This is a genomic window from Paenibacillus rhizosphaerae, from assembly GCF_014192015.1.
Lineage (GTDB): Bacteria > Bacillota > Bacilli > Paenibacillales > Paenibacillaceae > Paenibacillus_AQ > Paenibacillus_AQ rhizosphaerae.
In genome coordinates this window covers 346,029-403,699 of sequence record NZ_JACHXJ010000005.1, presented here as the reverse complement: position 1 = coordinate 403,699, position 57,671 = coordinate 346,029, and the positions used below count along the sequence as shown (strand labels likewise).

Below are 57,671 nucleotides of genomic sequence, written 5' to 3'. Positions count from 1 at the left end.
CGGCCCCGCCCGGTCCCGGCACTCGAGACAGATCAGAATCATCCGGTGGATCAGGATAAAATAGAGCAGCAGCACGACCGATGACCCGACGAAGCCGAACTCCTCGGCGATTTCCACGAAAATGGAGTCCGAATAAGTATATGGCACACGCCCGGATTGAACCGAGGACCCTTTCATATACCCTTCGCCCACCATGCCGCCGGATGCGATCGCCAGCTTGGCGTTTTTCGTATGATAGGACGCCTTGGCCGTCGCCTTATCCGGTACCAGCCACGGGTCGAGACGTTCCGTCCAGTGCTCCCGCCCAATGTCTTTCATGAACTTCTCAATGTTGTCGTGAAAATGAATGTAGGAAAAAATGCTTCCGACGGCCACGGCCGCCAACACCACCAAAGCAATCAGCGCATGCCAAAACTTGATGTTGCCGATCCAGAGCAGTCCGAGCAAAATCAGAATGTAACTGAGCGCGTTCCCGAGGTCATTCTGAACCATTACGAGCGCAAACGGCACAAACGTCAGCAGTCCGATCGGAACCACGTCATGCCAGAATGAGAGCCTCGATTTATTTTTGCGCACAATGATAAACGTCAGAAAAATAATCAGAATGAGCTTGAACAGCTCGGCAGGCTGCAAGCTGAAACTTCCCATCTTGATCCAGCCCTGGGCGCCGTTGACGTCGGTCCCGATGAAGTTAACGGCCACGAGCAGGGCCAAGCCGAACAAATACAGATAAAGCGCATATTTGACAAGCAGCTTGTAATCGACGATAACCAGCCCGAAAAATGCGATGAAGGCAAGCACGTAAAACTCGATCATTTTAATATGGGAACCGGCAAACTTTGTCCCCTGGGTGACACTGTAAATGGACATGATGCTGATGCCCATGAAAATCAAAAGAATAAAAACGACGACATAATCCACTTTTTTCAGCTTTTGAAGCATGGTTATCCTCCTGTGCGGAGCCTTCCGCTCCTCGTTGCCCCTGATGCGTACCTGTCTATTGTAATAGAACAGCCATGCCATATTCAATTCCTGTTAAATCCATCCCGGATGAGGCGCAGGATTTTGCCCGTCCCCGTGGCTGGAACCGGTTCTTTCTGCAGCGGGAGCAGCTCCTCTTCCTCCTGCCCGTGAATCCGGACGCTCATCACCACCCCGATGCTGACCATGTTGATCACCAGTGAGGTGCCGCCATAACTGATAAAAGGCAGCGTAATGCCGGTCAGCGGCATCAGACCGATAAAGGCGCCGATGTTGACAAAAATCTGGTAAATAAACATCGTGATTATCCCTGTGATCAGGTATGGCCCCGCCCGGTCGCGGCAGTCCGCGGCGATCAGAATCATGCGGTGGATCAGGATAAAATACAGCAGCAGCAGCGCCGACGAGCCGATAAATCCGTACTCCTCGGCGATCTGGACGAAGATGGAGTCGGCAAAAGCCAGCGGTACCCGGCCGTCCGACTGGATCGTCGTCCCCAACATGTAACCCTTGCCGTCGAGGCCGCCCGATCCGATTGCCAGCTTGGCATTGTAGGTCTGCCAGCTGTCGTCACGGGAAGCTTTGTCCGGAACGAGCCAGGGATCAAACCGCGCGATCCAATGCTCGCGGCCGATAGACTTGAACAACCGCGCTGCTTCGTCATGATAATGAATGTACGCCTGAATGCCGCCGAAAATGGCGGCAAAGGCCACGGCGAATCCGATCATCGCATGAACATACCGGATGTTGCCGATCCACAGGAGCCCTACCAGAATGAGGAGGTAGCAGAGCGCGTTCCCCAGGTCGTTTTGCGCCATCACCAGCATGAGCGGAACCAAGGTGAGGAGACCCAGCGGCACGATATCCCGCCAAAAATACAGGCCGCGGGACCGGTCGCGGTTTTTCCTCAGCAGCAGGCCGGACAGAAAAATGACCAGGAACAGCTTGAACAGCTCGGCAGGCTGCAGGCTGAGCCCCCCAGGAAGGGTGAGCCAGCCGCGGGCACCGTAATATTCGTTGCCGGCAAACAGGACGAGCAGGAGCAGCATCAGGCCGAAGATATACACGTACAGGGCATATTTGATCAGCAGCTTATAATTGACGAGCGAAGTCGCCAGAAACCCTGCAAAGCCGATGACGTAATAGACGGCCATCCGCTCCGAATAATGATCGGTTTTGGGCCGGCCGGCGGTGACGCTGTATATGGAAGACAGACTGAACGCCATCAGGCAGAGCAGCACCAAAATGACGGTAAAATCCAATTGTTTCAGTTTGTTCAGCATATCCTTTCCTCCAGGGAAACCATAGGTAATTCCATTGTAGAGGAAACTGGGTCAAAAAGAAAATTATGGGATTACTGGCGGACGCCGAGAACGTGGCGTTCAATGCCGGCGAGGTCCGGGATGATGATAATCTCATCCCAATGGCCCGCCTGGCGGAGCAGGTCCGCGACCTCGCCCGCCTGGCCGATGCCCAGCTCGAATCCGATGAGCCGGGGCGGCTCCTGCAGCAGCGGCAGCTGCTGCATCATGATGCGGTACGGCGCGAGCCCGTCCGCTCCGCCGTCCAGCGCTGTGCGTGGCTCATGGTCGCGCACTTCGGGCTGCAGGCCGGGAATGTCGGCCGCAGGAATGTACGGCGGGTTCGACACCAGGATGTCGACCCGCCGGCCCGCCAACGGCTCCAGCAGGTTGCCTTCGAGGAAGGCCACCCGGGCGCCGTTGGCTTCGGCGTTGCGCGCGGCGACCCGCAGCGCGTCCGCCGAGATGTCGCTGGCGTAGACCTGCCAGCGAGGGGCGTGCAGCGCCAGCGTGACCGCGATGGCGCCGCTGCCGGTGCCGATGTCGGCCGCGGCCAGCGGGCGCTGGACGTCCGCGGCGCCGGCATCTTCGCCGGGCGCAGCGGCTGCGCGGCCCTGTGCCGCCGGACGAACTGCTTCACGGTCCGGCAGCTCCGCGCCAGCCGGCCCCGGAACGTAGCCGGCGTCCTGCCCCTGCGGCCGCTCAGCCGCAGCCGCCCCCTGTGGCCACAGCCGCGCGGCCTGCTGCAGCACGGCTTCCACGAGCAGCTCCGTCTCGGGCCGCGGGATCAGCACGGCGGGCGTCACCTGAAAGGGGATGCCGTAGAACTCCTGCTCCCCGATAATGTATTGGGCCGGTTCGCCCGCCGCCTTGCGGGAGATGACTTCCTCCCAGGCGTCCCTCCGTTCGGCCGGGAACGGATCGGGCAGCGCCATGTAATAGGCCGCGCCGGAGAGGCCCAGCACATGCTCCAACAGCAGCTGGGCGTTCCGCTGCGGCTCCATGACGCCATGAGCCGCTAAAAAAGAGGAAGCCTCCGCAAAGGCTTCCCGTATACTCTGCTTTGTCGTCATCACAAACGTGCTTTCCTTCAAAGCCTTATTCCCCTTTATCCATCATTTCCGCCTGCTCCGCAATGTTGAGGGCCGAAATGATCTCTTCGATTTCGCCGTTCATGACCGAATCGAGCTTATGCAGCGTCAATCCGATACGGTGGTCGGTCACCCGGCTCTGCGGGAAGTTGTACGTGCGGATCCGCTCACTGCGGTCGCCTGTACCCACTTTGCTTTTCCGCTCACCGGCATACTTCGCTTCTTCTTCCTGCCGCATCATATCAAAGATCCGCGCACGAAGCACCTGAAGCGCCTTTTCCTTGTTCGAGTTCTGCGATTTGCCGTCCTGACAGGTGGCCACGATTCCGGTTGGAATATGGGTCACACGAACGGCGGATTTCGTCGTGTTAACGGATTGTCCGCCCGCACCGCTGGAGCAGAACGTATCGACGCGGATATCCTTATCATGGATTTCAATGTCGATATCTTCGACTTCCGGCATGACCGCCACCGTGGAAGTGGAGGTATGGATCCGTCCGCCGGACTCCGTCGTCGGGATGCGCTGCACACGGTGCGCGCCGCTTTCGTATTTCATTTTGCTGTAGGCGCCGCGTCCGTTGATCATGAAGATGACTTCCTTGAAGCCCCCCAGATCGTTCGTATTAGCGTCCATCAGCTCTACGCGCCAGCCCTGGGTATCCGCATATCGCGTGTACATCCGGTACAGGTCGGAAGCGAACAAAGCCGCTTCGTCGCCGCCTGCCGCGCCGCGGATCTCGACAATGACGTTCTTGTCGTCGTTCGGGTCCTTCGGCAGGAGCAGAATGCGGATGCGCTCCTCCAGCTCGGTACGGCGTGCGGTCAGTTCCTCGATTTCCATCTTCACCATTTCGCGCATTTCGTCGTCCAGCTTCTCGGCTTGAAGCGCTTTGGCGGATTCGAGTTCTTCCATAACGGATTTATATTCGGTATAAGCCTCATATGCAGGCTGCAAATCGGATTGTTCTTTGGAATATTCCCGCAGTCGCTTACTGTCGTTCGCAACGTCAGGATCGCAAAGCAGTTCACTAAGCTTCTCGTAGCGGTCAGCCAAGGATTGCAATCGGTCCAACACTGGGATTCACCTCTCCTATTTCAAAAATACACTAGGTATATATATGCCATATCGTTATCGCCGCGCTCTATGAAAAAAATAGAGGGTAGACGACTTTATATTATACCACGATACATACATATTTACCATAGCTGACATTGGTGAACGGGACAGCCCGAAAGCCTGTTATGTTAAGCTTGCGCCTTGTTTTTCCGCCCTATACTTACCAAAAAATATACGCCGCAAATGACCAGCGGATACAGGATTGCCCAACCGACGAACGGAAAGACCGCCGCCGTAAGGATAAAGGACAGCCAGCTGACCGTCCGTCCCCACCGCTGGCCTTTCAGCAGCCGAATCCCGGCCGCACAGCCGCCCAGATACGTCAAAATAAACGTGGCATTGGGTAGCGTAATCAGCGTAGTCAGCGACACCGCGCCCGTTCCGTACAGAACGAGCACGAGGACGAAACAGCCGGCCAGGAAGCCCAGTCCCCCGACAGGCGTCTGGAATCGGGACGACATCTTCCCCATCCAGGCCGGCGCCTTTCCTTCCCGGGCGAGCGCGTAAGCGAGCCTCGACGAAGCGCCGGTATACGAAATGACCGTAGCCGTACAAATAAACATCCCCGTCAAGCCCGCGATGACAGCCCCGGCCGGACCGAGCAGCTTTTCAATGACCAGCAGCAGCGATACGTCCGAGCCGCTCCCCCCATAGCTGTGCGTTCCCACCGTGGCCAAAGCCGTCAGGAAATACAGCACGCCGACGATGATGGCCGCGACCGTCACACCCTGCACCGCCGCCCGTTTCGGGTCCACGAACTCCTCGGATAAATGCGATACCGCCTCCCAGCCGATAAAGCACCAGAACAGAATCGCCGCACTTTGGCCGACGCTGACCCACCCTTCCGGCATAAAAGGCGTGAAATGCCTTGCTTCCATATGGGGAAAAGAACCGGATATCGCCAGGATAAGCACCACCACGATCGCCGATACGACAACGATCTGCACGCTGCCGGCCAGCTTCATGCCGAAGATGTTGATGAACAGGGACACGGCCAGCATCAGCGCGGCAATAGCGATTCTGGCGCCGTCACCCAGACCAAAGGCAGCGGTCATATACCCTGCGCCCGTCAATGCGGCCACCGGCGCGCCTATTGGCACCGACATGAGGAAAAACCAGCCGACCAGTGTCCCGGCTTTGGTGCCGTACGCTCTGGTGACAAACGAGGACACACCCCCGGCATCGGGGTAACGCGCCGACAGCAGCCCCATCACGAGGGCCATCGGCAGGACAAGCAGCGTCATGAGCCCCCAGGACAGGAGCGAAGCCGGACCCGCGATATGTGCGGCGAGCCCCGGCACGATCAGGATGCCGGATCCGAGCACCGAACCGATATATAAAGCGATGGCTTGAGGCAGCCGAATGGAAGAGGTTAAGTGTGGTGCTGCCGAAGTCTTTTCAAATGAGGCCTTTTCTAATGAAGCCATATCGTTGATCATCCTATCTGCTGTTAATGGTGTACCCGGCAGGGATTACCGGTCATTCTTGGGTTGTGCAGTGCCCACAGCTTAACAGATAATAGATGAATAGGTAAAACAGATTATTTTGATCGTTTCCATCGGGAGAACCGATGGTTGCTCTTTGATACTAATTCGTATTACGAACCCTTGGGAGGACCATCAATGGACTTAAAACACTTACACACCTTCCGAACCGTTGCGGACACGCATGGCTTTACCAAAGCCGCCGAAGCACTGTCCTACGCCCAGTCGAGCGTCACGGCGCAAATTCAAGCGCTGGAGGAAGAAGTCGGCTCGAAGCTGTTTGACCGTCTTGGGAAAAAGGTACAGCTTACATCCGCAGGCGAGCGTCTGCTGCCCTACGCCATCCAGCTCTTGGAACTGCACGACCGGGCACTGGCCGAAATGTCCGCAGGCGGGAGCCTGCCATCCGGCACGCTGAACATCGGCGCACCCGAGTCACTTGCGGCGTTCCGCCTGCCGGACATTATTAAGGAATACACGGAGCTGTACCCGGACGTGAAGATCATTCTCCGGCCTGCCGGCTGCAAGGAGCTCAAGAAATTGGCCTTGTCCGGCGATATGGACCTGGTGTTCGTGCTGGAGCCAGAAGCCGATGACCCGCACCTGCAGTCAGAGACGCTGATCCATGAACCGATGGCGCTCATTGCGCCGCCGGAGCATCCCCTGACCCTGCTGCCGCAGGTCGATACGCTGGACTTAAAAGATGTTTCTTTTATCCATACCGAATCGGACTGCAGCTACCGCCTGCTGCTCGAACAGCACTTAAACAGCCACGCGATCTACAGCAGCAGCGACCTGGAGTTCTGGAGCATCGAGACGATCAAGCACTGCGTCATGTCCGGCCTCGGCATCTCCCTCCTGCCCGCCATAGCGGTCAAGGACGAGCTGTCCTCCGGCCGGCTCATCCGGCTCCCTTGGGACGACAGCCCCTGCCAAGTGGCCACGCAAATGCTGCATCATCCCGGAAAGTGGCTGTCTCCGGCCCTTGGGGAGTTCATCCGCCTGTCCCGGGAACATGCCGCCAGATGGCGCCAAAACGGCTGAATAAATTTTTTTAAAAAAACTTTGCAGGGATGCCTCGGCATGCGGCGTCTAACTTAACGTATCGGGAGGAGGGGAGAAGACTGGAAGAAGAGTTGCAGTGGATCCGGGCGGTCAAAGCCGGCCATCCGGAAGCCTATAAATTTCTGGTGCAGCGGTACCAGAGCATGGTATACCACGTATGCCTGAAAATGACCGCCGACAGCGTCTCGGCGAAAGATTTGTCGCAGGACATTTTCCTTAAGGCATATTCGGCCCTGCCTGCTTTTCGGGAAGAATCCTCCTTCTCCACCTGGCTGTATCAGATCGCCGTCCGGAAGTGCCTGGACTGGAAAAGGGCCCACCAAAGGGAACAGGCGCGAAGGACCATGGGAGAGGTCAGCGAAAACGATTGGGTGACCGCCGAGACACCCGAAAAGATCGTCCTCTCCGAGGAGACGAACAGCCGGATCCGTCAAATTGTCGATGAACTGCAGGAGCCGTATAAGTCGGCCGTGCAGATGTATTATTTTGAACAATGCTCCTATCAGGAGATTGCCCAGAGGCGGGGCATTACCGCCAAAACCGTCGAATCCCAGTTATACCGTGCCAGACAAATGATGCGTCAGAAAGGAGAGGAGCTCAGGTGAAATGCGAACTCATTCAATACCAGATGGCTGCTTACGCCGCCCATGAACTGCCGCCCGAAACCTCCCTCTTGATCGAAAAGCATTTGAACCAGTGTCCGGAGTGCCAGGCTTGGTATCAGCAAATTGTGGAGATGTCCCAAATTTGGGAGAATCCGGGTCCGGTCATGGATATGCCGGATATCGTATCCGGCGTGATGGAGGAAGTCCGTCAAATGCCGCCGCTGGCGGTAAGATCGCTGCCGAGAAGCCGGCCCCGCGAGTCGCAGAAATCCAAGCTGGCCCATTTCGGGCTTGCGGCCTGCCTGACCTTCTGCTTGTTCCAGTTCGGGATATTCGAGCATTTGGGGAACGGGCTGACGGAGGCCACGCAGCATTTATCCACTCGAATGGAGCACATATTTAAGGAGGGTAACCCATGATTAGAAAAAGTAGATGGCTCACGTTTTTGTTGTCCATGATTCCCGGCCTTGGCCATTTATATTTAGGATTCGCCAAACAGGGGCTGCAGTACATGATCGGCGCCTGCGTCTGTATCATCCTCATCCCGTCGATTCCGATGCTGTTTCCGTTCGCTCTGGCGATTTTGTGGTTCTACCAGCTGTTTGACGCCCTGCAGAAAGCAAGCTGGATGAAAGCCGCGGCCATGGAGCATGAACGGATGATGATGGGCCAGGACACCTTTGGTTACCCTTGGACCGAGCGTGACTGGATTCAAATGAACGGATATCAGAAGGAATCGGCGGTCCATCCGTTTTGGATCGGGGCGACCTGCATCGGGATGGGCATTCTCGTCCTCCTCGTCGGCGTTTTCCCCGGCTTGTGGGAATGGCTGCTGAACCGCAATATTACCAGCGTGCTGCTGGCCGTCGGCCTGATCGTTTACGGCATGTGGCTGCTTGGCAAGAGACCAAACCATAAGGGAAGTGAACATCTGTGACCGCACCGCTTGAGACGCGCCCGCCGGTCCGTAAAATCGGCAAATGGACCACGGCCATCGGACTGATCGGCCTCGGGGTCATCATCATGCTTCAAATGAATCAGTTCATCAGCTTTGAAGTCCTGAAATATGTATGGCCCACCCTGCTCATCCTGCTCGGTATTGAAGTCGTCATTTCCAATGTCGTGCATGCCAACCAGCGCGTTCGTCTGGGCGGCGGAAGCGTCACGATCCTGATCCTGCTTCTGATCGTCAGTGGAGCTCAGGCGATTTACCCCGATTGGACGTTCCTCTTTAACAAGGGTTACCTCAGCGCCGTGCAGGGATCCGTTCCGGCACAGGGAGAAATCAAGCGGGTGGAAGTTTTCCTCGACAGCGGCAAGGTGAACGTAACGGAAGCTCAAGGCTCGAATATTGCCTATGAGGGAAAAGTCCGCGTTCGCACCGAGTCCTCCCAGGCCAATGCCGACAAATGGACGAAGCAGCACTGGAAGTCGGAAACATCGGGGGGCACGCTGACCCTGACACTGGATAAACACCAGCCGGATATCGTTCTGATCGGCGGCTGGGCGATGCCTGAAGATTACTTTAACCTTCAGGTTCCTGAGTCAGTGGAAGTGGAAGTTCATACGAAAAATTCCACCATTGAAGCTTCCGGACTTCATGCCGGATTGACGGCTGTGACGTCGAACGGCACCCTGAACGTGAAGGATATTCAGGGCAAGGTGTCGGCCAAAACAAGCAACGGCCGGATCGTGGCCACGAATATCAGCGGCTCTTCCGAGCTGGTAACCAGCAACGGTACGGTGACAGCCAACCAGCTTGACGGCCCGGTCTACATCCGGACCAGCAACGGCGCCGTGCGGGGCGATAGCGGCATCGCCGGCAATTGGGACGTGAAAACCTCAAACGGCAGCATTAACCTGACCGTTTCCGAGGACGCCAACGCCAAGCTAACCGCCAAGACATCCAACTCCTCCATCAAGGGCAACATCGGCTGGGTTGATGAGAGCGACTCCCGCGCCACGGCCACCTTGAGAGACGGCCAGTATACCGTGGGGCTGGCCACGTCCAACGGCAGCATTACGGTGAATCATTAAGAGCTGTGAGCGTCGCAACCAAAAAACCGCCATCCCCAGGATTTCCTGAGGAATGGCGGTTTTACGTTTATGATCGGCTTGTTCGCAATCCAAAGGTTCGGCTCGATTACACCTTTACACGTTGAAGCGGAAATGCATCACGTCGCCGTCCGCAACGACATAATCTTTGCCCTCCAGGCGAAGCTGGCCGCGTTCCTTCGCGGCATTCATGGAACCGGCGGCGATCAGATCGTCGTAGGAGACCACTTCGGCACGGATAAAGCCGCGCTCAAAATCGGTGTGGATGACGCCGGCTGCCTGCGGCGCCTTCATTCCTTTACGGATCGTCCACGCACGCACTTCCTGCACGCCTGCCGTAAAGTACGTGTACAGGCCGAGCAGGCGATAAGCCGCCTTGATCAGACGGTTCAGGCCGGACTCCTCGAGACCGAGCTCCTCCAGGAACATATCCTTGTCTTCCCCTTCCAGCTCGGCGATTTCCGCCTCCACCTTGGCGCTGATCGGAACGACTTCGGCATTCTCGCCTGCAGCAAAGTCCTTGACCTGCTGCACGTACGGATTGCTGTCCGCGTCGGCCACGCCGTCCTCGCTGACATTGGCCGCGTACAGAACCGGCTTTAGTGTCAGCAGGTGCAGATCGCGGACGATCACTTTCTCTTCGTCCGACAGCTCGACGCTGCGGGCCGGCTGGTCATTGTACAGCGCTTCTTTCAGGCGCTCCAGCACTTCAACTTCCTGGGCGTACTGCTTGTTGCCGCCCTTCATGTTTTTGCGCGAACGGTCGATGCGCTTCTCCACGCTCTCCAGGTCGGCCAGGATCAACTCCAGGTTGATGGTCTGAATGTCGCTGACCGGGTTGACCTTGCCGTCCACGTGTGTGATGTTCTCGTCCTCGAAGCAGCGAACCACGTGCACGATTGCATCCACCTCGCGGATATGGGCGAGGAACTTGTTGCCCAGACCTTCCCCTTTGCTCGCGCCGCGGACCAAACCTGCGATATCGACGAACTCAAAAGCGGTCGGTACGGTTTTGTTCGGCTGGACCAGCTCGGTCAGCTTATCCAGGCGCTCGTCCGGAACTTCGACAACCCCGACGTTTGGATCAATCGTACAGAACGGATAGTTGGCGGATTCGGCACCCGCCTGGGTAATTGCGTTAAACAACGTGGATTTGCCGACGTTCGGCAGTCCAACGATCCCTGCTTTCAAAGCCATTTATATGACAACTCCTATTTAGGTAATAGTTAAACAGACGTCTCTCAATCCTACCCATTATATATTAGAACCCCCGGAGCGGCAAGGATTTGACTTGATTACCGGATGCCCGGCCCGAGCCGTCGTTTCGCCATGCTGCTGAGATGAAGCAAACCGGGGAGCGTAAAGAGCGTAAGGATAAAGAGTGTAACGTTCGTGTAAAAAACGAAAGGCGGCAAAATGAACGAGGACGGCGAAAAACCAATGCCGCAGATGAAGGCAATCAAGCTTTCGACGAAAAAGACCCGGATTCTCCGGGCCTGGTGAGAACATTTGTCCATACTATCTCTAAAAAGGATACCAAAACCCTTTCAGCACCCGCACCTTCAGCCAAATGCCCACGGCCAGCAGCAGCACGCCAAGCACGGCCAGCGTCCAGTCCAGCCCTTCCATCTCCTTGCCGCTGTACCAGGTGCGCCTTTTCTCCGTACCAAAGCCCCGCAGCTCCATGGCGTTGGTCACCGAATCGATCCGGTGCAGCGCCGACTGCAGCACGGGAACGACGACCGCTGACAGGTTGCGCAGGCGCTGGGCAATGCTGCCGTCCTCTTTCGTAATCCCCATGCCGCGCGCCTGCATCGAGTTCAGCGTGCTCCGGAACTCCTCCGTCAGGTCCGGAATATAGCGGAGGGCGATGCTGACGGCGTAGGCGATTTTGTAAGGCACGCCGATCCGGTTCAAACTGCCGGCAAATGCGCTCGGCTGCGTGGTAAAAATGCACAGGATCGTAATCGGCAGCAGCGTCAAATATTTGGCCGACAGCGTCAGCACGTAAAACAGCGTCTCCGCATTGATCGTGTTGTAACCGAGCGGAATCAGCGGCGTATCCGTCCCCGTCAGCCGTGTGCCGAAGGTCGGCGTGATGAGCAGAATAAAGATGCCGTTCAGCACCGTAAAAATAATCATCAGCCAAAACAAAAACGCCATCTTTTTGAAAGGAACACCCGCCGTCGCCAGCAGCCCGATCCCGACAACCAGCATCAGCACAAACACCCGCAGGTCCAAAAACATGTACGTCATGACCGTCCAGGCCATAAACAGCACCAGCTTGACCGCTCCGTCCAGCCGGTGAAACAGCGAGTTCCCCGTGACATAGAGGCTGCCCGTTCTATTCATAGCCCTTCTTCCCTTTCTTCTCTGCGTTGATAAAAGCCTGCACAAACCGCTCCGGCGAAGCCAGGCCGTTCGCTTTGGCGAAAAGGGACAGCGACGTCTCTTTCAAATGAGCAGGCTCCGTCACCTCCGGACGGCTGAGCACCGAAGCGACCGTGTCGGCGGCAAGAATTTCACCCGCGCTGAGCACCACGGCGCGCTGCGCATACTCCAAGGCCAGATACATGTCGTGCGTAATGAGCAGGAAACCGATACCTTGTTCGGCCAATTGCTCGATAAAATCCATAAACTCCTGATAATGCCGATCATCCTGACCGGCCGTGGGCTCATCCAATATCATCAGCTTCGGCGCCAGCACCAGAATCGCGGCGATGCTGAGCCGCTTCTTCTGGCCGTAGCTGAGTGCGGAAACGGGCCAGTTGCGGAAAGGATACAGCCCGCAGGTCTGCAGAACGCCGGCGACCCGCTCCTTGATTTCAGCGGCGGGCACGCCGCGGACCTTCAGACCGAGGCCAACCTCGTCCGCAATCATATGCTGCGTGATCATCCGGTTCGGGTTCTGCATGACATAGCCGATCGCTTCACCCCGGCGGCGGATCGACCACGAGGCCATATCCTCCCGGCCGGCATACAGAATCGAGCCGGACTGCGGCTTCAGAATGCCCGTAATCAGCTGGGACAGCGTTGATTTGCCCGCCCCGTTGTTCCCCAGGAGTGCAACGATCTCTCCGGCGCCGACTTGAAGCGATACATCCTTGAGAACCGGCTGCCCCGGCTCATACCCGAAGGTCAGCCCGCGTACGTCCAGCAGCGGTTCGGCAGGCCGTGACACCGCTTGAGCGGCTGCTTGTTCGCTCCATCGATCCAGCCGCTCCCCCAAGCCGGAAATCCCCAGGGACTGAGGCCGGCTGAGGCCTTGAACGCCTTCCAGCGATACACCGGCGTACCGCAGCGCATCGACATACAGCGGCGGACGCAAGCCGCAGCCGCGCAGCAGGTCGGACGCCAGAATCTCGTCCGGCGCGCCTACTGCCTCGATGCGTCCTTCTTTCATCAGGACGATCCGGTCGATCGGCTGCTGCAGCACGTCCTCCACGCGGTGCTCGATGATGATAACCGTTTTGCCGCTCTGCCGGTGGATATCGTCGATGAGCTGCATCGCTTCGCGCCCGCCCGCCGGATCGAGGTTGGCCAGCGGTTCGTCGAACAGCAGCACCTCCGCATCGGTCGACAGCACGCCGGCCAGGGACACGCTCTGCTTCTGCCCGCCAGACAGCTCGTACGGGCTGTGTTCGATATATTCCAGCATGCCCACCCGCTCCAGGGAAGCGGCGGTTTCCCGTTTCATTTGCTCGCGGGGCATCGCTTTATTTTCCATGACAAACGCCACGTCCTCGGCCACGCTTAAGCCCACGAACTGGGAGTCCTGGTCCTGCAAAATCGTTCCCACCGTGCGGCTCAGCTCGAAAATGCTCAATTCGGCAGGATTCCGTCCGGCAATGCTGAGACTGCCGCTGATTTCACCGCCGTAGGTAAAAGGAATAAGCCCATTGATGCAATGGGCCAAAGTCGATTTGCCGGAGCCGCTGGGACCGGCGATCCAGATCTTTTCACCGGGATAAATGTCCAGCGTAATGTCCTTCAGCGTGGGCTCCGACTGATTTTTATATTTAAAGCTGTATTGTTGAAACGAGATGATCGGCTGCATCATGACGTGAATCTCCTATCCTGTGGCGCTATGCCAAGCACCTACTCGTTGACGCTCAAATTGCTGACTTTGGCGTTTCTGCGGGCAAATCCGATCACAGCCGGAACCCCGAGCACCGAAAAGACGACGATATTCGAAATCGAAGCGGCCGTGACCTGAATCAGCAGCTTATCACTCGGCTCGCCCATAAACGTGATGTCAAACCATCCCGAGAAGAGCAGCGACAGAATGATGCCGACGACGCCGTATACGATGAACAGGCCGATATGCTTTCCTTTGTATGTACCGTTTTGAGGGTCAAACCCCTTGGATAAGTAAATGAGTCCCATAAATGCGGCCGTAATGCCGGAACCGAGCGCCCAGCCCCACCATACCGTACCGCTGGTGAGCAGGTCGTTCAGCACGTGGCCGATCAGCCCTGCGATAAACCCGACCACCGGGCCGAACAGGGCGCCAAAAATCGCCAGCAGCGCAATCGCCGGACGCAGCGAGGTATCGGGTCCCACGGGAATGCCAATAAAGCTGGTGGCTCCATAGAGGGCCGCACCGATGCCTATCGTCACCACGGTTCTTGTGTTTAACTGAAAAATGGATTTCTTCAAAGCAGCGTCACCTTCCCCTTTATATCGATTCAACAACCTTCATGTTCCAAAGGCGAACATTTTGCGTTATTTGTACTCTTAATATAAGGGCGGGCAGAAACGAAGGCAAAACTTTTTTTGGTAAATATTATATAAAATTTTTGGATCGGTCACCGCAAGGAACGCGGAAACAGCCATAACAGCAGCAAAAAAGGCCTAATTTCCGATGAGGAAAATGGGCCTTTGGTTGATTGTTTGCTTTTTGGCATTTAATTCGCTGAAAAAGAGCAGGTTCCTGTCAATAATGCTATCAGCCTGAAGACTGTCTCCCCAGGTCACGGCCGGGTCCGCACCAGCCGGCGCGTCCCCTTCAGCGCGGCAATGTCCGCCGCGCCGATGCCGAACATCGCGGTGCGCAGCTCGAACTCGACCTGCGCCAGCGCCTCGTCCAGCGCCTGCTCGGACGAGACGGCCGGGCCGAGCAGGCTGCGGCCAAAGCCCGCGAGATCGGCGCCGAGCGCCAGCGCCTTGGCGGCGTCCACGCCGCCCTGCAGCCCGCCGCTGCCGATCAGCCCTCCGTGCGGGGACATCGCCCGCACCTCGGCAATGCATTCCGCGGTCGGGATGCCCCAGCCCGCGAACGCCTCCGCCGCCCGGCGCCTAACCGCGTCCCGGCTGCGGAACTTCTCGACCTGGCTCCAGGAGGTCCCCCCGGCGCCAGCCACATCGACGAAGGCCACGCCGGCGTCGTACAACCGCGCCGCCGTGTCCCCGTCGATGCCCCAGCCGACCTCCTTGACGCCGACCGGCACGTCCAGCCGGCGGCATACCTCTCCGATCCGGCTAAGCAGGCCGCTGAAATTCGTGTTCCCCTCCGGCTGGAACACCTCCTGCAGGCCGTTCAGGTGCAGCACGAGCATGTCCGCTCCGGCGATATCGACAGCCCTTTGACACTGCTCCACGCCGAAGCCGTAGTTCAGCTGGACGGCGCCCAGGTTCGCAATCACCGGAATCGTCGGCGCATGTGTGCGTACATGGAAGGTCGGCGCGAGCTCCTCCTTCTCCACCGCCGCGCGGATCGAGCCGACCCCGAGTGCCCAGCCCCGCCGCTCGGCGACGGCAGCCAGGCGGGCGTTAATCGCTCCGGTGGCATCGCTTCCGCCCGTCATGGAGCTGATCAGGAGCGGCGTCCGGAGCGTCCGCCCGAGGAAGGAGGCTTCGAGGGAAACCTCCTCGAAGCCGATCTCCGGCAGCGCACAGTGGCGAAAGCGGTACTGTTCCAGGCCGGAGGTTACGCCACTGCCCACATCTTCGTTCAAGCACAGGCGCACATGCTCGATTTTTCTTTCGCCTGTAGGTATTTCGGGCAGCAAGGACCCGCTTTCCGCTTCGTTTCCGTTCATCTGATGCGCCCCTTTCATGGATATGCAAACCTTGAGTAACTTCGTGACCCACTCGTCACCCCACGATTCTCTAAAAAAAGTATTATACCACAGAACCTTTGTTAAATTCGCCAGCACATCTCAAGCCGAGAAGATCATCCATCCCGTGAGTCACGGATGATGCATTCGGCTGACCCAAGTTCACAAGACCGCTTCCCTCCCCTCCAGCGACCCGGTTCACACATCGCCGTATAATGATGGCTACGCACAGGGGCACACGTCACAGCGACGCATCAACTGCTTTGCAGGTTGTCTGGCCGAAGCGCTTACAAGGAGCCCACAAAAGTTTCCTTGGGGAAAATTTTTGAAGTACATGCAACTGCCCAGGAGCTTTCCAATAGGATGTGATATCTGTTTAGACCCGATATAGATCGAAAGAATGGTTGTGAAAGGAGTGCTGCCCATGAACGCAAGTGAGGAGAGCCGACTGGCCGCCGCCCGCAGCGGCTGGAGCAAAGGAGGCGGACCGCCCAGCCTGCCTGAAGTGCATAAATCGATGAAGGTTCCCTTGAAGGGCAGCTTCTTCCGCAAGATGCTCGCCTTCGCGGGTCCCGGATACCTCGTCGCCGTAGGGTACATGGATCCCGGCAACTGGGCCTCCGATTTGGCCGGCGGCGCCATGTTCAACTACTCGCTGCTGTCGGTCATTATGATATCGAACCTGATGGCGATCCTGCTCCAGTCCCTGTCCGCCCGCCTTGGCATTGCTACGGGAAGGGACTTGGCCCAGGCCTGCCGCGATCATTACAGCAAGCCCGTCAGCGTCGGGCTCTGGATATTATGCGAGCTGGCGATTGCGGCCTGCGATCTGGCCGAAATTATCGGCTCGGCCATCGCGCTGCAGCTGTTGTTCGGCCTGCCGCTGCTGGCCGGCGTCCTCATCACGTCCGTAGACGTCCTTCTGGTGCTGCTGCTGCAAAACAAAGGATTCCGGCATATCGAAATTTTGGTCATTTCGTTTATCGCCGTCATCATCATGTGCTTCGGGGTCGAATTGTTCCTGTCCAAGCCGGAGATGGGAGCCGTCATGGCCGGATTCGTGCCGACGGCAGACATCGTGCAGAACCCGGAAATGCTGTACATCGCCCTGGCCATGCTTGGTGCGACCGTCATGCCCCACAACCTGTACCTGCACTCCTCGATCGTGCAGACCCGGCAGTACGATGAGTCCGTCGCCGGCAAGAAATCGGCGATCCGCTTCGCTACCGCGGATTCCACCGTGGCGCTCACCATCGCCCTGTTCGTCAATGCGGCCATCCTAATCCTTGCCGCGTCTGCCTTTTATTCAACGGGGCATACTGAAGTAGCAGAGATTCAAGACGCCTACCAGCTGCTCACTCCGCTCCTGGGCACCGGTGCGGCCAGCGTCCTGTTCGCCGTCGCGCTGCTCGCTTCCGGCCAAAACTCGACGCTGACGGGAACCCTGGCCGGCCAGATCGTCATGGAAGGCTTTATGAACATCCGCCTGAAGCCATGGATCCGGCGACTAATCACGCGCCTGATCGCCATCGTTCCCGCCGTGATCGTGATCGGAATTTACGGGGAAGGCTCCACCGGCCAGCTGCTGATCTTCAGCCAGGTCATCCTTTCGCTGCAGCTGTCCTTTGCCGTGTTCCCGCTGGTCAAATTCACTTCCGATCCCGTTAAGATGGGACCCTTCATCGCGCCGCGCTGGGTGCGAATATTGGCCTGGATCGTAGCAGCCGTCATCGCTGCGCTGAATATTTACTTGCTGTACGGCACTTTTTTCTAAACGGTCACAAGACGTCATGCCCTTTTCCCATACAATGACAGCGGCAAGCTGCTTCAAAAAGGCCCTTTCGACGTTAATAGGTGGATAGATTCATGGAACGATGCAAGGCAGGGTTCAAGACCGTGAGGTTCCGCCTCCCGGGAATCCTGCCGTTTAACCCAACGGCTGGCGGACAAGCAAAGGAGGCGATGATTCGATGACCCACCATATAAGTTCCCAACAAGCACCTGAACCGTACAAGGCACGTACGGCCGGCCGGCAGCCGCAGGGAAAAAGCCGCAAGCGCCGGGTACTGCGCTGGATTCTGGCTGCGGCCTGCTTGCTCGTCCTTTGGCTCGCTGGGGTCATCGTTTACCAGACACACAAGCCCCTTCCTCCCGGCATTTCCTACGAGAGCCCGCTCTACCATGTCGATCAGGTCCGCTTCTATCGCGACTTGACTTACCCTGATAACCAAGGGCAGGTCATCCATGAGCCCCAGATAACGAATCGTATCATGCAGATTGTCGATGAATCCCGGCAATTCCTTGTCATCGATCTGTTCCTGTTTAACGATTACAAGCATAAAGGCCAGAAGTTCCCGACCGTCAGCAAGGATTTGGCGGACAAGCTCATAGCGCATAAAAAGCAGTACCCTCAGATGCAGATCGTTTTTATTACGGACCCAATTAATATTAATTACGGCTCCGCCCCGAACCCCCTGCTCGAAGCGATGAAGGCGGCGGGCATCCAGGTCGTCGTGACCGACGTGGATCCGCTGCGGGATTCGAACCCGATCTACTCATCCGTGTGGCGGACGTTTATCCAATGGTTCGGCCAGTCCGGCAACGGATGGATTCCGAACCTGATGGCAAACGAGGGGCCCAAGGTCACCGCAAGGTCGTATTTGAAAATGCTGAACGTCAAGGCCAACCACCGCAAGGTTGTGGTCAGCGAGAAGACCGCTCTGGTCTCTTCCGGCAACGTGCATGATGCCAGCGCCTACCACTCCAATATTGCGTTTGAGGTGCAGGGCCCGATTATCGGCGATATTCTGAAAGGCGAGCAGGCGGCGGCCCGGCTGTCCGGGGACTACCGGCTCCCGGTATATGCCCCAGCCTCCGAGAGCGCTCAGAGATCAACCCAAGGGAAAATAGGTATCCGCTATCTGACCGAAGGCAAGATCGACAAATATACGCTGCTGGAGATCAACCGGGCGCCGCAAGGGTCCACCCTGTGGATGGGCATGTTCTATCTGGCCGATGAAAAGGTGATGAGCGCCCTGCTGGATGCCGCCGACCGCGGCGTCAACATCCGGCTGCTGCTTGACCCCAATCAGAACGCCTTCGGCCAGGACAAAATCGGCATCCCGAACCGCCCGGTAGCGAAGGAACTCACCAAGCGTTCCGAGGGGCGTATCGCAATCCGCTGGTATAACACGACGGAGGAGCAGTATCATACGAAGCTGATGTACATCTCCAATCCTTCAGGCAGTTCTGTGATCATGGGCGGTTCGACCAATCTTACGCCGCGGAACCTGGATAACTATAATCTGGAGAACGACCTCTGGATATCCGTTCCGCGCGGCGATGCACTGGACCGGCAGGTGGCCGGCTATTTTGACCGGCTCTGGAACAACAGGGACGGGCACTACAGCCTGGACCTGAGCGCGTATCAGGAAAAATCCACCTGGTTCAAGGATTTCCTGTTCCGCGTGCAGAAGCTGCTTGGATTTACGACCTTCTGAGCCGTCACCAAGTCCAATGCTTTCACGGCATCCCCCCATTCTCCGGGGTTTGACCCGGGCCTTAGCACAGCCACTGAATTCTGATGAGCCCCGATATCTCGCCGGTACGATTATGTAACGCAAAAAAGGCGCCTTCTGTTATGCAGAAGCGCCTTCTTAAATACCTTTTATAGCGTTGTCTTAAGGCTCAACAATATCTCTGCTCACGGAACGCATTCCCTAAGCTTCGCAGACCGCCGACAGCTTGCACCGGTCTCCGCACAAGCGGCCTTTGCCGTGCGGCACGCACATCGGCGTTCCGAAGATCGGATCCTCCGCAATCATGCAATCCATGCAGAACACTTCCTTGACCATCTGCGGCGTCAGCACGTCTTCCGGTGCGCCGGCGCAGTATACGCCCTGGTTCTTCACGGCAATCATATGGTCGGCGTAACGGCAGGCCAGATTCAGGTCATGAAGCACCATCACGATCGTCCGTCCCTGCTCACGGTTCAGCTCATACAGCAGATCCAACACTTCGATCTGATGGCTCAAATCCAGGTACGTCGTCGGCTCGTCGAGCAGAATCAGGTCGGTGTTTTGCGCCAGCGTCATGGCGATCCAGGCCCGCTGCCGCTGTCCGCCGGACAGGGAATCAACCGCGCGGTCGGCCAGATCGGTGAGGCGCGTCATTTCCAGCGCTTCGTTCACCAGACGCTCATCCTCCGCACTCCACTGCTTCAGCCACGATTGGTGCGGATAACGCCCCTGCTTCACCAGCTGAAGCACAGTCAGGCCCTCCGGAGCCGTCGGCCCCTGCGGCAGAATTGCCATATTCCGGGCAACTTCCTTGGTCGACGTCCGATGGATTTCCTTACCGTCGAGCAGTACAGATCCGCTCTTCGGACGCAAGAGACGCGCCATGGAACGAAGCAGCGTGGATTTGCCGCAGCCGTTGCTGCCGATCAGAACCGTAACTTTGCCTTCGGGAATGTCCAAATGCAGATCTTTAATAATATCGGTATCGCCGTAACCCAGCGTCAGTGCTTCCGTTTGCAAAAGCGTCATCTTTCCCGTAACCCCCAATTCTGCCTATCATATGATTTACAACCGTCTAATAACGTCCGTCCACAATAATGAGAATCATTATCACAAATATAATGGTCGGCCGCGTGAATGTCAACCACTCACAGGCCCCCCAAAGAAGCTTTTTCGCCTACCTCGTACCGCCGCAAAGCCGCTACAGCAAAGGGGATAGCAGCCTCGCGAGGGATTCCATAAAGCGCTCCGGTATTTTTTTCTTATTAAATTTATCGGGAATGATCTGCTTCGTATACACCAAATCCCGCTCGAAGTCCGACACGATCCGCTGCACGCTCTCGGTCTGCACCAGCAGCGCGTTCACTTCAAAATTCAAATGGAAGCTGCGCATGTCCATATTGGCGGTTCCGATCGTCGCCACCTCGCCGTCAATGATCAGCAGCTTGGAATGCAGAAACCCTTTTTCGTATTCGTAAATTTTGACGCCCACGTCGAGCAGTGACGGAAAATACGAGTGGGAAGCCAGGAACGGCAGCCACTTATCCGGCTTGGACGGAAAAAGGATGCGTACGTCGAGCCCCGACATCGCTGCCACGCGCAGGGACGTCAGGATATCGTCGTCCGGGATAAAATAAGGCGTCGCCAGCCAGACCGATTTCTGCGCCGAGGTGATCATCGAGAAAAAAATATTTTTGAGCGTGCGCCGGTCGTTGTCCGGTCCGCTCGGAATGATCTGCACGGCGCCGCCGCTGCTTTCCGCCAGCTCGGGAGACAGATATTCGGCGTCCAGCACCTTTTCCCCCGTCATATAGAGCCAGTCCTGCAGGAAAATAATTTGCAGTGTCCGCACCGCCTCACCCCTGACGCGCATATGCGTATCTCTCCAGAAGCCGTAAGCCGCATTGCGGCTCAGGTACTCGTCCCCCACGTTCAGCCCGCCGATAAAGCCGACCTTGCCGTCGATCACGACGATTTTGCGGTGGTTGCGGAAGTTGACCCGGGAGAGAAAAAAAGCCTTGGAGCTTCCGTACGCGACGACTTGAACCCCGGCTTCTTGCATGGTCCGGAGGAACGATTTGGGCAGCTGCATGCTTCCCCAGGCATCGTACATAAAACGGACCTGCACGCCGGCTTTGGCCTTTTCAATTAAAATCTGCTGAATCCTTGTTCCGATATGGTCGGCGCGGTAAATGTAGTATTCCATATGAATATGATGCCTGGCCTTCTCAAGCTCCTTCAGCAGGGTGGAGAACGTTTCCTGCCCGTTGGTCAGCACTTTGGTATCGCTGGAGAAAGAAATCGGAGTCCGCGCCAGCCGCTGCGAGAGATGCAGCAGCTGCTGCTGCATGGGGTTGAAGGAAGAGAGATCCGGGTGGAACCGCACATTATTCTCTTCCAGCCGGTCATACGTTCTGAGATCCTGCTCGGCTTTTTTATCGAACTTGCGCCGTTTGAAGTAGTGTTGCCCGAAGAGCAGATAAAAGAACAGCCCCACCACCGGCATCAGGGCGAGCAGCAGAATCCAGGCCATCGTCGAGGACGGGTTGCGGTTCTCCATAAAAATCATGAACCCGAGCGACACGACGGTGAGCGTGGAAAATATACTGACAATGGTTCCCGCGGTTTTGCCGAACACGCCGAAACCAAAATAGTAAAACGCAAATAATATGGCGGCAATGATAAAGATTTGTATTCCCCGTCTCATATGTTACCTCTCTTAAGTATCATTAAAAAACATGCCTATCCATGGTCATCGTCCAAACCCATAAGGTATATTTTACATGAACAAGTTCAAACTTCCTACGAATTTTTATCGAACGGACAAGCTTGCTCAAAAATGCCGTGCCCGCCTGATGTTAGAATGCCCATCTTTCTTGACATTGGCCGCATCATGTGAAAAAATAACACCTAACGACCGTTAGGTAGCCAATAGGAGTCGATGATATGAACGCCAAAAACACCTTGCTCGAAGCTGCACTATCGCATTTTGCCAAGGATGGATATGAAGGAGCGTCCCTGCAAAAAATAGCCGAGGAAGTCGGCATCAAAAAGCCGTCCATTTACGCGCATTTCAAAGGGAAAGATGAGCTCTTCCTGCAGACGCTGAAAGGCGCCCTCGATGAGGAAGGGACCCGGATTATCCGCCGTTATATCAGCCTGAAAGACCAGCCCCTCGAGCAGCGGCTTAAAGGACTGCTGGAGTATCTCCAGGAGGAGTACACCCGGAGCAGCAAAACCAAGTTTGTGCTGCGCATGGCCTACTTTCCGCCTTCCTCGTTGCATGATCAGGTCATGGAACTGGTCTTTCCGTTTCTGGATTCGATGGAAAAGCGGATGATTCGCGTCATGCGCCACCACGCTTCCGCCGGCCATCTCCCGGTTAAGGATCCGGATGGTGCGGCCGTCGCCTATATGACGCTGATCGACGGTGTCCTCATCGAAATGGTGTGCGGAGGGCTGGAGGGTTCGCAGCGCCGGCTGGCAGCCGCATGGCCCGTATACTGGGCGGGCATTCATCATATTTGACGCAAGTGGCATCCTAACGGACATTAAAGGAGGATCATCATGAACCGCCACTGGCTTTCTGTTATTATCGGGGGCGTTGTGGAAGTGCTGTGGGTGTCCGGCCTGAAGCACTCGGACAATGCGCTCGAATGGATTCTTACCGTCATCGCCATCATCGCGAGCTTCGTTCTCATTATTGACGCTTCGAACCATCTGCCGGTTGGGACAGTGTACGCGGTGTTTACCGGCCTGGGAACGGCCGGCACCGTCGTCGCCGAGATGCTGTTCTTCGGCGAACCGTTCCGCTGGCCCAAGATACTGCTCATTCTCGTTCTTCTCGCCGGAGTGATCGGCCTTAAGCTGGTCACCGACAAAGACGGCAAGGAACAAAAGGGGGCGAATCACTGATGGCTTGGATTGCAATCGTCATCGCCGGCCTGTGCGAAATGTTCGGGGTCATCGGCATCAAAGGCGTCACGCAAAAGAAAGGGCTCCCGGCCTATGCCATGCTGATCCTGTCCTTTGCGCTCAGCTTTTCCCTGCTGTCCTACGCCATGAACTCGATTCCAATGGGAACGGCGTACGCGGTCTGGACCGGCATCGGCACGGTCGGCAGCACGCTGGCCGGCATGTTTCTGTTCGGCGAGCCCAAGGAATGGCGGCGAATTTTGTTTATTGCCATGATTTTGGCCTCAGCGGTAGGTTTGAAGCTGATCTCATAATTTTTTTTGCTTTTTTTATGGAACGATGTCACAAATTCCGTCCCTGATCAGTCTTCTTTGTGAATGAACTTAAAGGAGGCTGTTATCGATGAGAATCAGATTGAATTACAGGGATGCCAATATGCCGGCTTTTAAAGCGATGCTTGCTTTTGAGCAGTTTGCCCACAACACATCGATCGACAAAGTGCTCTACGAGCTGATCAAAATCCGGGTGTCGCAAATTAACGGATGCGCGTTTTGCCTGGATATGCACAGCAAGGACTTGCTCAAGCTGGGAGATTACCAGGAGCAGCTGACGCTGGTCTGCGTATGGCGGGAAGCACCTGTGTTTACGGAGCAGCAGCGTGCCGCGCTGGAGCTTGCGGAATATGTAACGAAAATTTCCGAGGCGGGCGTCCCGGATGAAGTGTTCGGCAGGGTCAGGGAACATTTTGACGAGAAAGAGATCATCGACCTGCTCATGGCGATCAACGCGATCAACTGCTGGAACCGGCTGGCCATTTCAACCGGCATGTTTCCGGGCTGCATGGGTTAACGAACCGCCCATCGAAACCGTCACAATTTTGCCACATTCATTCCTTATATATTTGAAGCCGAACCGGCACCCTCCTGCGTATTACAACCAGGAAGGTGCCTTTTTTTGTAAAGAGTGCCCGGCTGTTTGAAACAGGCTTCGCTTTGTAATATAATCGTTCTGACTAAACGGTCAATTTGAGAACCCGAGTGTCAGAAAGGAGTGAAGGTGCATTTGTCTGAGAAACTGGCGGACAAGAAAAAACAGATTCTGAAAACCGCCCTGCAGCTGTTTTCCACAAAAGGGATTTCGGCCACCTCCATGCAGGAAATCGCGGAATACTGCGGCATGTCCAAAGGCAGCTTGTATTTGCATTTTAAATCCAAGGAGGATTTGGAGAGCAGCATCTACCTGTACTGTGAGGGCCTGATCCGGGACAGCGTCATGCAGGTGGAACAAGAACACCTTCTGACTCCCAAAGAACAGCTGCGGAAACAGCTGGAAGTCGTGCTGAATCTGCTCGTGGAGCTCCGCGAGTTCCTGGTGGTGCAAATTCAGGATCACCATGCCTCGGGTAAAAAGCCTCCGTCCCAGAAACATTTGCGTGAGAAGCAAATCATCGGCATCCAGTGGTTTAAAAACAAGCTCGAGCAAATTTACGGGGATGATGTGTATCCCTACACGCTGGACCTTACCATGTTTGTGGTGGGCCTTCTCGACGGATATATCCGGACGCTGTTTATTCCGGGTCTGCCGCTCAACATCCGGCGGGTTGCCGACCATATCGTGTACCTGCTGGACGAAGTCGTCGGCAGCATGGTCCGGTCGCAGCGGGATCCGCTTATTTCCCCGGGAATATGGACCGAGTGGACGGAAAAGCTGAAGGACCGGTCCGGCGGAAGCCTGCGGCACCCGCTGATCATTACCAAGCAGATGCGGGATTTGCTGAAGGACAAGCTCCAGGAGGGACCGGTGCGTGACCTGGCCCAGGAATCGATCGACATCATCGATAAGGAGTTTCGGGACATCGAACCGCGCAAAGCGATTCTGGCCGGCATGATCGCCAACCTGGAGAGCGTGCCCGAGCTTGGTTCCTTAAGCCGCGAACTGAAGGAAATCTGCAAGCTGTACGTGTTTTCAAGAACCGATCGTACCTGAAACGTGAGCAAGAGATATAAAGGAGAGGAGCAGAAACCTGCGAAATGAAGAGCATTATTAATTTTTCATTGAACAATAAATTCGCCATCTGGATCCTGACGGTCATCGTCGCCGCCGCCGGCTTGTACAGCGGGCTGGTGATGAAGCAGGAGACGATTCCGAACATCAACATCCCGTTCCTTAGCGTGACTGCCGTTTATCCGGGCGCTGCGCCGGAAGGCGTCGTGCAGGACATTACGATCCCGCTGGAGCAGCGGCTGCAGAACGTGGACGGGGTCAAGAACGTCTCCTCTACGTCAATGGAGAACGCAGCCAACATCGCCATGGAATTCGATTACGGCACGGACCTCGATCAGGCCACGGCTGCCGTTCGGGAAGCGCTCAACGAAGTGACGCTGCCTGACGGTGCCCAGAAGCCGACAATCTCCAAGTTCAGCCTGAGCTCGTTTCCGGTCGTATCCCTCAGTGCGTCCGACAGCTCAAGCGACCTGGAGGGTCTGACCAAAAACATTGAGAACGAAGTCGTGCCTGAACTGGAGAAAATTCCGGGCGTCGCTTCCGTCTCCGTCTCCGGACAATACGTGAAAGAAGTGCAGCTGACATTTAATAAGGAGAAAATGGCTCAGCTCGGCCTGACCGAAGATACCGTTAAGGGCATCGTTCAAGGCTCTTCCGTACGGGTTCCGCTCGGCCTGTTCAACCTGGAGCAGTCCTCCAAAGCGGTTGTCGTGGACGGCAACATCACGACGCTCGATGATTTGAAAAAACTGACGATTCCGGTTACGCCGGGAGCGGGCAGCGCACAAGGACAGAGCGGTAGTGCCGGGGCAGCCGGTCAAGGTGCCGGTGCCGCGGGAGCTGGCAGCACAGCTGGTGCAGGCGCAGCTGGTGCAGGCGCAGGCAGCACAGCCGGTGCAGGCGGCGCTGAGGCAGGCGATGCTGCAGCATCCGTTCAAGGCGGCCAGGCCGGTATTCCGACCGGCATTCCGACGGTGAAGCTCAGCGATATCGCTGACATCAAGGTGGTCGGCAGCGCGGAGTCGGTGTCCCGCACGAACGGCAAGGCCTCGATCGGCCTGCAGATCGTCAAGGACAATGACGCCAACACGGTGGATGTGGTCAATGCCGTGAAGGATAAAGCCAAAGACCTTGAAGGACAGTTCAAGGGCATGGAGCTTACGGTGCTGCTCGACCAGGGCAAACCGATCGAAGACTCCGTGTCGACGATGCTGGATAAAGCGGTCTTCGGCGCGCTCTTTGCCGTTATCATCATTCTGATCTTCCTGCGGAACATTCGCTCCACGATCATCTCGATCCTGTCGATTCCGCTCTCGCTGCTGATCGCCCTGCTGATTCTGTGGCGGCTCGACATTACGCTCAACATGATGACCCTCGGCGCGATGACCGTCGCGATCGGCCGCGTCGTCGACGACTCCATCGTCGTCATCGAGAACATTTACCGCCGCTTGACCAGCAGCGGTGAGAAGCTGCGCGGACGCGAACTGATCCGCGAAGCGACGCGCGAGATGTTCGTTCCGATCATGTCCTCGACGATCGTAACGATCGCGGTCTTCCTGCCGCTGGCATTCGTCACCGGCATGGTCGGCGAGCTGTTCATGCCGTTTGCGCTCACAATGGTCTTCGCCCTGCTGGCTTCCCTGCTCGTAGCGATCACGCTCGTGCCGATGCTGGCCCACACCTTGTTCAAGAAGGGCATCAAGGCCTCCAAGCAGCATGATCACGACAAGCCGGGCCGGATGGCCCGCGGCTACCAGCGGATTCTGAACTGGGCCTTGTCCCACAAGCTGATCACGTTCGGATCGGCGGTCATTCTGCTCGTAGCAAGCTTCTTCCTGACCCCGCTGATCGGCACCAGCTTCCTGCCGGATCAGGAAGACAAATACATCATGGTGACCTACTCGCCTGAACCTGGTGCTCAGCTGGAAACCGTGGAGAAGCGTGCCCTTGAGGCCGAGAAATACATTTTGGGCCAGCCGAACATCGATAAGATGCAGTACTCCGTCGGCGGCAGCGGCAATCCGCTGGCCGGGGGCTCGTCGTCCAATTCGGGTCTGTTCTATGTAGAGTACAACAAAGATACCAAAGACTTCGAGAACGTGAAGAAGAACCTCGTGGAAGGTTTGAAGAAACAGGTATCCACCGGAGAATGGAGCCTGATGGACATGTCTGGCGGCATGGGCGGAAGTTCGCTCAGCGTCAGCGTCTACGGCAACACCCTGGATGATATCAAGCCGGTCTCCGAGCAAATTCTGAAGCTGGTACAGGCGAATACGGAAGATTTTGAAAAAGCGAAAACAAGCCTTACCAAAGCTTATGACCAATACACGATCGTGGCGGATCAGCAAAAACTCAGCTCGCTGGGCTTGACAGCCGGTCAAATCGCCATGAAGCTGAGCCCGGTCCGCGAGCGTCCGGTGCTGACCGAAGTGACGGTCGATAACAAAGACTACAAGGTTTATATCGAAACCGACAACAAGGAATACAAGAGCATCAACGACATTGAGAACGAAACGGTTCAGTCGCCGCTGGGCATGAACGTTCCGATCAAAGACGTCGCCAAAGTGGAAAAAGGCACGTCGCCGGATACGATCACCCGCAACGACGGCAAAATGGTCGTGGACGTGACGGCCAACATCGTTACCTCCAACGTCGGCAAAGCTTCTTCAGACTTGCAGAAGGAAATCGACAAGATCGACTTGCCGGACGGCGTCGAAGTTAAATTCGGCGGCACCACCGAGCAGATCAACGATACGTTCACCCAGCTCGGCCTGGCCATGGCTGCGGCGATCGCCATCGTCTACTTCGTGCTCGTCGTGACTTTCGGCGGCGGCCTGGCGCCGTTTGCGATCCTGTTCTCCCTGCCGTTTACGATCATTGGCGGACTTGTCGGCCTCTGGATCGGCGGAGAGACGCTGAACGTATCGGCCCTGATGGGCGCCCTGATGCTGATCGGTATCGTCGTTACCAACGCGATCGTTCTGATCGACCGGGTGATTCACAAGGAACGCGAAGGCTTGTCAACGCGTGAAGCGCTGCTGGAAGCCGGAGCCACCCGTCTCCGCCCGATTCTGATGACGGCACTCGCTACCATCGGTGCCCTGCTGCCGCTCGTATCGGGACTGGAGAACAGTGCCGGCATCATCTCCAGAGGCCTCGGCATCACGGTTATCGGCGGTTTGGTCAGCTCCACGCTGCTGACGCTGGTTATCGTGCCGGTAGTGTACGAGTTCCTGATGAAATTCCGCAAACCGAAAGTAGAAGATTAATTTCTTCAAAATAAAAAGGACGTGCCTCTCTTCCCAAACGGGAAAGAGCACGTCCTTTTTTTAATACATAAAATCGGAATATATAGACAACTTAACAAAAATCCCCGCTCAAGAAAGACCTGTCATGGCTTGCTTATAGTCTAAAGGCTCATTCATGTTATAGAAGGCCTTGACCGCACCAGGCCCAAGCTCCTGGATCAGCTCTTCTTCGGAGACATAGCACACCTTCAGCAGATCCAGCCACTCGGTAAGGCGCAGCCGTCCGGAAGACAAGCATTGCTCCAAAGACGGCAGGACGCCGCGATGGTAGGCAGCCAGCAGCGGCTGAATGCGCCCTCCCGATACCGGGACGATGGCCTGGAAGCCGCCTTCATCATTCGTAACCGCCGCCGTTTCTTCTGCCTTCCGTGCCAGAAAACGAAAAACCTCTTCCGTCACAAACGGCATATCACAAGCCGCAACGACGCTCCAGGGCGTGGCGGCGGCATGCAGTCCGGCATCCAGCCCGGACAGTGGCCCCTGCCCCGGATAACGGTCATGCACCACTTCTTTGTCCAGGAAGGCATATTTTTCGTCGTCATTGGCCGAAATGATGATCCTTGAAGCAGCAGGCGACATCATACGGATGACTCGCCCGATCACCGTTTCACCGTTCACGCTCAGCAGCGCCTTATCGGTACCCATCCGGCTGGATCGGCCCCCGGCCAGCAGGATTCCTGTCATATTCAACATCGTCCGTCTCATCCCCTCCGTTACAAGCAATTGCAGACAATCCAGGTCCTATTTTTCATACATTTAAAGTAGAGCCAAATAAATTATGGGATAATTCTCAAAAGTTGGTTTGTATCCCTTTTCAACTAATGATAAAGTGGGATTGGCAGTCTTTAAAACGCCGCTTACGATAGGGAATGAACGGTAGAATTTCTAACTTTGCGCACGGATCGGCTCATCAGAAGATTACAATGCGGAACTTCAGTTCAACCTATATATTAGCAAACGGCCGGAAAGGAATGTGCTAGCGTGCAGGAAAACGTAAGCAAGCCGTCTTCGTTAACGCCGCTCAAGGCGTTCAACTTTTTAATCTACGGCACCATGGTGATTTTCACCAGCTACTTTCAATTATACCTGCAGGATGCGGGAATGAACAAACTGGAAATCGGCAGCCTGATGGCAATGGGGCCGCTGATCTCCCTGCTGGCCAATCCGGTCTGGATGTTTGCCAGCGAACGCCTGCGGGACACGAAGCGCAGCCTGCTTCTCATGATGGCGGGCACCCTGCTGCTGACTCAATTTGTATTTCATGCCGACACGTTTACGATGATTTATGTCGCCATGATGCTCTTTTTCTTCTTTCAAAGCCCGATGTTTGCACAGAGCAACACGCTGATTCTCGGCTATATTCCCGATCAGCCGCACCGGTTCGGCGCGTTCCGGATGTGGGGCTCTATAGGCTGGGCGGTGACGGCTGTGGCGGCCGGCCTCTTCCTCGACCGGATCGGAATCTCCCGCCTTTCCTTCGTGTTTACGGGGATTCTTGTCCTGGCGATCGTGTCCGTCCTGATCCTGCCCCCACTCAAACGGACCTCCGAAACGCCGCCGATGCGCCTTCGGGGCTTTGGCAGGTTTGCGGTGAATCGTTATTTTATTGCATTTATTATTCTGGGGGTGGCTGTCTCCGTTCCCACCTTTATGAATAATACGTTCATGTCGCTCTACATCACGGAGTTGGGAGGATCGAAAACGGTCGTGGGACTGGCCGTCTTCCTGTCGTCCATTCTGGAGATCGGCGTGCTGATTCTGTTCAATCGTTATCTGAGGCGAAAGCTATCCACGCTTGTGGGCTGCCTTTCCCTTGTCAGCCTTCTGTTCGTCCTTCGCTGGCAGCTGATGGCCAATGCCACGAGTGCGGTCGAAATCGCCGTGATCCAGATCCTCCACAGCATCACCTTCGGCGGTTTCTTCTTTGTCGGAACTCAGGTGGTGCGCCTGTTGACGCCGGCCCCCTTCCGCGGACCCGCCCAGGCGCTGTACACGCTCACTTGGAGCGGCATTTCCGGCATGCTCGGCAGCTTGGCCGGCGGCTGGCTGTTCCAAAACTTCGGCGGCGCGGCCATGTACAAAATCTGCGTGATGCTGGCGCTGATCGGCGCGGCCGGCTTCGGCATTATGTGGTATTGGATTCGCATGCAGCATCATACCCAGGCAGGGGCTGCTGGAACGGTGACCGGGCCTGCCGATGATGACGATTCACTGTTCTAAGGAAACCTTGTCCGATCTTCGGGCCAAGCCTGGATATCTGAGAAACCGGGCAAGCTGAACAAAAAGCCAGCCGCTGGATGATTTGCATCCGCGGCTGGCTTTTATATATCTCATTCGATCGTTGCAGATCTGGACACTGGGTTCCTGTGCACTCCCGTCTTATTTCGGCATTTGAAAGGAGCTCTTCAGGGAGACGACCAGGTTAAATACCGGTTGTCCGGGCGCGGAATACTTCGAATCCACGTTAAAATATCCGTGCCGGAAGAACTGGAACTTGTCCTCCGGCTTGGCATTCTTCATGTCCGCTTCCACAAAGCCGTGCAGCACTTCGAGGGAGTTCGGGTTGATTTCGTCCAGGAAGCTTTTCTCCGCCGTTTCGGCTTCGTTCTCCTCGGCTGGGGCATCCGTCTCTTCCGCCTTGATCAGCGGCTCGTACAGACGGAACTCGGCCGGTACGGCATGGGAAGCTTCTACCCAGTGGATGGTCCCCTTGACCTTGCGGCCGGTAAAGCCGGTACCGCTCTTCGTCTCCGGATCATAGGTGCAGTGAATTTCCGTCACCTCGCCGTTCTCGTCCTTCACGAAATCATGGCATTTAATGAAATAAGCATTTTTCAACCGGACCTCGTTGCCCGGGAATAGACGGAAGTATTTGTTCGGCGGGTTCTCCATGAAGTCGTCCTGCTCGATGTAAATTTCGCGCGAGAACGGGATTTGCCGCGTGCCCATGTCCGGGTTCTCGGTATTGTTCTCCGCTTCGAGCCATTCGACCTGGCCTTCCGGATAGTTGGTAATGACCACTTTCAACGGCCGCAGCACCGCCATCGTCCGCGGTGCCTTCAGTTTCAGATCCTCGCGGATGAAGTGCTCCAGCATTTGCAGATCCACCAGGCCCTGGCTCTTCGAGATGCCGGTCTCGTACACAAAATTACGGATCGCTTCCGGCGTGTAGCCGCGGCGGCGGAGTCCGGAAATTGTCGGCATGCGGGGATCGTCCCAGCCGTCAACGATCTTCTCGTCCACGAGCAGCTTCAGCTTCCGCTTACTGGTCAGCGTCTGCGCCAGATTCAAGCGGCCGAATTCGTATTGATGCGGCGTACTCTCCATTTCGCATTCCTGGATAACCCAATCATAGAACGGGCGCTGATCCTCGAACTCCAACGAGCAGAGGGAATGCGTCACGCCTTCGAGCGCGTCCTCCAACGGATGGGCGAACGCATACATCGGGTAAATGCACCACTTGTCCCCCGTGTTATGGTGCGCGGCATGGGCGATTCGGTAAATGACCGGATCCCGCAGGTTGATGTTCGGCGAGGCCATGTCGATCTTGGCGCGAAGCACCTTCTCCCCATCCTTGAACTCGCCACTGCGCATCTTCTCAAACAGTTCGAGGTTCTCTTCCACGCTGCGGTCACGGTAAGGGCTGTTCTGGCCCGGCTCGGTCAGCGTGCCGCGCGTCTCGCGGATTTGATCGGCTGTCTGATCGTCGACATACGCTTTGCCTTTTTTAATCAAAAGCACCGCACGGTTGTACATTTCATCGAAATAGTCCGAGGCGTAACGCTTTTCCGCCCATTCGTATCCAAGCCATTTCACGTCTTCTTCAATGGATCTGACGAACTCCACGTCTTCCTTCAGCGGGTTCGTATCGTCAAAGCGCAGGTTCGTTGCCCCTTCGAATTCGCCGGCAAGCGCAAAGTTGATCCAGATCGCCTTGGCATGCCCAATATGCAAATAGCCGTTCGGTTCCGGAGGAAAGCGGGTGACCACTTTCTGAACCTTGCCCGACTTCAGGTCTTCCGATATGACATTTTTAATAAAATTGGAGGGAGTGCTTGGTTTCTCCACAGTTATCAACCTTTCATCCATAAAGTCTTCTTTATAGATAGACTTCGTCCATCTTATTCTCTGTATAAAGCTTGTTTCATATAAATATACCTGTAATGCCGGGAGAGTTCAATCATTCGCGCTCCTCTCCCCTTTTACGTGAACACGAAGACTTCTACATCCTTCCCCAATCCAGGGTCAAACATGAAAATTGGGGCTAATACCATTTTGACGCCATTTGAGGAATAAGGTAGCATGGAAGTAAAAGCCGAAGGGGGCCTAAAGGCATATGCCATCGATGAAGCTGGGGAAAGAACAGCGGGACCAGGCGATTCAGCAGATCCAGCAGTTTTTTGAGAATGAACGCGGCGAAGCGATCGGTGAGCTGGCAGCGGACGGCGTGCTGGACTTCTTTATGTCGCACATCGCTCCGCATGTGTACAACCAGGCGCTGAGCGACTGCCGCCATGTGGTCAGCCAGAGAATGATATCCCTGGAAGATGATATATACGCATTGGAACAAAAGGCTAAAGCGTCCCGTTAAGTAAGAGGGGAGAAGTGAAAACGCATGGTTGGTTACATTTATAAGCTGGCCGCCAATTTCGCCGATCTTGGGAAAAGAAAGAGGGATTCATTGATGTTTACATACGCGCTTGACGACCAAATTGAGCTCAGACCCCTGGCGCTGCAGCATGCACGCCCGCTGTTTCACTTGACCGACCGGTCACGTGACCGGCTGCGGGAATGGCTCCCCTGGGTGGATGCGATCCGTGAAGTGGAGCATACGGCCAATTTTGTAAGAAACGCCATTAAGCAGGGGGCCGAAAACGGCGGAATTTCCGCCGGCATTTGGGTGGACGATGAGATCGCCGGCCTGATCAGCTATCATCAGATCGATTGGAACAACCGCTCTGTCAGCATCGGCTACTGGCTGGGGAAGGAATTTGAAGGCAAGGGCATCATGACCAGCGCCTGCCGGACCTTTGTCGATTATGCCCTGATGGAGATGGATCTCAACCGGGTCGAAATCCGCTGCGCAACGGGCAACCACCGCAGCCGCGCGATCCCCGAACGGCTGGGGTTCGTTCTCGAGGGAATCGTCCGTGAAGCAGAGAAGCTGCCCCAGGGTTACGTGAATCACGCCGTGTATGGGATGGTGCAAAGCGAGTGGAAGCTGCTCCGGTAGCCCGTTTTGAAACCCTTTCCTTCCAGGCAGACAAAATGCCGCCGCTCCTGTTCAACAGACAGGGGACGGCGGCATTTTGCGATTCGTTGGAGCGATCATTTGGCGATGCTCAGACGTTCAGCAACTGCTGAATAACATGGGGGCAGGCAGTCTGGCCGGAGCCTGTCCCGTTTAGGCCAGCCAGTAGCTGAACTGCTCCTTCACGTTCGAAGCAAGGGCCTCCACTTCGAGCATCCGGGCGATCTCTTCCCGGTCCGCCCGCTTGCGGCCCAGCGCCAGCTGACGCAGAACCGCAGCCACCGTCACGCTGCCCTGGTAGGATTCACGCTTGACGATGGACGACTGGCGGTCCAGCACCCCTTCCTGGAGCACGCGGAGATAAAACCCGCTGTAACCTGTATCCAGCACCCGTGCCGGGAAGTCGGTCACCCCATGCTTGCTGGCGATTTTGAAGCAGGGAAATCTCGGCTGGGCGACCTGCATCACCGTCCCGCCGATCTCCAACGTATCGCCGATGCACACCTCTTCTTCCAGCAGCCCCGATACGGTCAAATTCTCGCCAAAAGCCGGGCATTCCATCGGAATCCCCAGCGCTCTCTCCCAATAGGCGTAATGCTCCACGGGATAGACGCAAACGGCCTTGTCCGGTCCGCCATGATTTTTCATGTCGCCCTGGCCGTCCCCGTCCATCTGCGTGCGTCCGACGAACACTTCTCCTTCAATCGGGCGTTTATGTATGCCGGTCGTCAGCGGTTTGCCCATATACTCCACCGTCACCGGCTTGCCGACGTTCACCGATACGATCCGGTAATCGGTATCCACCTGATTCATTGCGGCTTCCCTCCAAATTGATCATCTTGCTTCCATCATAGCATTTGAGGGTGTGCCGGTCCAAAAGAATTACACGAGCTGGAGCGACCCCTAGAGAGCCTGGACCAGCCCGCCGTCAATGACAAGGGTTGTGCCGGTAATATAGGTGTTGGCACCCGATAACAGGAATACAACGCCTTTGGCGAATTCCTCCGGCGTTCCGTACCGTCCGAGCGGAATTTCGCTCTGGGACTGCTCTGCGACCTCTTCCGCGCTGACACCCTTCGCTTTGGCATTCGATTCGTTCAACTGGATGATCCGGTCGGTCTCGATCCGCCCCGGTGCCACCGTGTTCACCAGGATCCCGTACTGAGCCAGCTCCTGGGACAAGGACTTGCTCATGCCGGCTACGCCGTTGCGGAACGTATTGGACAGAATGAGCCCGGGAATCGGCTGCTTGATCGAGGTAGACGTCAAATTGACGATATGCCCGCCCAAACCCTTCATATGCGGGAGCACCTCACGGATCATTCGGACATAGCTGAGCAGGTTCAGCTGGAAAGCCTTATCCCAGTCCTCATCCGTCAGCGTTTCAAACGTTCCCGGAGACGGACCGCCCCCGTTATTCACCAATATATCGATGCGGCCGAACTTTTCGGCCGTATAACGCACCATCGCTTCCACTTCATGCGGAATCGTAATGTCCGCCGCATAATATTCCACCACGCCGCTGCCGAGCTTCTGCAGCTCCTGCTGTACCGCCTCCAGCTTGCCGTCGCTGCGGCTGACCAGCATCACATCGGCTCCTTCTCGCACCAGTTCAGCGGCGATCGCTTTGCCCAGTCCTTGACTGGATGCAATGACAAGCGCCTTTTTACCATCAAGATGAAGATCCATTCTCTTATGACCCCTCTTCTATAAATTCTGCTATACCCTTTTAAACTGATCATTCGGGGATGAAACCATTCGGATTCTTGAATGCTGCTGATGACAAAGCGTTAATTATAGTATAAAAAGGAACCTCCACCTTGTGAAAGTCCCTTTTGTACCGTTTTATATCGGGCAGACTGACTAATTATGCACAAAAAATGTCAGATCATGGCATTTTACAAAGCAGATAGCCCCATAGCCCCATCAAGGACGCGCCAGAAAACAGCTCATCAAAATATCATCGACATCACGGCCGCCGATACAAAATTCCCGTTCCAGGCAGCCCTCCTGTACGAATCCGCACTTGCGGTAAAAGGCGATGGCCCCGGGATTGGAAGACAGGACCCGCAGTCTCAGCTTTCTTTTTCCTTGCTCCTGAGCCCACTTCTTACCCGCCTCGATCAGCCTCGACCCGATCCCCTCCTGCTGATAATCGGGATGAACCGCAATGTTGATTTCACAAACATGGCTGTTGCTGGAAAGGCCCGTAGCCGGACGAAATCCGATGTACCCGCACAGCACGCCGTCCACCACGGCTACCAGCTGGGAACCCGGAGGGCAGTGACGCAGATAATCCTCCCGGGAAGACCAGCGGACCGGTTCCGGAGCGGTCCACTCGTTCCATACGAGAGCGTCGATCTCCATCAGCGCCTGGGCATCCCTCATTTCCGAGAGGCGGATGGTCAAAACACGATGTTCGGATGGCATAACAGCTTCACCTCGTTGATTGTAAACTAGGACCGGGTCCATGGATATTCAGGTCATCGTCAGCTTCCGAAGGATTCGGCCAGTTCCATCTCCGCCTGCCGGTTGCGAACCGCATGCGTCACAAAGAACACGACCGACAGCACCGCTACCCCAATCGCCAGCCAGGTCACCGGCATGATTCCTCCGTTATCGTACAGTATTCCCATGACATAGGGCCCTGCCATTCTTCCGACAGCCCCCATTCCCCCAGTCAAACCGATATAGAACGGAGCCGCCTTATAGGCGTGATCGGAAATAAAAGCCGGTATGGCCGGCGAGATCAGCATCTCTCCGAGCGTCGCCAGGATCATCGCCATAACCATTCCGGGATAACTGTGCAGACCTGCAATGACTAGGTAGGCCCCCAGATAAAAGAGACCGCTGGCCGTAATCTGAGCCGAGGAGGTCCGCGCAAACCAGCGCTTGATCAGGTTTGTCAGCGGCTGGGCGACAAAGATGAGAATGCCGTTCATCGTCCACAGGAAACCGTAAGCCCGCTTCGGCATGCCCTCGGAGATAATGAAGGGGGACACACCCGTGTTCCAGATCGAGTTCCCCAGCCAGAGGAACAGGGAACCGATGCCGATGAACAGGTACACCCTCGTATTGCAGAGCAGGGACCAGGTGCCGTCGGCACGCTCGGGCTTGTCCTTTTTCTGCAGATGAACCGGCCCCTGCTCCTTATCGAGCCGGCTGAGATAATTCAGGAAAAACATGGCGAAGACCGCCGATGTGACCCCGTTCAGAATAAAGGTCAGGTCGTAGGACAGATCCGCTAGGAATCCGCTCAGCGCCGTCCCCAGGGCGACGCCGATGTTGTTGGCGACATACACGACGTTAAACAGCTCGCCCCGGCGGTCGGCAAAGCGGTAGCCGATGAACGCCTGAATCGCCGGCATGGACACGGCGTTGCAGAAGCCGATAAAGCCCATCAGAGCCATGTATATATACCAATATGGACTGATGAAAGGCAGGGCGAACAAACCAAGCGCATTCAGGCCGAGCGATCCGACGATGAGCCGCTTCACCCCGACCCGGTGGTACAGCGCGCCGCCGAGCAGCTGGCCGACGATGCCGCCCAGCGCCTGGATCATGATGACCAGGCCGGCATCGGCCATCGAGTGGCCCAGCTCCTCAAACACGTACATGGTGGTGAGCGGCCACATCAGCGACCCGCCCGCCGAGTTGATCAGGCTGGCCGCTAAAAATATTTGAACTTCCCTAGGATAGGATTGCAGAAATTTCATGATAGGAATCTCCTGTGCAGCGGTATGTGGTGAGACCGGGCCGATGTCCGGCTTCTGAAACCGGCAGATAACGAACGAAAAAAAGAAAGCCCCTGGGGGCTCTCCGGCAGGTGTCAGCCAAGCGTAAAGCCGGCTGACACCTGTAGCAATCAATCGTTATGTCGGCCGTCCCACATGACAGTATCTATCATATTGTGTCATCCCGCAATGACCTTCACTGACGCTTTACTTCGACAGTGGTTGAGAAGAACGTGGCTCCGCCGCCCATGTCGGCCAGGCGGTCCGGCGTCAAGGCGTTGGCCCGCTGCCTGCGGCCTCCCTTTGCCCACCACAATCCCTGGCTAATGACAGTGCCGGGAAGCATTTTATCCGTCACCACGGCCTTCAGCTCATACCGTCCCCGCTCGTTGTATACGCAGACGGGATCCCCGTCAGTAATACCGCGGACAGCGGCGTCTTCCGGATGGATCTGCAGCACCGGCTCCTTCTCCAGCTTCTGATGCTTTTCCACATTGGCGAAGGTGGAGTTCAGGAAATTGTGGTTTGGCGGCGAAATGAACATGAGCGGGAAGCTCTCTCCTGCCGCAGGACGGCGCTGCCCGTCGTAGCCTTCCTTCAGCGGGACATACTCCGGCAGCGGCGGCAGTCCCGCCTGCTTCATCGCTTCGGAATACAGCTCGATTTTGCCGGAAGGAGTCGGCAGCCGGTCCAAATAGTGCTGCTTTGGCGTCATGTCAAGCTTCACGAAGCGCTGCTCCTTCAGCGACCCCAAGGTTACTCCGTTCAAATAGGGATTGTCCGGATAATCCAGCGCCGCTTCGATCATCTGCTCCTCTGTTTGGGAGAAGGCCTCTTCATCGAAGCCCATCGCCCGGCCCAGCAGGGAGAACAGCTCCACGTTGCTCTTGCTCTCGCCCTGCGCAGGAATGACAGGCTCCTGGATCTGAACATATTGATGCCAGTAAGAGCCGAACAAGTCCGTGCTCTCAAAGGAAGAGGTCGCCGGCAGAAGGATATCGGCGTATTTCGCCGTATCGGTCATAAACAGGTCATGCACGACCGTAAACAGGTCCTCCCGGGCAAATCCGGCCTGAACCCGTGCCGTATCCGGCGCGACGACCAGCGGGTTGCTGCAGTAGACAAGCAGCGCCTTGATCGGCTGCTCCGTCATGGCCAGCGCTTCCCCGATCCGGTTCATGTTGATGCTGCGAGCCTCGGGGTTCGGCCGCAGATCCGGGCGTTCCAGCGCTTCGCTGTTCATCGCGTTATAGCCGCCGTTGGACTTGGCCGCGCCCCCGCCCTGCTTCAGCCAATGGCCGGTCAGGGCCGGCAGGCAGGCGATGCTGCGGATGTTCATGCCGCCGTTGTCATGGTGCTGCAGGCCGTTGCCGATGTGAATGTAGGCAGCTTCCGCCTCGCCGTACATACGGGCCAGCTTCTCGATATCCTCTTCGGGAATGCCCGTAATTTGGGATACGCGGGCCGGGGTGTACGCCTTCACATGCACTCGCAGCTCCTCATGGCCGATAGTGTATTTGGCCATAAAGCCGTTGTCCGTCAGTCCATCGCGGAACAGGATGTGCATCATGCCCAGCGCGAGCGCCGTATCCGTTCCGGGGTACAGCGGGATAAACCAGTCGGCCCACTGGCCGGTACGGTTCCGGTGCACGTCGATGACGACCACCTTGGCTCCGCGCTTGCGGGCTCTCTCCGCAATGACGACTTGGTGCATGTTCGTGCTGATGATGTTGCCGCCCCAGACCAGAATCAGGTCGGCGTATTCGGTATCCTCCGGCGTCGTCCCGCCGCCGAAGCCCATCGTATATTTCCAGCCGGCGCCGCCGGCGGAGTTGCAGATCGTTTGGTCCAAACGGCTTGTACCCAGCGCATTGAGGAAACGCCGGTCCATGCCGTCGACGCTGAGAATGCCCATATTGCCATAGAAGCTGTAGGGCAGTATCGCTTCGGAGCCATGCTCCGCGATAATATCACGAAAGCGCTGCGTAATTTCCGTCACGGCTTCGTCCCAGGTAATCCGTTCAAACCGGCCTTCCCCTTTGGGCCCCGTTCGCTTCATCGGGTACAGCACCCGGTCCGGATGATAAACCCGCTCCGTCATATTTCGTACCTTATTGCAGATCGCACCCTGAGTAATCGGGTGATCGGGGTTGCCGGTCACTTTGACGATTTTACCGTTCTCCTTGTGCAGCAGCAGGCCGCAGGTATCCGGGCAATCCAGCGGGCACACCGCAGGAAAAACGCCGTTCTCTTGCTCGATCATCTCCCGCTCCATCTCCCTCTATATGAAGTCTGTATATGCTTGTATTTCTATCTTAAAGCGAGTCGGCAAAATCCGCAAAAGAAAAATGGAGACTTCTGTTTCACCCCCATCCCCGCCGGGTATAAAAAGAACAGGAGCATAGAGTGGACGAACCGCGTTCGCCCTGCCTGCTATGCCATATATCATGGACCACTCCCAACCGAATTCGCCAGGTCGATGTTTCGTTCCCCCGGACGCCGACCTGGCGAATTTGTTTATTTTTGGAATCCCATCAAAACCTGTGTTCCCGCCCTGGGCATCGGGGTAATCATTCGTAGAGGTGATAAACGATGACAACGGTTTTTGTAGCAGGCGCAAACGGGCAGACCGGGCGCAGAATCGTATCAAAGCTGGTTGAGGCAGGCTATGACGTAAGAGGTCTGGTCCGTAAAGAGGAGCACCTCCGGGAACTGGAATCCGCAGGAGCCAAAGGTTACCTTGGGGACTTGTCGGGAGCTTTCACAGGCGGTATGAAAGGAGCGGACATCGTCGTCTGCGCCGCAGGGGCCGGCACCTCGGGAGATCCGGAGCATGTGGATCATGTCGGAACCGTTCGGCTCATTGAGCAGAGCGTGCTGGAGCAAATCCCGCGGTTTGTGCTGATCAGCTCTATGGGCACAAAGGATCCGGATGCCATGCCTTCTTTCCTGAAGCCCTTCCTGATGGCCAAACGCAAGGCCGAGACCATCCTGGAGGAAAGCGGACTGCGCTATACCATTATTCGTCCGGGCGGACTGACGAACGAGCCGGGCAAAGGCAAGGTGCATGCCGCCCCGCAGCTGCAGCGGCACGGCCGGGTATCCAGGGATGATGTGGCCGCAGCTGTTCTCGCAGCGCTGCAAACCAAGCAGACCCATAATCAATCGTTCGACCTGCTTGAAGGCGATATTCCGGTAGAGGAAGCGTTGAAGGGATTAAACGGCAGCGTTCCGCAGTAACCCTCCGTTGTTTGGAAACAAACAAGGACACGGTTATCCGTGATTCAACGCCGGAAAGCGCCGGAGAAGTAAGAAAAACGGGAAGCAATGGCTCTGGAGTTTATACTTTCTGATATTATAAAAAAAACGTCTATCGACGTACCTTCAAAGAAGACAGACCGCGTTTAAAGGAAGTTTTTCTTGCAATATCAGGAAGCAATGGCTCTGGAGTTTATACTTTCTGATATTATCAAAAAGGTCTGTCCCGTTTTCGGGACAGACCTTCTTTCAACATATTATCGTTTCGCTTTCAGGCGGCTGCTTCCCGGGCGGTTTACAGCAAACCGCGAATCGCCTCCGTCATGGCTTCCGGCGACTCCTTCGGCTCAAAGCGGGCAACCACTTCTCCCTGCCGGTTCACCAGGAACTTCGTAAAGTTCCATTGAATCCCGCCGTCTTCGGCCGGACCCGGCTGCTGCTCTTTCAAGTATTGAAAGAGTGGATGGGCCCCTTCCCCGTTCACTTCCACTTTGGCGAATACCGGGAATTGAACCCCGTAATTCAGCTGGCAGAACGATGCGGCTTCTTCGCTGGTTCCCGGCTCCTGTCCCCCAAACTGGTTGCAGGGAAATCCAAGGATTTCGAGCCCCTGCGCCTTGAACTGGTCGTACAGCTTCTGCAGGTCGCCATACTGCGGCGTTAATCCGCATTGGCTCGCCGTATTGGCGATGACCAGCACTTTGCCTGCATAATCCTGAAGAGACACCTCTTGACCAGAGGTCTTGGCTGCTGTGAATTGGTACACGGACATGTGATTACCCCTTTCTATCGTTCCTATGGAGTTGGTATTACGCTGTGTTTTTACGATCCACTTTCCATGATACTCCAAAGCGGCCATGATGCAAGTCCAGCCCCAAGCGAATCCAATGGAGCCGGGAAACAGCCTCATATCGGCATGCGGCGGTTCATATACTTTCCTGTAGCCGAAGGGGAGATTACTGCTGAAAAGGAGCCATACGTATGAATCACTCATCCAATAGGCCGGAGTCGGGCAGGCGGATTCCCCAGCCGATCCGCGGCCGCGAAGGAGCGACCGACGAGGGCCCGCGCGACGTGCTTCGGGATATGGAGAATCCCGACATGCTCGTTCCGCCGAAGACCGACAACGGGCTGATTCCCAATTTAACATTTTCCTTCTCCGATACGCACATGCAGCTTAACGAAGGCGGATGGTCCAGGGAAGTGACGATTCGCGAGCTGCCCATCGCCACCACGCTGGCCGGCGTCAACATGCGCCTCACCCCAGGCGGCCTGCGCGAGCTCCACTGGCACCAGCAGGCCGAATGGTCCTTTATGCTGCTCGGCAGGGCATGCATTACGGCAGTGGACCAGAACGGCCGCAATTTCATTGCCGACGTGGGTCCCGGAGATCTCTGGTATTTCCCGCCAGGTATTCCCCATTCCATTCAGGGGCTCGAAGAAGGCTGCGAGTTTTTGCTCGTCTTTGACGACGGACATTTCTCCGACCTGAACACCCTTAGCATCTCCGACTGGTTCGCCCATACCCCCAAAGAAGTGCTCTCGGCCAATTTCGGCGTTCCGAAAAGCGCGTTTGCGGATATCCCTTCCGGTCAGGTTTACATCGAGCAGGAACCCGTTCCCGGTCCGCTGGATAGCCAAAAGGTAACCTCGCCCTACGGGGAGGTGCCCCAAACCTTTACGCACCGCCTGCTCGCGCAGCCTCCGATCATCACGTCGGGCGGCAGCGTGCGGATCGTGGATTCGTCCAATTTCCCGATCTCGCGCACCGTAGCGGCAGCACTGGTGGAGATCAAGCCCGGCGGGATGAGGGAGATGCACTGGCACCCGAATCAGGACGAATGGCAGTATTACCTCACCGGCCAAGGCAGAATGACCGTATTCGCCGGTGGCGGCAAGGCCCGTACGTTCAACGTTCGCGCGGGGGACGTCGGCTATGTGCCGTTCGCCTTCGGACACTATATTCAGAATACCGGAACAGACAGCCTCTGGTTTTTGGAAATGTTCAAAAGCGACCGGTTCGCGGATGTTTCATTAAACCAGTGGATGGCCCTGACGCCGAGGGAGCTGGTAGCGGAAAACCTGAACGTCGGCTCCGATCTGCTGGATGCGCTGCGCAAGGAAAAATCGCCGGTAGTCAAGTACCCCGGATTCTCTTACAAAAAGCCAGAAGACGGCCCCTCGGACGAGTAACATCCAGGGGGACGTCTTTTTTCTAGAAATAAGAAGGTATAGGCTTCGAAGACTCGACTTCCTTATACCGCAAGAAAAGTTACCGCTAAATGCGGTCCGTCTTCTATGAACATTAGTCGATAGACGTTATTCTAATTTCGCCCGCTCGTTCCTTTATCGTCCGGCAGCTTCCGGTAGTCCGAACGCTTCGGCGATCAGCCGGAAGGACTGCAGCTTATCCTCAAAACAATGGGTAATGCTGGCGATCATCACCTCATCGGCATGGTATTCCGCGCACAGCTCTTCTATCCTGCCTTTCACCTGCTGCGGGGAACCTACGACCATCCGCTTGCGGTTCTCCTCAATCCGGATCCGGTCGTACCGCGTATACGGATATTCCAGCGCTTTCTCCACCGGCGGAGTGCCTGCAGACGATCCGCCCTTTTCCAATAAAATGAGTGAAAGATCCATGCTGGATGCAATCCGGTTTGCCTCTTCCTCCGTCTCGGCGCAAACCGCAAAGATCGCTACCAAGGACTGGGGTTTGTCAAAAATGGCCGACGGCTGAAAATGCTCCTGGTACCAACGCATCACATCGCTGCCGCCGGAACCGTTGATAAACTGGGCGAAGGCAAATCCGGTCCCCTGCATGGCGGCAATCCCGGCGCTGCCCCCGCTGGAGCCGAGCAGCCACATTTCCGGAACGGTTTGGACCATCGGCGTGGCCAGAAGACCCGCAAAAGGATGTTCCGGACTCAGAGAATCCGTCAAATAGGCGATTAAGTCGTCGATCTGATCGGCGTAGCGGTCCTCACCGCGCATCTTCCCTTCCTGAAGGGCACGGGTCGCCAAAGGCATGCCGCCCGGCGCGCGTCCGAGTCCCAGGTCGATTCTCCCTGGGTATAGGCCTTCCAAGAGCCGGAAGTTTTCCGCTACCTTGTAAGAGCTGTAGTGAGGCAGCATTACGCCGCCCGATCCAATCCGGAGCGTCGACGTCTTCGCCGCCAGATGGGAGATCAGCACTTCCGGACTCGAGCCGGCCAGGTTCGGGGAAAAATGATGCTCCGATACCCAAAAACGGTGGTATCCGAGCCGTTCGGCTTCCTGGGCCATGGCCGCCGTCTGGGCCAGTGCTTCCACCGGATTGCTGCCTTCCGAAATCGTTGATTGATCCAATATGCTCAGCTTGATCATTACGCATCAAGACCTTTCTGCTTATGACTGATTGCAGCGTGTGCTGACTGCTGTCGGTGCAGCAGCGGCATCCATGATTTGGATGAGCTGCCCTGCTATTATATCATGCGAGTGACGGGACAAAAAAAGGCAGCAGCTGTCCCCACCTGGGTCAGCTGCTGCCTTGCCCGCGGGCCGCCGTTATTTCCGGCGCCCGCGTCCTCCCGCGCTCCGGCCTCTGCCGCCGGGAGCGGATGGGCGGCCCGTGCCGCTACGCTTGGCGTCCCGGCCGCCGCGGGAACCGCCAGCCGGCGCGCCATGATCCGCGCGTGCCGCTGGGCCCCGGCCGCCGCCAGCGCTGCGGCCGCCACGCTGCCCGGCCGCACCGGTGCGGGAGCGGCCGGCACTTGCACCGCCTGCGCCGGCCTCGCTTCCGGCGTAGGCGCCGCGCGCCCGCTTGGCCTCGCCGCGGGCGCCCCTGCCTTCACCGCCCGCGCGTGCGGGGCGGTCATCCCGGCGCGGGCGGCCTTCGCCGCGTCCGCGTTCGCCCTGCTCCGCATGGATAGCGCGCGCCTTGGTCCCCGCGGCGGTGATGCCGGCGCCCTTGTCATACCGGCGCCGTTCGATGTTGTACTGGATGTGCTGCTCGATGCGTGCCAGCTCGCCTTTATCTTTGGGGGCGGCCAGCGTGATGGCCATGCCCTTCTCCCCGGCCCGGCCCGTGCGGCCGATCCGGTGAATATAGCTCTCCACGTCATGCGGGATGTCGTAGTTAAACACATGCGTGACGCCTTCCACATCAAGCCCGCGGGCCGCTACGTCCGTCGCGACCAGCAGCTGCAGCTTCGCCTCACGGAACCGCTTCATCACCGCTTCACGCTTCGCCTGCGACAGGTCACCATGCAGCTCGTCCGAGTTATAGCCTTTCTCCAGCAAGGCCTCATTGAGCGCCGACGCCCGCCGCTTCGTGCGGCAAAAAATGATCGCCAGAAACGGGCGGTACGTGTCGATCATGGAGAACAGCGCTTCCTGCTTGGTCCGGTCCGTCACTTCCACGACGATCTGCCGGATATGGTCCAGCGGCACAGGCGACTTCTCCCCTTTGATCACCACGTCCTCCGCGTCCCGGGTATAGGCTGCCGCAAGCCGCTTGACCTCGGCAGGCATCGTTGCCGAGAACAGCATCGTCTGGCGCTTGTAGGGCAGTGCCTGAATCAGTGTCTCGACCTCGTCCAGGAAGCCCATGTGCAGCATTTGGTCGGCCTCGTCCAGCACGAGCATTTTGACGCGCCCGAGTTCCAGCGTGCCGCGCCGGAGGTGGTCCAGCAGCCTGCCCGGCGTGCCGATGATCAGCTGGCGTCCCCCTTCGAGCTTCCGCAGCTGCTTCTCGACGTCCTGTCCGCCGTAAACGGCCAGAATCCGGATATCGGTCCCTGCCGCCAGTTTTCTTGCCTCCTCGGTAATCTGCAGCGCCAGCTCGCGCGTGGGTGCGACGACAAGCGCCTGTGGATACAGCTGTGTCGGGTCTATTTTTTGCAGCATCGGCAGCATAAAGGCCAGCGTCTTGCCGGTTCCTGTACGTGCCCTCGCGATCACGTCGCTCCCAGCGAGCAGGAGCGGGATCGTCTCTACTTGTACCGGCGTCGGGATGGCAATGCCGTTCGCCCGCAGTGTATTGACCAATGATTCGTTAACGCCCAAACTTGAAAACTTCAACAAAAATGCACCTCATTCATTAAGATCCGCCTTTAGCGGGATATATAGTGGATTAACTCTGCTTATAAGCTTGTACTTCTTATATCTTAAAAAGGAGGACCGTCACGCGACCCGTGCAGGGCCGCCGGACAGACCTCCCTTAAAGGATGTTATGGAAACGCATGAAAAAACAATGTATGGATCATAATGGCGGCAATACGGGCAGCTAAAACCTGCCGGATTTGAATATGGAAAACAGCAGCCACAGCACCATCAACAGCGCCACAATAAATCCGGTCCCGATTACCGGAAAATGCCACAGCACCGAGGATTGCTGATTCAGGGAAGAACCGATGATCAGTCCGACCATGATGATGCTGAAGGCAAGCAGCACGATGCTGAAGGACAGCCGGTTGCTGATCTGGTCGAGCTTCCTCATCAGGGCTTCCATCTCCGGAACGCTGATCTCAACCTTCAGCTTGCCCTTGCTGATTAACGATGATATCTGCCTTGCCTGGTCCGGCAGGTCAAACAGCGCCTCTGCCAGACCCGCCGCTCCGCCCAGCAGCTTCTTCCGCAGGTTGCGGGTGCTGAAGCGGTCCTTGATCAGCTTCCGTCCAAACGGCTCCGCCATGTCGATGATGCTGAGCGTAGGGTCCAGCTTCTCGATGACGCCTTCCATCGTCAGCAGCGCCTTGCCGAGCAGCGTCAGATCAGGGGGGATCATCACTTTGTGACGCTGGGCGACCGCGAACAGATCGTTCAGCGCCGTCCCCATGCTGATTTCGGAAAAAGGTATATTATAGTACTGCTCCCGCAGACTGTCCAGATCCCTGCGCAGCTCGCGAATATCGCCATCTTCGGGCATCATGCCCAGCCTCAGCACGGCTCGGACCATGCTGTCGGTGTTTTTCCTCATCAGGGCGATGATCAGCGAAGACAGATGATCCTTCATCTCCTCGCTAAGCCGTCCCACCATACCGAAATCCAGATAAGCGAGACTGCCGTCCTTGCGCACAAGCAGATTGCCCGGATGCGGGTCAGCGTGGAAAAAGCCTTCGATGAAAATCTGGTGCAGCATGCTCTCCACGAGCTTCTCGGCCGTTTCTTTCAAATCATATCCCTTCGCCACAAGCTCCTCCTGATGGCTTAAAGAGATGCCCCGGACGTATTCCATCGTCATGACGCGCGAAGACGTATACTGCCAAAATATTCGCGGGATGCACACGGTCTCATCGTTCTGAAACTGCAGTGCGATTTTCTCCGCGTTGCGGCCCTCCTGGGTATAATCCAGCTCAGCCCGCATGGAGCTCGCAAACTCTTCCACCAGGCGGGCGATCTGATACTGCTTGACCCATACCCAGCGCTTCTCAGCGAGTGCGGTCAGGTCCCTCAGGATCTCCAAGTCTCTGACCACCATCTGTAAAGCCCCCGGACGCTGGACTTTGACCGCTACATCCTCGCCGGTCTTGAGCTTGCCGAGATGAACCTGTCCAATGGAAGCCGCCGCTATCGGCGACTCCTCAAACCAGGAGAAAATATCCTCGATGGCGTCGTCCAGCTCCTGTTCGATAATGCCTTTGGCCGACTCGGACGAGAAGGGCGGAACCTGATCCTGAAGCTTGATCAGCTCCCGGATGATCGGCTCCGGCAATAGGTCCGACCGGGTGCTGGCCAACTGTCCCAGCTTGACGAACGTCGGCCCCAGGTCTTCCAGAACCAGCCGGATCCGTTCTCCCAGCGTCTTGGTCTGCGGCGTTTCATGAGTGATCCACCGTCTCGGGATGGACAGCATCTGGAACAGGCCCAGCTCCTCCACGATATAACCAAAGCCATGACGCATAAGCGCCATGGCGATCTCCCGGTAACGACCGGTATGTCTGATGCGCAGTGCCATCTTATTCCGCGGCCGGTTCGGAACGCTCTGCTTCGAGCTCCGCCACCCTCTTCTCCAATGTTGCGATGCGCTGTTCCAGACTGACGATGTCCTGATCGGAAGGAACGTGAATGTCCGTCAACACACGCCGAACCTGCTCCTGAATCCACGTTTTAAATTGGGACTGCTCCTCTTCGCCGCGTTCCACCAGCCGGTTGACCAGATCCTTGGATTCCGACGGCGCCAGCTCGCCCCGTTTGACTAGATCGTCCACGATCTTTTCGACTTTCTCTTTGCTCACTATGGTAAGGCCCCATCCCAATGAAATTGCTTTTTTAAACAGATCACTCATGGTTATTCCTCCCAAAGCTATAGTCAATATATTATACCCCCAAATGATGGGTCATATAAACCCGGTGGCCGCATTAACCCGGAAGATGCGCCGCCCATTGCGCGGCCTGCAGAATAAGCCGGCGGATCTGCGGATGGAGGAACGTCGGCTCGTGATGCCCCGGCATCAGAAAAGCGACTCTTCCCATGCCGTAGCTATGCTTCCAGGCCGCCGGATGCCACGTTCCTTCCAGTTCGTATTCCAGCAGCACGGTTCTTTGGCCAAACGGGTCGAAATCGATCTGGTACGGTTCTTCGTCGAGTTCAAAAGGCTCGATGCCTTTCGTAACCTGGTCCTCCGCGCTCACCCGGAACGACAGCGGCTGGTACGGTGGATGACCGTTAAAACGGCCGCCGGCCAGCTGGGCCAGCTCGTATCGCCGGTTGCCGATGGACAGGCCGTTGTGGATGACAAGCAGTCCTCCCCCCTGGCTCACGTAAGACAGCAGACCCGCTGTCTGCTGCGGAGACACCTTCTCGTCCCACAGGTCGAAATAGCATATGCAAAGGTCAAACGGCTTCAAATGCTCTTCGAGCAGCAAATTTTTGTTCTCGCTGCATTGAACCGAAATGACATCGTTCAAAATATGGCTGATCTGCGCGTCCACCCCCTGCAAAGGGTGAAATTTCGGATGCGTGTAATCGCCGAGTAAAATGCTTTTTTTCTTGTTCATTATGTTCCTCCTTGCTCGCTCTCGTTCCCTATAGCATTCCACACTTTCCGAAAAAAACCTTTAATTCCTTTCGTTTTGGTGTAGGAAAAAAGGGATGCGACCAGCCGCATCCCCCGTCTGTATGGACATGTCCCTTCCGTCAATTTCGAACAAAATACCTTCCCAGTTCCACCATCATGCTGCCCATCCGCTCATCTTCCTCCGGCGAGCAGACGCGTTCGATGCCTTCCTCCCGCAACGCCTGGGCCGTAATTTTGCCAACGGCCGCCGCGATGACTGGTCCGGAGAAAGCCGATATCAGCTCCGAAAGCTCGCCCTTCGCCCGGGCGTACTCGATCAGGTTGCGCACCTGCGGGCCGCTGGTGAACGCCACGGCGTCCAGCTCCGCCGCCGTAATTTCGGCGAGCAGCCGCGCAAGCTCCGCTTCATCCGGAGCAATATGCTGATACGGCAGCACCTCCCGCACCTGTGCCCCCTGTTCCTGCAGCCAGGCGGTCAGCTTCGGGGCCGGATCGCCGTGCAGCTGAAGAATGACGTCCGCGCCTTGAAACGAATAAGAAGCCAGTCCCCGGATCAGACCGGCCGTGCTTCCGTCGTCATCCCGTACGATCGGGATAATCCCTCTTTTCTTCAGCGCATTAACCGTCTTGTAACCCCGGGCGGCAATGGACGAGCCCTGCAGCGCTTCCAGCAGTGCAGCGCCAGCCCCCATCTCCTCCGCTACCTGATCGATGGCGTCGAGCCCCATGCCCGTCGTCAATATGACCCAGGCCGGGGGATTGGCGATCCAGGCTTCAATATCCTCGCGCAGCTTCACATCGTCGAGGAATACCGTTCCCTGTGCGGGACGAATCAGCGGAATGCCTCCCATGTTCTCCACAAGTTTGGCCATTTCGGCCGCCTTGCGGGGACCGGTTAACGCAATTTTTTTACCTGCCAAATTCCGAGCCATGCATCCTTCTCCTCATCAGGGTTCATGGAACCCGCCACTGTTTTATTAAACAGTATACTTGAAATCCCGCCCCAGGAGATGAAAAGATTCAAAGACTTTTGACGGCAGTGGCGTTTTGGCGCTTGGCCAGACGGTGTCTTTTGCGCTGGTTATACAAGAATCGAACGACAAAAAAGGAAATGACGCCAAGCACCAGGCCGAACACCGACATGCCGATCAGCACATGGAGGCCGCCCTGCAGCAGATGCTTAAATATGGTGAAATCGCCGGACAGCAGGTTTCTCCAAGCATGCTCCTGGACCGGAATATCCACCATTTTTTTCGGAAAGAACCATTCTCCGATTTTCTTGGCAAAAGGGAGGAGGACAATAGGAAGGAAAGTGAGCTTGCCAATGACATTGCCTATAATAGCTGCCGGAAGCGAGCCGCCGGACAGCCTTACCGTAGGGTAAAAAATCAAATACACCAGCGACCCGGTGGAAATGACGATCATCTCGAGGCCGAACCCGAGCGCAAATCCGAGTGACACTTTGCGTGCTCCGCCCGGGGAACGAAACAGCTTGATCATGTTCAGCTTGATTTTCCGGTAAAACATATGAAAAATGTTGTGCTTTTTCGATTTGGTTGTCATGTAATCACCCTTCAGGTTTGCCTAGCAGGCAGGACATCCCCTTCAGCCGCAGGCTTCAGGGCCGCCCGTTCCTTCTATTGTATCACTTTTATCCCCTCTAATCTAACTGAAAGGGTCTGATTTATTTTTGCCGGCAGATGGATCAGGTAGCGTCCTCCCGGGGTTTCTGCATCCGGGGCTTTCGATGGGGTCGATGGAACAAAAAGATAAAGATCGGCAGCACGATGACGAACACCAACGCCACGACCGTCCACTCCCTGTCGAACCGGAACACTTCGACCGAATTGGGGTAGATCCAGAAGGCTGTGACCACGGCGAACAACCCGATGGGTGATGTCATCATTTTTCCGGAAATCTGCGGGATCATCGTTTTTAATCCGTAACAAATAATGAACAAGCTAGTGGCAATATTCAGTAGAACGGCCGGAAACCAGAGAGCTACGAGCGGCATGTCGAACCGGTCGAGGAAATCGGTGATTTTAATCTGCCGGGACATTTCGTAAGACGGATACATCAGACTTTCGGCAATGGGTATGCCTACCAGCAGCGCAATCATAATGACAATCAGAAGCAGCAGCCCTGTCGACAGGAGCAGAGCGTACATCCCGTCACGGATCCGGTAATCCTTGCTTGAGAAGATGAACGGGAGCGCCAGAATCTGGCCCAGGTAAGAAAAGACGACCCAGCTCCCTTTGCCGACGCCCGCCCAATCGACATAAAAGTAAGGCTTGATATAGTTGAGATCAAAATCCTTGGCCACGATAAACGGCATGGTGAGGATCACCGTCGTCATAATCGGCCCATACAGATCGGCAATGCCCATCACCGTCTGCACGCCTCCTCTGGCGATAAAAATCACCGTCGCCGTGATCGCAATAGAAATGATGAAGATCGGCGTTAGCGGCAGCAGGACGACATTGGTAAAGTCGGCAACCATGCGGATATCCCTGGCCAGGATGATAAAGAAAAATATCAGGTACAGGAAGGTAATCACTCTTCCGATCACTTTATGCCGTCCGTTGAGCGATTGGAACAGGTCCTTCCCGGGGAACCGCTTGGCGCTTTTGGACAAGAGCAGAAGCATCAGCGCAACGACGAGTCCTGCCGGAAGAAAGGACAGGTAGGCGTGCTGCTTGGCATAATTGGCCAGCTCACTCGGTATGTGGATTAATGTGGTGTTCAAGATATAGGTGATTCCGAGCATCCTAAACTGCCGGTTCGTCACTTTATTCACAGCCCTGCCTCCTTTATTGCGATTTCACATTCAAAAAGGAACGAATTTGTCGAGATAATGTCCCGCCAGCACCGATCCGTACACGACGCGGCCAAACTGCAGGCAGTAAGCCCATATTCCGAACCCGCCTGCGAGCAGGATATAGGCCATCCAACGGTTAATCCCCGGAATGTCGCGCATGACCTTCCGATCGACCAGGATTATCAATATAGCGGCCAAGATATACATCCCCAGAAGCTTAATCATTCCTGATTTCCTTTCTGCCGAAGGGCTTGCCGACGGCTCCGATATTCTCGATATGAAGCTCAGGTTTTACGATAACCTTGACTTCGGGATATACCTTCTTCCAATTGCCTTTAAACCTCTGCCAAGCCTTAGGGTCATTCTCGTAGATCGATCTGCCGAATCCCAGAATATCCGAATTGTATTTATGCTGCAGTGACCTCATGGCGAGCTGCACTTTATCGACAATCTCCTCGCTGGCCCGGCGTTCCAGGTCCCGGAGACTCCGCTCATCACTGATAAGGCTGTTCGAATCGTTTTCGTACACGGCGCCCTTGGCGTAAATTTCGATAGTCATCGTGATATCGTTGCCGCGGACGAACGGTTTCAGCTTGGCCTCATTTTCGCTGAAGCGAATGGAAATGTGGCCTTTACCTCCGGGCCCGTCGACGATAATGTCCGGGGAGGGAGCCTGATTCATGGCCAGATTGATGATTTTGCCTTCCTGCCCTTCCAGGGCTCCCACGAACTTGTCTTCGTCAAACAAGGCCAGACCCGAAACCTGGATATTATTTTTGGACGTTCCCACGCCCGGCGGCACCGCCTCTTGAATAGACAGGTACGGAAGAGCCACGTCCACGCCATCCGTCATGAGTGTGTTAACCAGCTGTTTCAGCGAATCGGGTCTTTTCGTGAATTCGTTGATCAGCTCCCGGATCATTTCGCTGGAGAACTGCTCCATCGGTGCAGCGGCGTCCAAAATTTTGTACGCCGATCCGCTTGTCACCGCCACCAGCGATGACAGGCGATTCTGCGGAATCCGGGCAAATTGGTCCAGCATCGGCGCAATGCCGTCCCTCGCAAAATCCTCGCCGACAAGCAGCACCCGCCGATGGGAAAAGGAAAGGTTCCGGGAGTTGCCGGCCTGGATTTCCATATTGGCGCTGCGCAGCGTAATGCCCGTCTTCGATTCCAAATAGTAAGACTTTCCGCCACTGGTGCCTCCGCCCCCGCCTTTACTGCCCGCACCGCCCAAATTTCCCGGCAATGCAATCTGGAGGGCACTTCGGTACAACCCGTTTTCCTTGTCGACGGAAGATCCGATGACGAAGGCAATGTCGTTGATTTCTTTACGATCCCAGCAGCCGGCCAGCGCAAGCGGGCTCAGGAGCAACAGACCGGCAACCGCCCATTTCTTGATCATGTCCATATCACCACACCTTGTTTGATTGCGGGGTACCGTTGATCTCCTTCTTCTCGCGCACCCGGTCTTTCTTCGATGCCCAGGACGGGCGCCGCATCATCTTCCACCATGGGGCGCGCACGAACACGTCCTTGTTATCCTGGACATGGAACGGGCTGATGCCGGACATATACGGCACGCCGAAAGAGGTCAGCTGCGTCACGTGTACCAGAATCCATACCAGGCCCAGCACGATGCCGAACAATCCGAGCACCCCGGCCAGAATCATCAGCGGAAACCGCAGCAGGCGGACCGTGATGGCCAGGTTGAAACGGGGAATCGTAAAGGAGGCGATCCCCGTCATCGACACGATAATGACCATCGGGGCCGATACGATGCCGGCTTCGACCGCAGCCTGACCGATAACAAGCGCCCCCAGAATGCTGACCGCCTGGCCGACGGTTTTCGGGAGCCTAATGCCGGCCTCGCGCAAGGCCTCGAAGGAAATTTCCATAATAAGCGCCTCGACAAGCGCAGGAAACGGGATCGCCTCCCGGGCAGCCGCGATGCTGAGCACCAGGGTCGAAGGCAGCATGTCCTGATGATAGGTCGTCGTAGCGATATACAGTGCAGGAAGGAAGAGGGCGATAAACACGAATAAATACCGGATCCACCGGATGAAGTTCGTGATGAAGAACCGCTCGTAATAGTCCTCGCTCGCCTGCATCAGTTGAAAAAAGGTAACCGGACCGATGAGAACGAACGGCGTGCCGTCCGTGAATATGGCAAACCGCCCCTCCAGCAGCTGGGCCGCGGCGGTGTCGGGGCGCTCGGTGTACTGAAGCTGGGGAAACGGCGAGTACGGATGATCCTCAATCAATTCCTCGATATATCCGGATTCCAGTATTCCGTCGATCTCAATGTCTTTGAGCCGCTTCTCGACGTCCCGGATCATCTTGGGATTCGCCAGTCCCTCGATGTACGAAATGACCACATCCGTTTTGGTCTCCGTCCCGAGAACGATGCTCTTCATCTTCAGCCTCGGGGACTTAATCTTGAAGCGCAGCAGCGCCGTATTGACGCGAAGCATTTCCGTAAATCCTTCGCGCGGCCCGCGGATGACCGCTTCGGTCTCCGGTTCGGATACGGTTCGGCGCAGTCCGCCTTTCACATTGAACAGATGGGCTTCCGAATATCCGTCTACCAGGATAACCGCGCTGGAATTCATCAGCCCCTCGATGACGTCCCCCCACATGGTGGCGCTGTTGACCTGGGACAGGGACACGCGCGTATTCTCCAGCGGCTCCAGATCGGGGTCCTGTTCCTTGTTCTCGTCCCCCTCATTCTTCAGGCGGACCAACCCTTGTATAATGGGCTGAATCATATGGATCTGAAGTTCTTCGGAGAACACGATCCCTTCCACGTATACGAGCAGGCCCTCAACGCCAGGGGCAACCTCCATGCTCCGGTAGACCATGTCCGAGCAGTCATCGAAGATATCCTTCAGCATCTCCGTATTGACTTTCAGATCCTTCTGGATCGGCACCTTATCCAATGAAGGAGACGGCAGACCCAATGCCCTTCCTGTTGGAAGGGCCATACGCGGCTTATCCGGTGTTGCACCGCCTTTTTTCATCTCCACTAGTCACCTCGATTTCCGCTCCTTGCCAACAAGAAGGAATTTACCCGTAGGTTGTGCCAGATTTGGATAAATTATGTGAATGGCTCCGGGAATACACAAAAAAAGGCGTCACCCGCTTGCAGCTTCGGGTAGCGCCTGTCTATCGATTGCCGTTAGATTTTAAATTGTGCGACCTGCTCGAGCAGCTGCTCAGCCAGCTTTTTCAGACTGGCCGCCGAAGAGGCGATCTCCTCAATGGAGGCAAGCTGTTCCTGGGCGGAAGCCGAGACGGCCTGCGTGTTGCCTGCGGCTGCTTCCGAATACCCCTGAATGAGCCGAATCGACTGTTCGACGCTTTCGCCGCTCTGCGCAAGCGAGCGCGATGCCTCGGCGGCCGAGGCGATGTCCGCGCTGGCTCCTTTGACAGCCTTGCGGATCCGTGTAAACGACCGGCCCGTCAAATCCACCGCTTCGATGCCTTCGGACACCCTCGTCTTTGCGTCGTTCATGGCGGACAGAATCCGTGTCATCTCGCCCTTCATGCCGTTGACGAGCGCTTCGATCCGCTGGGCCGATTGCTCCGATTGCTCCGACAGCTTCCGCACCTCGATCGCGACGACGGCGAAGCCCCGTCCATGCTCTCCGGCTCTGGCCGCCTCGATCGACGCGTTCAGCGCCAAGAGATGGGTCTGCTGGGCAATGCCTGTGATCAGATTGACGATTTCGCCGATCTGGGCCGTACGTTCGTTCATCGTGTCCACGATACCATCGAGGTCGCTGACCGTTTCGTGGATACCCTGAATTTTGTCCGTAACGCTGATCACGGCCGCGTTGCCTTCTTCCGCCGATTGGGTTGTCCGCTGCATCGTCTGCATGACGCCGTCCATGTTGGCCCGAATCCGCTCGGACTCCTTGGACATAACCTCCATGCTCAACATGCTCTGCTCCACACCGCGAAGCTGCTGCTCGCTTCCGGCCGCGACCTCCTGGATCGCTTCGGTCACATGCTCGATCGCTTTGGTCGTCTGATCAGCGCCTGCAGCCAGCCCCTTGGCGGACGCGTTCACGTGATCCGTGATTTCCTGGACACTGACGATCATCGTGCGGAGATTGTCCACCATCGCCTGGAAGTGACGGCTGAGATTGCCGATCTCATCCCTCTTCGCCGTGTCCAGATCCTCCCGCAAGTCCCCCTTGCTGATGCGCTCGGTCGCCAAGGTAAGCGCAGAAATCGGCTTAATGATCGAGCGGATATTGAACAGGATGATGGCCAGGGCGGCCAGGATGGATATCGAAATGACCAGGACGACCGTGTTGCGGATGCCGCTGACGGCACCAGCCACCTCTTTGTCGTACATCGTTCCGGCTATTTTCCACCCGGTGAGCTCGTTCGTCGTGAAGGACGCCCGCTTCCTCTCGTTTTCGTATGTATAGCTGAATGTTCCTTCTGGGCCGGCAAACAGATGCTTGGTCACCACTTCTTCCGCCGGTTCCCCCGTCTTGTCCGGATGCACCACATAGTTCTTGGCCGTATCGACGATCACGATGTATCCGTTCTTGCCCAGCTTCATTTGGGTCAGGGTGCGAATCGTGTCCAGATTGAGCTCGATCGACATGACGCCTTTGCCTGATGGGAGCATCTGGGCGATGGAGGCGGACATTTGGCCGTTGGCCGCTTTAAACACCGGCGAGATGGTCGCCCCCTTCCCCTGCTTGATCGCCCGGATATACCAGTCCTGCTTGCGGACGTCGTACCGCTCCGGCAGCGGGTCCTCGGAGGCCCGGACGAAATCGCCGCTATCCGTTCCCAGCAATATGTCCTTGACCTCCTTATGCAGGGTGAGGTACTGCCTCAGCTGCGCCTTGAGCTCGCCTCCCTTGCCGGTGGGATCGCTTTCAGCACTGGCGACATAAGACTGTTGAATCAGGTAAGCGAGATCATCCACCTTCGCCTGGATGTTCTGCGTGATGATCCGGTCAGCCGACTGGCTGCTCTCCAGGGCGTTGTTCATCAGCGTCCCCTCAATTTCCCCTTTGGCCGACTGGTAAGACAGCATTCCGATCATGACGCTGGGAACGATCAGCACGACGAGATAAGATACCAGCAACTTTCGTTTAATGGACAGCGACATTCGTTTCACTAGCACTTTCCTTTCTACTGGGTAATCTGTATCTCCCACCCTCAAATTTGTTGCTCAAGTCATGGTCTGTATGAGCATTTTCTCATAGATTGATCTCACTCATCCCCATAACATTTCTACATATATCCATTTTCTTTAAAAATTTTGAACTTATCAATAGGTACTAAGAACTAGTAAAAAGCATTTCTCCGGCGTCATTCATCCGATAGAGTTCAAGGCTTTTCTCCGAGGGTATACAGCGTTTTGCACAAAAAAACAGCCTGGTGCTATGCACCCAGACTGCTTGCCGACTTGCTGCTTATTATTGACTCCCGGTAAATAAAGTCAGCGCTGTTTGCCTCTGAAGACGGACTATCGTTTTAGCGCGTTCGTAATCCGCTCCTGCAGCGCCACGAGCTCTTCCCGAACACGGGCGATCTCCTGGATTTTGACGTCCAGCAGGCCGATCTGCTTCGTAACCGCTTCTCCCATCTGCTTCAGCTCAGCCGTGCGCTGGCCGTCGTCAGACGAGGACGAAAATTTGCTGCGGTGGAGCTCCACCTGCTCATGAATCTGCAAATATTCCTGAATTTCCTGCAGGGAGAAGCCGAGTACCTTACGGGCCAACACGATATTTTTCAAGTGCTGCACGTCTTCTTCCGTATATAAACGCATGCCCCCGTCCGAGCGCTCGGGTGATTTGATCAGGCCGATTTCCTCATAGTAACGGATCGTGCGCTTGGTCAGGCCGGTTTCCTTCGCCACATCATCAATTTTAAGCCAGTCCATTCCGTTCCTCCCATTCAAGGTTCTCCCCCAAGTATATCGTTCTCCCCGGCAGAATGCCAATGCGGAGGGGCTAGCATAGACGAGCGATACACTACCGGTCTGGAGAAAAAAAGACCGCCCCCAGCGCGGTATTGGGATACCCGCTGCAGGACGGCTTTCGTCATGCATGATTCGATCATTATGAGTTCAAAAT

General features: G+C 56.3%; 52 protein-coding genes (2 of these 52 cut by a window edge). 18 read left to right on the top strand and 34 right to left on the bottom strand.

What is annotated here, in order from left to right; translation table 11 throughout:
• The 5 genes from FHS19_RS27245 to FHS19_RS27225 form a co-directional block, all read right to left on the bottom strand.
• Nucleotides 1–942: the 5' portion of an FtsW/RodA/SpoVE family cell cycle protein gene (locus FHS19_RS27245; RefSeq protein WP_183585030.1), read on the bottom strand. The gene continues 255 nt to the left of window position 1, outside the view; 942 of the gene's 1,197 nt are visible here — the first part of the coding sequence; its start codon is at nucleotides 940–942; the stop codon falls past the left edge of the window.
• A gap of 83 nt (nucleotides 943–1,025) precedes the next feature.
• Complete coding sequence (locus FHS19_RS27240; protein WP_183585028.1) at nucleotides 1,026–2,264, bottom strand: FtsW/RodA/SpoVE family cell cycle protein; 1,239 nt, start codon at nucleotides 2,262–2,264, stop codon at nucleotides 1,026–1,028.
• Nucleotides 2,265–2,335: 71 nt separating this feature from the next.
• Complete coding sequence (locus tag FHS19_RS27235) at nucleotides 2,336–3,355, bottom strand: HemK/PrmC family methyltransferase (protein WP_183585286.1); 1,020 nt, start codon at nucleotides 3,353–3,355, stop codon at nucleotides 2,336–2,338.
• Nucleotides 3,356–3,380: 25 nt separating this feature from the next.
• A complete protein-coding gene (gene prfA / locus FHS19_RS27230; RefSeq protein ID WP_183585026.1) occupies nucleotides 3,381–4,448 on the bottom strand; it encodes a peptide chain release factor 1 in 1,068 nt (355 codons plus the stop codon).
• Nucleotides 4,449–4,618: 170 nt separating this feature from the next.
• Entirely contained in the window at nucleotides 4,619–5,917 is a 1,299-nt protein-coding gene (locus FHS19_RS27225; RefSeq protein ID WP_183585024.1) for an amino acid permease, read from the bottom strand.
• Nucleotides 5,918–6,112: 195 nt separating this feature from the next.
• Here FHS19_RS27225 and FHS19_RS27220 point away from each other — a divergent pair, with 195 nt between their 5' ends.
• From FHS19_RS27220 to FHS19_RS27200, 5 genes are all read left to right on the top strand, one after another.
• Nucleotides 6,113–7,018, top strand: a complete 906-nt coding sequence (locus FHS19_RS27220) for a LysR family transcriptional regulator (protein ID WP_183585022.1) — start codon at nucleotides 6,113–6,115, stop codon at nucleotides 7,016–7,018.
• A 92-nt stretch (nucleotides 7,019–7,110) separates the two neighbouring features.
• A complete protein-coding gene (locus FHS19_RS27215) occupies nucleotides 7,111–7,644 on the top strand; it encodes an RNA polymerase sigma factor (RefSeq protein WP_183585019.1) in 534 nt (177 codons plus the stop codon).
• On the top strand, nucleotides 7,641–8,063 hold the full coding sequence (locus FHS19_RS27210; RefSeq protein ID WP_183585017.1) for a zf-HC2 domain-containing protein: 423 nt from the start codon (nucleotides 7,641–7,643) through the stop codon (nucleotides 8,061–8,063). The genes FHS19_RS27215 and FHS19_RS27210 overlap by 4 nt, the downstream gene beginning before the upstream one ends.
• Nucleotides 8,060–8,581, top strand: coding sequence for a hypothetical protein (locus FHS19_RS27205; protein WP_183585015.1), 522 nt, complete (start codon nucleotides 8,060–8,062; stop codon nucleotides 8,579–8,581). Before FHS19_RS27210 ends, FHS19_RS27205 begins: the two co-directional genes overlap by 4 nt.
• Nucleotides 8,578–9,681, top strand: a complete 1,104-nt coding sequence (locus tag FHS19_RS27200) for a DUF4097 family beta strand repeat-containing protein (protein WP_183585013.1) — start codon at nucleotides 8,578–8,580, stop codon at nucleotides 9,679–9,681. Before FHS19_RS27205 ends, FHS19_RS27200 begins: the two co-directional genes overlap by 4 nt.
• Nucleotides 9,682–9,795: 114 nt before the next feature.
• On the opposite strand, the gene ychF is transcribed toward FHS19_RS27200, so the two are convergent.
• The 5 genes from ychF to fni form a co-directional block, all read right to left on the bottom strand.
• Nucleotides 9,796–10,896 carry a redox-regulated ATPase YchF gene (gene ychF, locus FHS19_RS27195; RefSeq protein WP_183585010.1) on the bottom strand — a complete coding sequence of 367 codons (1,101 nt, stop codon included), beginning with the start codon at nucleotides 10,894–10,896 and terminating at the stop codon, nucleotides 9,796–9,798.
• 327 nt (nucleotides 10,897–11,223) lie between these two features.
• A complete protein-coding gene (locus FHS19_RS27190) occupies nucleotides 11,224–12,051 on the bottom strand; it encodes an energy-coupling factor transporter transmembrane component T family protein (RefSeq protein ID WP_183585008.1) in 828 nt (275 codons plus the stop codon).
• On the bottom strand, nucleotides 12,044–13,756 hold the full coding sequence (locus FHS19_RS27185; protein ID WP_204797560.1) for an ABC transporter ATP-binding protein: 1,713 nt from the start codon (nucleotides 13,754–13,756) through the stop codon (nucleotides 12,044–12,046). Before FHS19_RS27185 ends, FHS19_RS27190 begins: the two co-directional genes overlap by 8 nt.
• 41 nt (nucleotides 13,757–13,797) lie before the next feature.
• Nucleotides 13,798–14,358 carry an ECF-type riboflavin transporter substrate-binding protein gene (locus FHS19_RS27180; RefSeq protein ID WP_183585004.1) on the bottom strand — a complete coding sequence of 187 codons (561 nt, stop codon included), beginning with the start codon at nucleotides 14,356–14,358 and terminating at the stop codon, nucleotides 13,798–13,800.
• 314 nt (nucleotides 14,359–14,672) lie between these two features.
• Complete coding sequence (fni, locus tag FHS19_RS27175; protein WP_246426841.1) at nucleotides 14,673–15,740, bottom strand: type 2 isopentenyl-diphosphate Delta-isomerase; 1,068 nt, start codon at nucleotides 15,738–15,740, stop codon at nucleotides 14,673–14,675.
• A 442-nt stretch (nucleotides 15,741–16,182) separates the two neighbouring features.
• Between fni and FHS19_RS27170 the strand changes: the two genes are divergently transcribed.
• Together FHS19_RS27170 and FHS19_RS27165 are read left to right on the top strand one after the other, a co-directional pair.
• Nucleotides 16,183–17,532 (top strand): Nramp family divalent metal transporter, encoded by a 1,350-nt coding sequence (locus tag FHS19_RS27170; RefSeq protein ID WP_183585000.1) that lies wholly within the window; start codon nucleotides 16,183–16,185, stop codon nucleotides 17,530–17,532.
• 196 nt (nucleotides 17,533–17,728) lie between these two features.
• Nucleotides 17,729–19,258, top strand: a complete 1,530-nt coding sequence (locus tag FHS19_RS27165; protein WP_183584998.1) for a phospholipase D family protein — start codon at nucleotides 17,729–17,731, stop codon at nucleotides 19,256–19,258.
• A 219-nt stretch (nucleotides 19,259–19,477) separates the two neighbouring features.
• Here FHS19_RS27165 and FHS19_RS27160 read toward each other — a convergent pair whose 3' ends face one another.
• The gene (locus tag FHS19_RS27160) at nucleotides 19,478–20,305 is read right to left on the bottom strand and encodes an ABC transporter ATP-binding protein (protein ID WP_076174732.1); all 828 of its coding nucleotides are present in this window, start codon (nucleotides 20,303–20,305) and stop codon (nucleotides 19,478–19,480) included.
• A 172-nt stretch (nucleotides 20,306–20,477) separates the two neighbouring features.
• Nucleotides 20,478–21,983, bottom strand: coding sequence for a cardiolipin synthase (gene cls / locus FHS19_RS27155; protein WP_183584996.1), 1,506 nt, complete (start codon nucleotides 21,981–21,983; stop codon nucleotides 20,478–20,480).
• A 239-nt stretch (nucleotides 21,984–22,222) separates the two neighbouring features.
• On the opposite strand from cls, the gene FHS19_RS27150 reads away from it, so the two are divergent.
• The 6 genes from FHS19_RS27150 (at nucleotide 22,223) to FHS19_RS27125 (ending at nucleotide 28,464) form a co-directional block, all read left to right on the top strand.
• Complete coding sequence (locus tag FHS19_RS27150) at nucleotides 22,223–22,804, top strand: TetR/AcrR family transcriptional regulator (RefSeq protein WP_183584994.1); 582 nt, start codon at nucleotides 22,223–22,225, stop codon at nucleotides 22,802–22,804.
• Between the two features lie 39 nt (nucleotides 22,805–22,843).
• On the top strand, nucleotides 22,844–23,191 hold the full coding sequence (locus tag FHS19_RS27145; protein ID WP_183584992.1) for a DMT family transporter: 348 nt from the start codon (nucleotides 22,844–22,846) through the stop codon (nucleotides 23,189–23,191).
• Nucleotides 23,191–23,505, top strand: coding sequence for a DMT family transporter (locus FHS19_RS27140; RefSeq protein WP_183584990.1), 315 nt, complete (start codon nucleotides 23,191–23,193; stop codon nucleotides 23,503–23,505). Before FHS19_RS27145 ends, FHS19_RS27140 begins: the two co-directional genes overlap by 1 nt.
• 88 nt (nucleotides 23,506–23,593) lie before the next feature.
• Nucleotides 23,594–24,040, top strand: a complete 447-nt coding sequence (locus tag FHS19_RS27135; RefSeq protein WP_183584988.1) for a carboxymuconolactone decarboxylase family protein — start codon at nucleotides 23,594–23,596, stop codon at nucleotides 24,038–24,040.
• A gap of 213 nt (nucleotides 24,041–24,253) precedes the next feature.
• Entirely contained in the window at nucleotides 24,254–25,177 is a 924-nt protein-coding gene (locus FHS19_RS27130; RefSeq protein WP_183584986.1) for a TetR/AcrR family transcriptional regulator, read from the top strand.
• A 44-nt stretch (nucleotides 25,178–25,221) separates the two neighbouring features.
• On the top strand, nucleotides 25,222–28,464 hold the full coding sequence (locus tag FHS19_RS27125; RefSeq protein WP_183584984.1) for an efflux RND transporter permease subunit: 3,243 nt from the start codon (nucleotides 25,222–25,224) through the stop codon (nucleotides 28,462–28,464).
• A gap of 108 nt (nucleotides 28,465–28,572) precedes the next feature.
• Here the strand turns inward: FHS19_RS27125 and mobA are convergent, their stop codons facing one another.
• Nucleotides 28,573–29,196 (bottom strand): molybdenum cofactor guanylyltransferase, encoded by a 624-nt coding sequence (gene mobA, locus FHS19_RS27120; protein WP_183584982.1) that lies wholly within the window; start codon nucleotides 29,194–29,196, stop codon nucleotides 28,573–28,575.
• A gap of 288 nt (nucleotides 29,197–29,484) precedes the next feature.
• On the opposite strand from mobA, the gene FHS19_RS27115 reads away from it, so the two are divergent.
• Nucleotides 29,485–30,723 (top strand): MFS transporter, encoded by a 1,239-nt coding sequence (locus FHS19_RS27115; RefSeq protein WP_312887344.1) that lies wholly within the window; start codon nucleotides 29,485–29,487, stop codon nucleotides 30,721–30,723.
• Between the two features lie 159 nt (nucleotides 30,724–30,882).
• Here FHS19_RS27115 and FHS19_RS27110 read toward each other — a convergent pair whose 3' ends face one another.
• The gene (locus FHS19_RS27110) at nucleotides 30,883–32,571 is read right to left on the bottom strand and encodes a glutamine--tRNA ligase/YqeY domain fusion protein (protein WP_183584980.1); all 1,689 of its coding nucleotides are present in this window, start codon (nucleotides 32,569–32,571) and stop codon (nucleotides 30,883–30,885) included.
• Nucleotides 32,572–32,839: 268 nt separating this feature from the next.
• Here FHS19_RS27110 and FHS19_RS27105 point away from each other — a divergent pair, with 268 nt between their 5' ends.
• Both FHS19_RS27105 and FHS19_RS27100 read left to right on the top strand, forming a co-directional pair.
• Nucleotides 32,840–33,094: a DUF2164 domain-containing protein gene (locus tag FHS19_RS27105; RefSeq protein WP_183584978.1), complete on the top strand. Its 255-nt coding sequence runs from the start codon at nucleotides 32,840–32,842 to the stop codon at nucleotides 33,092–33,094.
• Nucleotides 33,095–33,187: 93 nt separating this feature from the next.
• Entirely contained in the window at nucleotides 33,188–33,736 is a 549-nt protein-coding gene (locus tag FHS19_RS27100; protein ID WP_183585282.1) for a GNAT family N-acetyltransferase, read from the top strand.
• Between the two features lie 171 nt (nucleotides 33,737–33,907).
• Here the strand turns inward: FHS19_RS27100 and FHS19_RS27095 are convergent, their stop codons facing one another.
• From FHS19_RS27095 to FHS19_RS27075, 5 genes are all read right to left on the bottom strand, one after another.
• A complete protein-coding gene (locus FHS19_RS27095) occupies nucleotides 33,908–34,567 on the bottom strand; it encodes an MOSC domain-containing protein (protein WP_183584976.1) in 660 nt (219 codons plus the stop codon).
• Between the two features lie 90 nt (nucleotides 34,568–34,657).
• Nucleotides 34,658–35,443 carry an SDR family oxidoreductase gene (locus FHS19_RS27090; protein ID WP_183584974.1) on the bottom strand — a complete coding sequence of 262 codons (786 nt, stop codon included), beginning with the start codon at nucleotides 35,441–35,443 and terminating at the stop codon, nucleotides 34,658–34,660.
• 237 nt (nucleotides 35,444–35,680) lie between these two features.
• Entirely contained in the window at nucleotides 35,681–36,184 is a 504-nt protein-coding gene (locus FHS19_RS27085) for a GNAT family N-acetyltransferase (protein WP_183584972.1), read from the bottom strand.
• Between the two features lie 59 nt (nucleotides 36,185–36,243).
• Nucleotides 36,244–37,470: an MFS transporter gene (locus tag FHS19_RS27080; RefSeq protein WP_183584970.1), complete on the bottom strand. Its 1,227-nt coding sequence runs from the start codon at nucleotides 37,468–37,470 to the stop codon at nucleotides 36,244–36,246.
• Between the two features lie 214 nt (nucleotides 37,471–37,684).
• The gene (locus tag FHS19_RS27075; RefSeq protein ID WP_183584968.1) at nucleotides 37,685–39,751 is read right to left on the bottom strand and encodes a molybdopterin-containing oxidoreductase family protein; all 2,067 of its coding nucleotides are present in this window, start codon (nucleotides 39,749–39,751) and stop codon (nucleotides 37,685–37,687) included.
• Nucleotides 39,752–40,080: 329 nt separating this feature from the next.
• Between FHS19_RS27075 and FHS19_RS27070 the strand changes: the two genes are divergently transcribed.
• Entirely contained in the window at nucleotides 40,081–40,728 is a 648-nt protein-coding gene (locus FHS19_RS27070; protein WP_183584966.1) for an SDR family oxidoreductase, read from the top strand.
• 313 nt (nucleotides 40,729–41,041) lie between these two features.
• Here the strand turns inward: FHS19_RS27070 and FHS19_RS27065 are convergent, their stop codons facing one another.
• Entirely contained in the window at nucleotides 41,042–41,518 is a 477-nt protein-coding gene (locus tag FHS19_RS27065; RefSeq protein ID WP_183584964.1) for a glutathione peroxidase, read from the bottom strand.
• A 209-nt stretch (nucleotides 41,519–41,727) separates the two neighbouring features.
• Between FHS19_RS27065 and FHS19_RS27060 the strand changes: the two genes are divergently transcribed.
• Complete coding sequence (locus FHS19_RS27060) at nucleotides 41,728–42,939, top strand: oxalate decarboxylase family bicupin (RefSeq protein WP_183584962.1); 1,212 nt, start codon at nucleotides 41,728–41,730, stop codon at nucleotides 42,937–42,939.
• A 153-nt stretch (nucleotides 42,940–43,092) separates the two neighbouring features.
• On the opposite strand, the gene FHS19_RS27055 is transcribed toward FHS19_RS27060, so the two are convergent.
• The 14 genes from FHS19_RS27055 to FHS19_RS26990 all read right to left on the bottom strand — a co-directional run.
• Nucleotides 43,093–44,112: an LLM class flavin-dependent oxidoreductase gene (locus tag FHS19_RS27055; protein ID WP_183584960.1), complete on the bottom strand. Its 1,020-nt coding sequence runs from the start codon at nucleotides 44,110–44,112 to the stop codon at nucleotides 43,093–43,095.
• A 180-nt stretch (nucleotides 44,113–44,292) separates the two neighbouring features.
• Nucleotides 44,293–45,810, bottom strand: coding sequence for a DEAD/DEAH box helicase (locus tag FHS19_RS27050; protein WP_183584958.1), 1,518 nt, complete (start codon nucleotides 45,808–45,810; stop codon nucleotides 44,293–44,295).
• A gap of 202 nt (nucleotides 45,811–46,012) precedes the next feature.
• The gene (locus FHS19_RS27045; RefSeq protein WP_183584956.1) at nucleotides 46,013–47,683 is read right to left on the bottom strand and encodes an ABC1 kinase family protein; all 1,671 of its coding nucleotides are present in this window, start codon (nucleotides 47,681–47,683) and stop codon (nucleotides 46,013–46,015) included.
• Nucleotide 47,684: 1 nt separating this feature from the next.
• Nucleotides 47,685–48,014 (bottom strand): phasin family protein, encoded by a 330-nt coding sequence (locus FHS19_RS27040; protein ID WP_183584954.1) that lies wholly within the window; start codon nucleotides 48,012–48,014, stop codon nucleotides 47,685–47,687.
• Between the two features lie 73 nt (nucleotides 48,015–48,087).
• Nucleotides 48,088–48,726, bottom strand: coding sequence for a ThuA domain-containing protein (locus tag FHS19_RS27035; RefSeq protein WP_183584952.1), 639 nt, complete (start codon nucleotides 48,724–48,726; stop codon nucleotides 48,088–48,090).
• A 139-nt stretch (nucleotides 48,727–48,865) separates the two neighbouring features.
• The gene (locus FHS19_RS27030) at nucleotides 48,866–49,678 is read right to left on the bottom strand and encodes a uroporphyrinogen-III synthase (protein ID WP_183584950.1); all 813 of its coding nucleotides are present in this window, start codon (nucleotides 49,676–49,678) and stop codon (nucleotides 48,866–48,868) included.
• 88 nt (nucleotides 49,679–49,766) lie between these two features.
• On the bottom strand, nucleotides 49,767–50,309 hold the full coding sequence (locus FHS19_RS27025) for a DUF2062 domain-containing protein (RefSeq protein WP_183584948.1): 543 nt from the start codon (nucleotides 50,307–50,309) through the stop codon (nucleotides 49,767–49,769).
• A gap of 142 nt (nucleotides 50,310–50,451) precedes the next feature.
• The gene (locus FHS19_RS27020) at nucleotides 50,452–51,543 is read right to left on the bottom strand and encodes a GerAB/ArcD/ProY family transporter (protein WP_183584946.1); all 1,092 of its coding nucleotides are present in this window, start codon (nucleotides 51,541–51,543) and stop codon (nucleotides 50,452–50,454) included.
• 30 nt (nucleotides 51,544–51,573) lie between these two features.
• Complete coding sequence (locus tag FHS19_RS27015; RefSeq protein WP_183584944.1) at nucleotides 51,574–51,789, bottom strand: hypothetical protein; 216 nt, start codon at nucleotides 51,787–51,789, stop codon at nucleotides 51,574–51,576.
• Nucleotides 51,782–52,969 carry a Ger(x)C family spore germination protein gene (locus FHS19_RS27010; protein ID WP_183584942.1) on the bottom strand — a complete coding sequence of 396 codons (1,188 nt, stop codon included), beginning with the start codon at nucleotides 52,967–52,969 and terminating at the stop codon, nucleotides 51,782–51,784. The genes FHS19_RS27015 and FHS19_RS27010 overlap by 8 nt, the downstream gene beginning before the upstream one ends.
• Before the next feature lie 7 nt (nucleotides 52,970–52,976).
• Nucleotides 52,977–54,548: a spore germination protein gene (locus FHS19_RS27005; protein ID WP_246426857.1), complete on the bottom strand. Its 1,572-nt coding sequence runs from the start codon at nucleotides 54,546–54,548 to the stop codon at nucleotides 52,977–52,979.
• Nucleotides 54,549–54,742: 194 nt separating this feature from the next.
• Nucleotides 54,743–56,701 (bottom strand): methyl-accepting chemotaxis protein, encoded by a 1,959-nt coding sequence (locus FHS19_RS27000; protein ID WP_246426856.1) that lies wholly within the window; start codon nucleotides 56,699–56,701, stop codon nucleotides 54,743–54,745.
• 360 nt (nucleotides 56,702–57,061) lie between these two features.
• The gene (locus tag FHS19_RS26995) at nucleotides 57,062–57,478 is read right to left on the bottom strand and encodes a MerR family transcriptional regulator (protein WP_183584936.1); all 417 of its coding nucleotides are present in this window, start codon (nucleotides 57,476–57,478) and stop codon (nucleotides 57,062–57,064) included.
• Nucleotides 57,479–57,656: 178 nt separating this feature from the next.
• A protein-coding gene (locus FHS19_RS26990; RefSeq protein WP_183584934.1) for an aldo/keto reductase family protein crosses the window boundary here: on the bottom strand, nucleotides 57,657–57,671 show its 3' portion. It continues 927 nt past the right edge of the window; 15 of the gene's 942 nt are visible here — the last part of the coding sequence; its start codon lies beyond the right edge, outside the window; the stop codon is at nucleotides 57,657–57,659.

Coding starts and splice junctions, on each gene's coding strand:
- FHS19_RS27240 (WP_183585028.1), bottom strand. CDS start 2,264: ATGCTGAACAAACTGAAACAATTGGATTTTACCGTCATTTTGGTGCTG.
- FHS19_RS27235 (WP_183585286.1), bottom strand. CDS start 3,355: ATGACGACAAAGCAGAGTATACGGGAAGCCTTTGCGGAGGCTTCCTCT.
- FHS19_RS27225 (WP_183585024.1), bottom strand. CDS start 5,917: ATGGCTTCATTAGAAAAGGCCTCATTTGAAAAGACTTCGGCAGCACCA.
- FHS19_RS27220 (WP_183585022.1), top strand. CDS start 6,113: ATGGACTTAAAACACTTACACACCTTCCGAACCGTTGCGGACACGCAT.
- FHS19_RS27205 (WP_183585015.1), top strand. CDS start 8,060: ATGATTAGAAAAAGTAGATGGCTCACGTTTTTGTTGTCCATGATTCCC.
- ychF (WP_183585010.1), bottom strand. CDS start 10,896: ATGGCTTTGAAAGCAGGGATCGTTGGACTGCCGAACGTCGGCAAATCC.
- FHS19_RS27190 (WP_183585008.1), bottom strand. CDS start 12,051: ATGAATAGAACGGGCAGCCTCTATGTCACGGGGAACTCGCTGTTTCAC.
- FHS19_RS27185 (WP_204797560.1), bottom strand. CDS start 13,756: ATGCAGCCGATCATCTCGTTTCAACAATACAGCTTTAAATATAAAAAT.
- fni (WP_246426841.1), bottom strand. CDS start 15,740: ATGAACGGAAACGAAGCGGAAAGCGGGTCCTTGCTGCCCGAAATACCT.
- FHS19_RS27170 (WP_183585000.1), top strand. CDS start 16,183: ATGAACGCAAGTGAGGAGAGCCGACTGGCCGCCGCCCGCAGCGGCTGG.
- FHS19_RS27165 (WP_183584998.1), top strand. CDS start 17,729: ATGACCCACCATATAAGTTCCCAACAAGCACCTGAACCGTACAAGGCA.
- FHS19_RS27160 (WP_076174732.1), bottom strand. CDS start 20,305: ATGACGCTTTTGCAAACGGAAGCACTGACGCTGGGTTACGGCGATACC.
- cls (WP_183584996.1), bottom strand. CDS start 21,983: ATGAGACGGGGAATACAAATCTTTATCATTGCCGCCATATTATTTGCG.
- FHS19_RS27150 (WP_183584994.1), top strand. CDS start 22,223: ATGAACGCCAAAAACACCTTGCTCGAAGCTGCACTATCGCATTTTGCC.
- FHS19_RS27145 (WP_183584992.1), top strand. CDS start 22,844: ATGAACCGCCACTGGCTTTCTGTTATTATCGGGGGCGTTGTGGAAGTG.
- FHS19_RS27140 (WP_183584990.1), top strand. CDS start 23,191: ATGGCTTGGATTGCAATCGTCATCGCCGGCCTGTGCGAAATGTTCGGG.
- FHS19_RS27135 (WP_183584988.1), top strand. CDS start 23,594: ATGAGAATCAGATTGAATTACAGGGATGCCAATATGCCGGCTTTTAAA.
- FHS19_RS27125 (WP_183584984.1), top strand. CDS start 25,222: ATGAAGAGCATTATTAATTTTTCATTGAACAATAAATTCGCCATCTGG.
- mobA (WP_183584982.1), bottom strand. CDS start 29,196: ATGTTGAATATGACAGGAATCCTGCTGGCCGGGGGCCGATCCAGCCGG.
- FHS19_RS27105 (WP_183584978.1), top strand. CDS start 32,840: ATGCCATCGATGAAGCTGGGGAAAGAACAGCGGGACCAGGCGATTCAG.
- FHS19_RS27100 (WP_183585282.1), top strand. CDS start 33,188: ATGTTTACATACGCGCTTGACGACCAAATTGAGCTCAGACCCCTGGCG.
- FHS19_RS27095 (WP_183584976.1), bottom strand. CDS start 34,567: ATGAATCAGGTGGATACCGATTACCGGATCGTATCGGTGAACGTCGGC.
- FHS19_RS27090 (WP_183584974.1), bottom strand. CDS start 35,443: ATGGATCTTCATCTTGATGGTAAAAAGGCGCTTGTCATTGCATCCAGT.
- FHS19_RS27085 (WP_183584972.1), bottom strand. CDS start 36,184: ATGCCATCCGAACATCGTGTTTTGACCATCCGCCTCTCGGAAATGAGG.
- FHS19_RS27080 (WP_183584970.1), bottom strand. CDS start 37,470: ATGAAATTTCTGCAATCCTATCCTAGGGAAGTTCAAATATTTTTAGCG.
- FHS19_RS27075 (WP_183584968.1), bottom strand. CDS start 39,751: ATGATCGAGCAAGAGAACGGCGTTTTTCCTGCGGTGTGCCCGCTGGAT.
- FHS19_RS27070 (WP_183584966.1), top strand. CDS start 40,081: ATGACAACGGTTTTTGTAGCAGGCGCAAACGGGCAGACCGGGCGCAGA.
- FHS19_RS27065 (WP_183584964.1), bottom strand. CDS start 41,518: ATGTCCGTGTACCAATTCACAGCAGCCAAGACCTCTGGTCAAGAGGTG.
- FHS19_RS27060 (WP_183584962.1), top strand. CDS start 41,728: ATGAATCACTCATCCAATAGGCCGGAGTCGGGCAGGCGGATTCCCCAG.
- FHS19_RS27055 (WP_183584960.1), bottom strand. CDS start 44,112: ATGATCAAGCTGAGCATATTGGATCAATCAACGATTTCGGAAGGCAGC.
- FHS19_RS27045 (WP_183584956.1), bottom strand. CDS start 47,683: ATGGCACTGCGCATCAGACATACCGGTCGTTACCGGGAGATCGCCATG.
- FHS19_RS27040 (WP_183584954.1), bottom strand. CDS start 48,014: ATGAGTGATCTGTTTAAAAAAGCAATTTCATTGGGATGGGGCCTTACC.
- FHS19_RS27035 (WP_183584952.1), bottom strand. CDS start 48,726: ATGAACAAGAAAAAAAGCATTTTACTCGGCGATTACACGCATCCGAAA.
- FHS19_RS27030 (WP_183584950.1), bottom strand. CDS start 49,678: ATGGCTCGGAATTTGGCAGGTAAAAAAATTGCGTTAACCGGTCCCCGC.
- FHS19_RS27025 (WP_183584948.1), bottom strand. CDS start 50,309: ATGACAACCAAATCGAAAAAGCACAACATTTTTCATATGTTTTACCGG.
- FHS19_RS27015 (WP_183584944.1), bottom strand. CDS start 51,789: ATGATTAAGCTTCTGGGGATGTATATCTTGGCCGCTATATTGATAATC.
- FHS19_RS27010 (WP_183584942.1), bottom strand. CDS start 52,969: ATGATCAAGAAATGGGCGGTTGCCGGTCTGTTGCTCCTGAGCCCGCTT.
- FHS19_RS27005 (WP_246426857.1), bottom strand. CDS start 54,548: ATGGCCCTTCCAACAGGAAGGGCATTGGGTCTGCCGTCTCCTTCATTG.
- FHS19_RS27000 (WP_246426856.1), bottom strand. CDS start 56,701: ATGTCGCTGTCCATTAAACGAAAGTTGCTGGTATCTTATCTCGTCGTG.
- FHS19_RS26995 (WP_183584936.1), bottom strand. CDS start 57,478: ATGGACTGGCTTAAAATTGATGATGTGGCGAAGGAAACCGGCCTGACC.